Source organism: Mariniphaga anaerophila (assembly GCF_900129025.1).
GTDB classification, from domain to species: Bacteria; Bacteroidota; Bacteroidia; order Bacteroidales; family Prolixibacteraceae; genus Mariniphaga; species Mariniphaga anaerophila.
Map to the genome: position 1 here is coordinate 1 of NZ_FQUM01000010.1, position 57,671 is coordinate 57,671.

At 39.8% G+C, this 57,671-nt stretch carries 45 protein-coding genes and 1 tRNA gene (1 of these 46 running past the window's edge); 25 read left to right on the forward strand and 21 right to left on the reverse strand.

The features are described 5' to 3' along the window. The 5 genes from BUB08_RS16825 to BUB08_RS16845 form a co-directional block, all read right to left on the reverse strand. Positions 1-233, reverse strand: a 233-nt coding sequence (locus tag BUB08_RS16825; RefSeq protein ID WP_139249771.1) for a twin-arginine translocation signal domain-containing protein, incomplete at its 3' end; no start/stop codon positions are given. An 89-nt stretch (positions 234-322) separates the two neighbouring features. After that, a complete protein-coding gene (locus BUB08_RS16830; RefSeq protein ID WP_217651646.1) occupies positions 323-1,918 on the reverse strand; it encodes a SusD/RagB family nutrient-binding outer membrane lipoprotein in 1,596 nt (531 codons plus the stop codon). Positions 1,919-1,926: 8 nt separating this feature from the next. Next, positions 1,927-4,995 (reverse strand): SusC/RagA family TonB-linked outer membrane protein, encoded by a 3,069-nt coding sequence (locus BUB08_RS16835; RefSeq protein ID WP_245820217.1) that lies wholly within the window; start codon positions 4,993-4,995, stop codon positions 1,927-1,929. Between the two features lie 285 nt (positions 4,996-5,280). Further along, on the reverse strand, positions 5,281-6,492 hold the full coding sequence (locus tag BUB08_RS16840) for an ROK family protein (RefSeq protein WP_073003176.1): 1,212 nt from the start codon (positions 6,490-6,492) through the stop codon (positions 5,281-5,283). A 303-nt stretch (positions 6,493-6,795) separates the two neighbouring features. Further along, the gene (locus BUB08_RS16845; RefSeq protein WP_083570839.1) at positions 6,796-7,266 is read right to left on the reverse strand and encodes a GNAT family N-acetyltransferase; all 471 of its coding nucleotides are present in this window, start codon (positions 7,264-7,266) and stop codon (positions 6,796-6,798) included. 106 nt (positions 7,267-7,372) lie between these two features. Between BUB08_RS16845 and BUB08_RS16850 the strand changes: the two genes are divergently transcribed. The 13 genes from BUB08_RS16850 (at position 7,373) to BUB08_RS16920 (ending at position 21,854) form a co-directional block, all read left to right on the forward strand. After that, positions 7,373-7,894 (forward strand): phage tail protein, encoded by a 522-nt coding sequence (locus tag BUB08_RS16850; RefSeq protein ID WP_073003087.1) that lies wholly within the window; start codon positions 7,373-7,375, stop codon positions 7,892-7,894. A gap of 11 nt (positions 7,895-7,905) precedes the next feature. Further along, positions 7,906-8,430 carry a phage tail protein gene (locus BUB08_RS16855; protein WP_073003088.1) on the forward strand — a complete coding sequence of 175 codons (525 nt, stop codon included), beginning with the start codon at positions 7,906-7,908 and terminating at the stop codon, positions 8,428-8,430. Positions 8,431-8,443: 13 nt separating this feature from the next. Beyond that, the gene (locus BUB08_RS16860; RefSeq protein WP_073003089.1) at positions 8,444-8,962 is read left to right on the forward strand and encodes a phage tail protein; all 519 of its coding nucleotides are present in this window, start codon (positions 8,444-8,446) and stop codon (positions 8,960-8,962) included. Positions 8,963-8,968: 6 nt separating this feature from the next. Next, complete coding sequence (locus tag BUB08_RS16865; RefSeq protein ID WP_073003090.1) at positions 8,969-10,222, forward strand: ABC transporter substrate-binding protein; 1,254 nt, start codon at positions 8,969-8,971, stop codon at positions 10,220-10,222. A 17-nt stretch (positions 10,223-10,239) separates the two neighbouring features. After that, positions 10,240-14,274 carry a T9SS type A sorting domain-containing protein gene (locus BUB08_RS16870; protein ID WP_073003091.1) on the forward strand — a complete coding sequence of 1,345 codons (4,035 nt, stop codon included), beginning with the start codon at positions 10,240-10,242 and terminating at the stop codon, positions 14,272-14,274. A 303-nt stretch (positions 14,275-14,577) separates the two neighbouring features. Next, on the forward strand, positions 14,578-15,888 hold the full coding sequence (locus BUB08_RS16875) for a phage integrase SAM-like domain-containing protein (protein ID WP_073003092.1): 1,311 nt from the start codon (positions 14,578-14,580) through the stop codon (positions 15,886-15,888). 174 nt (positions 15,889-16,062) lie between these two features. Further along, the gene (locus tag BUB08_RS16880; RefSeq protein ID WP_073003093.1) at positions 16,063-16,929 is read left to right on the forward strand and encodes a hypothetical protein; all 867 of its coding nucleotides are present in this window, start codon (positions 16,063-16,065) and stop codon (positions 16,927-16,929) included. 78 nt (positions 16,930-17,007) lie between these two features. After that, the gene (locus BUB08_RS16885) at positions 17,008-17,292 is read left to right on the forward strand and encodes a helix-turn-helix domain-containing protein (RefSeq protein ID WP_073003094.1); all 285 of its coding nucleotides are present in this window, start codon (positions 17,008-17,010) and stop codon (positions 17,290-17,292) included. A gap of 3 nt (positions 17,293-17,295) precedes the next feature. After that, positions 17,296-17,568: a hypothetical protein gene (locus BUB08_RS16890; RefSeq protein ID WP_073003095.1), complete on the forward strand. Its 273-nt coding sequence runs from the start codon at positions 17,296-17,298 to the stop codon at positions 17,566-17,568. Continuing rightward, positions 17,561-18,457, forward strand: a complete 897-nt coding sequence (locus tag BUB08_RS16895; protein WP_073003096.1) for an AAA family ATPase — start codon at positions 17,561-17,563, stop codon at positions 18,455-18,457. Before BUB08_RS16890 ends, BUB08_RS16895 begins: the two co-directional genes overlap by 8 nt. Positions 18,458-18,647: 190 nt before the next feature. Then, complete coding sequence (locus BUB08_RS16900; RefSeq protein WP_139249772.1) at positions 18,648-19,034, forward strand: hypothetical protein; 387 nt, start codon at positions 18,648-18,650, stop codon at positions 19,032-19,034. Positions 19,035-19,872: 838 nt separating this feature from the next. After that, the gene (locus tag BUB08_RS16915) at positions 19,873-20,937 is read left to right on the forward strand and encodes an FISUMP domain-containing protein (protein WP_073003100.1); all 1,065 of its coding nucleotides are present in this window, start codon (positions 19,873-19,875) and stop codon (positions 20,935-20,937) included. A gap of 227 nt (positions 20,938-21,164) precedes the next feature. Further along, entirely contained in the window at positions 21,165-21,854 is a 690-nt protein-coding gene (locus BUB08_RS16920; RefSeq protein WP_139249773.1) for a hypothetical protein, read from the forward strand. Positions 21,855-22,444: 590 nt separating this feature from the next. Here BUB08_RS16920 and BUB08_RS16925 read toward each other — a convergent pair. Together BUB08_RS16925 and BUB08_RS16930 are read right to left on the reverse strand one after the other, a co-directional pair. Further along, positions 22,445-22,530 (reverse strand) — tRNA-Leu (locus BUB08_RS16925). Positions 22,531-22,604: 74 nt separating this feature from the next. Next, positions 22,605-22,937, reverse strand: coding sequence for a hypothetical protein (locus tag BUB08_RS16930; RefSeq protein ID WP_073003102.1), 333 nt, complete (start codon positions 22,935-22,937; stop codon positions 22,605-22,607). A gap of 183 nt (positions 22,938-23,120) precedes the next feature. On the opposite strand from BUB08_RS16930, the gene purL reads away from it, so the two are divergent. Continuing rightward, positions 23,121-26,810, forward strand: a complete 3,690-nt coding sequence (gene purL, locus BUB08_RS16935; RefSeq protein ID WP_073003103.1) for a phosphoribosylformylglycinamidine synthase — start codon at positions 23,121-23,123, stop codon at positions 26,808-26,810. Positions 26,811-26,901: 91 nt separating this feature from the next. Here purL and BUB08_RS16940 read toward each other — a convergent pair whose 3' ends face one another. Beyond that, a complete protein-coding gene (locus BUB08_RS16940; RefSeq protein ID WP_073003104.1) occupies positions 26,902-27,453 on the reverse strand; it encodes a DJ-1 family glyoxalase III in 552 nt (183 codons plus the stop codon). Between the two features lie 77 nt (positions 27,454-27,530). After that, complete coding sequence (locus BUB08_RS16945) at positions 27,531-28,040, reverse strand: RNA polymerase sigma factor (protein ID WP_073003105.1); 510 nt, start codon at positions 28,038-28,040, stop codon at positions 27,531-27,533. 282 nt (positions 28,041-28,322) lie between these two features. On the opposite strand from BUB08_RS16945, the gene BUB08_RS16950 reads away from it, so the two are divergent. Both BUB08_RS16950 and BUB08_RS16955 read left to right on the forward strand, forming a co-directional pair. After that, a complete protein-coding gene (locus BUB08_RS16950) occupies positions 28,323-30,371 on the forward strand; it encodes a TonB-dependent receptor plug domain-containing protein (protein ID WP_073003106.1) in 2,049 nt (682 codons plus the stop codon). 52 nt (positions 30,372-30,423) lie between these two features. Next, positions 30,424-30,855 carry a DUF5606 family protein gene (locus tag BUB08_RS16955; protein WP_073003107.1) on the forward strand — a complete coding sequence of 144 codons (432 nt, stop codon included), beginning with the start codon at positions 30,424-30,426 and terminating at the stop codon, positions 30,853-30,855. Here the strand turns inward: BUB08_RS16955 and BUB08_RS16960 are convergent. Beyond that, complete coding sequence (locus BUB08_RS16960) at positions 30,847-31,386, reverse strand: 3'-5' exonuclease (RefSeq protein ID WP_073003108.1); 540 nt, start codon at positions 31,384-31,386, stop codon at positions 30,847-30,849. The genes BUB08_RS16955 and BUB08_RS16960 overlap by 9 nt on opposite strands. A 152-nt stretch (positions 31,387-31,538) precedes the next feature. Between BUB08_RS16960 and BUB08_RS20725 the strand changes: the two genes are divergently transcribed. The 4 genes from BUB08_RS20725 (at position 31,539) to BUB08_RS16980 (ending at position 37,241) form a co-directional block, all read left to right on the forward strand. Then, positions 31,539-32,870: an OmpA family protein gene (locus BUB08_RS20725; RefSeq protein WP_073003109.1), complete on the forward strand. Its 1,332-nt coding sequence runs from the start codon at positions 31,539-31,541 to the stop codon at positions 32,868-32,870. A 139-nt stretch (positions 32,871-33,009) separates the two neighbouring features. Next, the gene (gene argS / locus BUB08_RS16970) at positions 33,010-34,806 is read left to right on the forward strand and encodes an arginine--tRNA ligase (RefSeq protein WP_073003110.1); all 1,797 of its coding nucleotides are present in this window, start codon (positions 33,010-33,012) and stop codon (positions 34,804-34,806) included. 367 nt (positions 34,807-35,173) lie between these two features. Next, positions 35,174-35,761, forward strand: coding sequence for an RNA polymerase sigma factor (locus tag BUB08_RS16975; RefSeq protein ID WP_073003111.1), 588 nt, complete (start codon positions 35,174-35,176; stop codon positions 35,759-35,761). Further along, positions 35,751-37,241, forward strand: coding sequence for a hypothetical protein (locus tag BUB08_RS16980; protein ID WP_073003112.1), 1,491 nt, complete (start codon positions 35,751-35,753; stop codon positions 37,239-37,241). The genes BUB08_RS16975 and BUB08_RS16980 overlap by 11 nt, the downstream gene beginning before the upstream one ends. Positions 37,242-37,407: 166 nt before the next feature. Here BUB08_RS16980 and BUB08_RS16985 read toward each other — a convergent pair whose 3' ends face one another. Further along, entirely contained in the window at positions 37,408-39,843 is a 2,436-nt protein-coding gene (locus BUB08_RS16985; RefSeq protein WP_073003113.1) for a CHAT domain-containing protein, read from the reverse strand. Between the two features lie 557 nt (positions 39,844-40,400). Between BUB08_RS16985 and BUB08_RS20390 the strand changes: the two genes are divergently transcribed. Continuing rightward, positions 40,401-40,547 (forward strand): hypothetical protein, encoded by a 147-nt coding sequence (locus BUB08_RS20390; RefSeq protein WP_175550033.1) that lies wholly within the window; start codon positions 40,401-40,403, stop codon positions 40,545-40,547. Between the two features lie 60 nt (positions 40,548-40,607). Here BUB08_RS20390 and BUB08_RS16995 read toward each other — a convergent pair whose 3' ends face one another. The 6 genes from BUB08_RS16995 to guaA all read right to left on the reverse strand — a co-directional run bounded on the left by BUB08_RS16995 (position 40,608) and on the right by guaA (position 47,125). After that, positions 40,608-41,750 carry a THUMP domain-containing class I SAM-dependent RNA methyltransferase gene (locus BUB08_RS16995; RefSeq protein ID WP_073003115.1) on the reverse strand — a complete coding sequence of 381 codons (1,143 nt, stop codon included), beginning with the start codon at positions 41,748-41,750 and terminating at the stop codon, positions 40,608-40,610. A 15-nt stretch (positions 41,751-41,765) separates the two neighbouring features. Continuing rightward, complete coding sequence (gene epsC, locus BUB08_RS17000; RefSeq protein ID WP_073003116.1) at positions 41,766-42,692, reverse strand: serine O-acetyltransferase EpsC; 927 nt, start codon at positions 42,690-42,692, stop codon at positions 41,766-41,768. A gap of 86 nt (positions 42,693-42,778) precedes the next feature. Further along, a complete protein-coding gene (locus tag BUB08_RS17005) occupies positions 42,779-43,309 on the reverse strand; it encodes an AAA family ATPase (RefSeq protein WP_175550034.1) in 531 nt (176 codons plus the stop codon). Continuing rightward, the gene (gene pnuC / locus BUB08_RS17010) at positions 43,306-43,914 is read right to left on the reverse strand and encodes a nicotinamide riboside transporter PnuC (RefSeq protein ID WP_073003118.1); all 609 of its coding nucleotides are present in this window, start codon (positions 43,912-43,914) and stop codon (positions 43,306-43,308) included. The genes BUB08_RS17005 and pnuC overlap by 4 nt, the downstream gene beginning before the upstream one ends. A 7-nt stretch (positions 43,915-43,921) precedes the next feature. Beyond that, a complete protein-coding gene (locus tag BUB08_RS17015) occupies positions 43,922-45,562 on the reverse strand; it encodes a S41 family peptidase (protein ID WP_073003119.1) in 1,641 nt (546 codons plus the stop codon). A 33-nt stretch (positions 45,563-45,595) separates the two neighbouring features. Further along, positions 45,596-47,125: a glutamine-hydrolyzing GMP synthase gene (gene guaA, locus BUB08_RS17020; RefSeq protein WP_073003178.1), complete on the reverse strand. Its 1,530-nt coding sequence runs from the start codon at positions 47,123-47,125 to the stop codon at positions 45,596-45,598. 175 nt (positions 47,126-47,300) lie between these two features. Here guaA and BUB08_RS17025 point away from each other — a divergent pair, with 175 nt between their 5' ends. Beyond that, complete coding sequence (locus BUB08_RS17025) at positions 47,301-49,772, forward strand: LysM peptidoglycan-binding domain-containing protein (RefSeq protein WP_073003120.1); 2,472 nt, start codon at positions 47,301-47,303, stop codon at positions 49,770-49,772. A gap of 47 nt (positions 49,773-49,819) precedes the next feature. On the opposite strand, the gene rocD is transcribed toward BUB08_RS17025, so the two are convergent. The 4 genes from rocD to trhA form a co-directional block, all read right to left on the reverse strand. Beyond that, complete coding sequence (gene rocD / locus BUB08_RS17030; RefSeq protein ID WP_073003121.1) at positions 49,820-51,043, reverse strand: ornithine--oxo-acid transaminase; 1,224 nt, start codon at positions 51,041-51,043, stop codon at positions 49,820-49,822. A 103-nt stretch (positions 51,044-51,146) separates the two neighbouring features. Then, positions 51,147-53,213, reverse strand: a complete 2,067-nt coding sequence (locus BUB08_RS17035) for a BatA domain-containing protein (RefSeq protein ID WP_073003122.1) — start codon at positions 53,211-53,213, stop codon at positions 51,147-51,149. Positions 53,214-53,233: 20 nt separating this feature from the next. Continuing rightward, positions 53,234-54,214 (reverse strand): isoaspartyl peptidase/L-asparaginase family protein, encoded by a 981-nt coding sequence (locus BUB08_RS17040; RefSeq protein ID WP_073003123.1) that lies wholly within the window; start codon positions 54,212-54,214, stop codon positions 53,234-53,236. A 104-nt stretch (positions 54,215-54,318) separates the two neighbouring features. Further along, positions 54,319-54,978 carry a PAQR family membrane homeostasis protein TrhA gene (trhA, locus tag BUB08_RS17045; protein WP_073003124.1) on the reverse strand — a complete coding sequence of 220 codons (660 nt, stop codon included), beginning with the start codon at positions 54,976-54,978 and terminating at the stop codon, positions 54,319-54,321. 141 nt (positions 54,979-55,119) lie between these two features. On the opposite strand from trhA, the gene BUB08_RS17050 reads away from it, so the two are divergent. From BUB08_RS17050 to BUB08_RS17060, 3 genes are all read left to right on the forward strand, one after another. Further along, the gene (locus tag BUB08_RS17050; RefSeq protein ID WP_073003125.1) at positions 55,120-55,491 is read left to right on the forward strand and encodes a hypothetical protein; all 372 of its coding nucleotides are present in this window, start codon (positions 55,120-55,122) and stop codon (positions 55,489-55,491) included. Positions 55,492-55,554: 63 nt separating this feature from the next. Next, positions 55,555-56,571, forward strand: a complete 1,017-nt coding sequence (gene murB, locus BUB08_RS17055) for a UDP-N-acetylmuramate dehydrogenase (RefSeq protein WP_073003126.1) — start codon at positions 55,555-55,557, stop codon at positions 56,569-56,571. Positions 56,572-56,715: 144 nt separating this feature from the next. Beyond that, positions 56,716-57,671, forward strand: partial view of a DUF6377 domain-containing protein gene (locus BUB08_RS17060; protein WP_073003127.1) — the 5' portion only. Its footprint extends 682 nt past the window's final position; only the first 956 of its 1,638 coding nucleotides appear in the window; its start codon is at positions 56,716-56,718; its stop codon lies off the right edge, out of view.

The window sequence follows — 57,671 nt, forward strand, 5'->3', positions numbered from 1 at the left end:
GTTTTCCCGGCATAATTCCAGTCCACGTCGCACAGGGCAACAATGTTTTCTGCACTCATGTTGCGCAGGTTGTTGCGCCCCATGCCGCCTACGCCTACTCCGGCAATGTTCAGCTTGTCGCTTGGCGATACGTGGCCGAAACGTTTGCCCAGCACGGTGCCGGGTACAATGGTCAGCCCGGCGCCTGCCAGGGCCGTGGCTTTTACAAATTTTCGGCGGCTAATTTCTTTCATAACTATTTCTTTTAAATTTAAACTTAATACCTCTGAGGAGAATATTTCGTCTCCCCAGAGGTATAATCAAAACTACATAAACCTTTTCTCTATTTGTATCTTTCGGTATCCCACCAGACCCGTACATTCGAGCCGTCTCCCTTTCCACCATTCAGGGAAGCAGATGTTGCGTTTACTGTATTTTCTTCGCGTTCTTTATTTACGTAACGAAGTTTTTTCAAAAACTCTCCGTTGTTCGGTTTGATATTGGGATCGTCACTCTGAGCAATTGGTGTTAATTCCGGATATCCTGTTCTTCTGAATTCAGCCCATGCTTCATTTCCATTCGGGAACAAGGCAATCCATTTTTGAGTAATAACACGTTCAAGCTTATTCTCGAAATCAGCTGCTTCGTCCCATTTTACAGAGCCTCCGGCAATATAACTTTCATCATTTGTTGTTTCGTACAAACTCGTATTTACATTGTGTCTGGCTTCTTTGAAAGAAGCGCGTATTCCGTCTTCGTAATTAGTTCTTGCATCGCCGGCATTGTTCCATCCCCTGATGGCAGCTTCGGCTTTAAGAAAGCACACTTCTGAAAAACACATGGTGTAGTAGGGGTATGCCCTGAATCCACTGGGAGTGCCGGTGCCTGAGTTCCATTCGGGAGCCCAAAGCAATCCCCAGATGTTTGAGTTTTCGGCCGGAGTGTTTCCAGCTTTGGTCAGTTGGTCGGTCGGAAGTCCGTTGCGAACACCTTTGAATTCGGGAGCCTCGCTTCCGTGAGTGCTTTCTGTTACTCCCCAGTAGCATTCCATGCGCGGGTCGTTAACAGAACTAAGTTCTTTATATGCTTTTTCCAATGTAGAACTCATTCTGAATTCATTCCAGTAACAAAGCGTATAAAGCGGGTGTCCTATTCCGTCGTTATCATCTGTACTTGTTGCCAGCGCGGCATTGTCGTCAACAGAAGAAAGAAGCGGGCCGTTTAATGCAGCTTCTCCTTCGGCTTTGGCTTTTTCGGGATCGACAAACGAAAGGCGAAGCGCGTAACGTAACCGGAGTGAATTGCCCAGTTTGATCCATTTTGCCACATCGCCACCATAAATAATATCCTGGTTGCCATATTTCATCTGTTCAACAGAAAAAGATGACGACAGTGCTTCAGTAGCTTCTTTCAGGTCTTTCAGAATGCTGTAATAAATGTCTTTTTGGGCATCGTAAATAGGTTTTTCTGTACCCCTGCTTGCTTCGCTGTACGGAATATCACCGAATAAATCGGTTGTTCGTGCCGTTCCTATGGCAGTGGCAATTCGGGCAATGTGATACATCTCCTCGTATTTGGGAGTTGCTTCCGCCATCTTTTTAATGTCCAGCAGGTTTTTTAATACATAAGTGTAGTAGGGAGTCCAGTATGCAGTGGTAACCCAATTGTTGTTATACTCGTAGCGTCCTGACGAAAAATAAGAGGCGCTGTTGCTCATCCATTGCACAAAAAGGTTGGTGTGCAGGTTTTCTCCCATCTGATAATTAGCCCATCCGCCGTTGGTTGCTTCACGTTCCAGTTTGGGGAACAGAAGGCTGGGGTCGATTTCTGTGGCAGCATTCGGGTTGGTATTCATTTCATCGAAATCATCAGTACATCCTACGAAAAGAACGAGCCCGATAAATAATATCTGAAAGATTCTAAATATTTTTTTCATCATTCAAATTTTTAGAAAGTTAAATTAATGTTGAACCCAATATTGTTTGTAGGAGGCAATGAATTCAGTTCAAATGCCTGAGACCAGTCCTGCTGGTTTGAAGCGCCTTCGGGGTTTGTGCCCGGAGTATGCCTTACCAGGTAGAATAAATCGCGGCCTACCAACGATAGTTTCGCGTTTTTGATAAAAGAAACTTTGCTTAGCAATGATTGCGGAATGTTGTATCCGAGTGAGATTTCTCTCAGTTTCATGTAAGTAGCATCATAAATGTATGCTTCTCCAATACCGTAGGGCCCTCCAACTGACGACCAGTACTGTTCCGAAGTAATCTCTTTTGCATTTTTTTCTCCGGTAGAAGCAACAATCCCTTCAACAACCATTTTGTCGCGTCCTTCGAGGGTTCGGGTAGAAGTTCCTGCCTGCGTTGCCAGTGCATCGGTAACCGAGAGAATGTCTCCGCCGTATCTGATATCGAGCAACATGTTTAACGTCAGATTTTTGTAAGTTAATCTGGATGTGACAGCTCCTGTCCAGTCGGGTAGCATATTACCAACTTTTACATAATCAGATGTTGCAATTGGCAGTCCGTTATCATCAACCAAAACATTTCCTTTTTCATCACGTTTGAAAGCTTCGCTCATAATATCTCCAAACTTTTCGCCTTCTTTTACAACAACCTGCCCAATCCTCATCGAGCCCAAAACGTGAGTTTTTACATCTTCATTCAGCGCAACACATTCGGTGGTGTTGGTGCCCCAGTTAAAATTGAGTTGCCATTCCAAATCTTTGGTTCTAACCGGCACGGTATTCAGCATAATTTCGAGTCCGCTGCTTTTTATTTTACCGGCATTAATAAACTTGCTGGTGTAGCCGGTTGACTGGGGAATTGCCAGGGTTAAAATCTGATTAATGGTATTTGAGTTGTAATAAGTCAGATCCAGACCGAGACGGTTGTCGTACATTCTGAAATCAAATCCGCCTTCCCAGGAAGTGGTTTCTTCGGGTTTCAGATTGTAGAACGGCTGGGTGTTGGGCAATGTTGCATAAATAAGGTTGCCGTTGATTTTTGAAAAACTGTAAACCTGCGAAAGTCGGTACGGGTCGGTGTCGTTCCCAACCTGTGCCCACGAACCACGCAGTTTCAGAAAATCGATGGATTCGGGAAGTGTGATGATGTCTGAAAGAATACCGCTTAAACTAACTGAAGGATAGAAGTACGAACGGTTGTTTGCCGGCAGGGTAGAAGACCAGTCGTTTCTTCCGGTAACATCAAGAAACAGGTAGTTTCTGAACCCCAATTGTACATTTCCGAGAACAGACTGAATTTCTTTTTCGGTAGAATATTCAGAAGCAGTTTGGCTGGAGCCGTTGGATAAATTGTTGAACCCGTAAATAACAAGAGTGCCGGAGCTTCCTCCCAATGAGTTGTATTTTCTGTTCATAACAGCTGCTCCGATGTTGGAATTCAATGTGAAATCGTTGAACGTTTTGTCAATTTTCAGCATGATGTCTGAATTGACCTCACGAAGTTCAACTTCGGAACGACTTCTGGAGGGGTTCTGTCCGTTTACACTTTTCAGGCTGTAATACCCGTTGTGATCGTGCCAGTAATCCATCCCTGTTTTTCCGGCAACAGAAAGCCAGTCTGTAATTTTAAACGAAGCATTTACCACTCCGGTAAACCTGTCTCTTTTTGTAATACTGCTTTTTTTGTTGGAAACCAGGTTGTAAGGATTGAGAAATTCGTTACTGGGGCCGGTCCAGTTCATTGGGATATCATCAACGGTCAGGTTATCCTGCAAATCTTCGAGCCTGATGTTGGCCGGCATCTTAGTGAACATCTGCATGAGTCCGTATTCGCCCAGCGCAACCCTGTTTTTTGTTTCCTGGCGGGTGTAAGTTCCTTTTACTCCAACGGTTAAACGTTCGTATTTGTAGTTGGTACTTAAATCGAAGTATTTCCGGTCGATGCTGTTGTTTGGAGTTACCCCGTCAATTTGCGTATCGGTAAACGAGAAGCGTGCTGCCGCATTTTCTCCACCACCCTGAATAGAAACAGAGTTGGATGCGCTCAGCCCGGTTTGGAAAAAATTTTTGACGCGGTCTTTTTGTGCGGTCATGGCATAATCGCCTGCTTCACGATCGTAATATTTGTCGCGCCAGTTTTTGATGGTTTGTCCTGTCATCTTTGGTCCCCATCCCTGTTTGGAAGCAATGTCGAAAACGCCGGAATTACCCTGCCCGTATTCCCATTGGAAATCGTAACCGTCGTACAAATTAGTCCAGTTATAGTTTCCGTTATACTGAACCTGCATTGACTGGTTTTGTTTTGCCTTTTTTGTGGTAATTACCACTGCACCGTTCTGCGCGCGCGAACCGTAAAGTGCAGCAGCATTCGGGCCTTTTAGTACCGAAATGCTTTCAATGTCGTCGGGGTTAATTTCGGAAGCAGCGGTGGCCACATCGGAACCTCCCCACTGGCTGAAATCGCCGGTGTAGGTATTGTCAATGGGAACTCCGTCTACAACCCAAAGCGGTTGGTTGTTTCCGCTTAACGAATTCAAACCACGCATAATTACACGGGTAGAACCTCCGGTGCCACTTGACGACTGGGAAATATAAACCCCTGCCACTTTCCCCTGCAACATGTTTGCAATGTTTTCAGACCGTACTTCGTTAAAGTCTTTGGTGTTTACTTCCTGCATGGCATATCCCAGTGTTTTTTTCTCCCGTTTCATGCCAAGCGCAGTAACAACTACTTCGTCGAGTTCGGTTAACTTTTTTTGCAATACAATGTCGACAACAGACCTGCCGTTAACCGGGGCTTCGAGTGCTTCGAAACCGATAAATGAAAATACCAAAACAGCATTATCGTTGCTTACGTTTAACTGATAAACTCCATCTGCATTGGTTATAATTCCGTTACTGGTACCCTTTTCAATAATATTTACTCCCGGCAAGGGTTCCCCCTCGGGAGATACAACTTTACCCGTTACGTTTATTTGTGCCATAGCACTTGCGCAAACGAATAAAAACAAAAATGCTCCAAAAAATTTTTTTGTAAAAAAACTGATTTTCATAGTTTTTTAATTTTTAGTTCTAAACTTACAGTTTACATCGTTGAATTAATAATAATGTTTGTTTTTAGACCGGAATGGTCAAAACTGCCTCCTACCAACACTTTTTAAGGCTGGAAAATTGATAAATTCCCTGATTTGGAGTAAATTTGTTTTTCTTACAGTTATATTTACTCCTGCCTGCTTTTTAGCTTCCGACGGCTTGAAGCAGGCTTTTTCTTTCTTGTTTTTCTTAAGATCCGTTTCCCATTGTTCAATTCATTTAGATTAATATTTCCTGTTTTTTTGTTAAATCAATTGCATCCTGCTCAGCACCAGCGCGCCTGCACCTTTTATTGCCGCGTCAGAACCAATTGACGAAAAAGTTAGTTCGCATGAACGTAGGGGGAGAGACAATGCCGTATGAAGCATGCCTGCTTTTATTGAATCCATTAAAATTGCGTCTGCCGGAGCAAATTTTCCTCCAACTATAATAACCCCGGGATTGAGCAGGTTGAGTACGTTGCCCAACGCTTTCCCGAGTTTGAAACCCATGTTGTGGGTAATTGAAATCGAAAGCGCATCGCCTTTGGATGCTGCTCTCAGTATATCCAGATAATCTATTTTTTCTTCTTCTTTTTTGGTTAACAATAAAGAAGTTTCGTTTTTTTCGATGTGCTCGTGGAAATTTCGTTCGAGGGCATGTCCTCCTACTTCTGTTCCCACACATCCTCTTTTTCCGCACAAACAAAGCCGGTTACTGTCGCCCAGCTGAATGTGCCCAAACTCACCTGCAAAACCCTGTTCTCCGCCTATTATTTCGCCGTTGGAAATGATTGCCATTCCTAATCCTCCACTGAGGTTGAGCACAAAAGCGTTCTGTATATTTTTTGCTTTTCCAAAATATTGTTCGGCTAGTCCGAGCACATGGGTGTCGTTGTCTACATAAACCGGGAATACGAATTTTTCAGTAAAGAAATCGACCAGCGATCCATCTAAAAAGTTGAAATAGTTGTAAGAATACCCGGTGCGCGCATTAACCCGGCCGGTAATTCCAATGCCCATTCCTAAAATTCGCTGTTGATTGACTTTTGATTTATCGACCGCAGTTTGAATAAAAGCCACTACCTTTTCGAGACATTCTGTTGAGTTTTCCAAAACAAAACTGTCGTCGGTAATCGAGTAAACTTCGTCCATCTCCAGGTTGTAAACAGAAAGAGACAAGCCTTTCAGTAAAATAACCAGTCCGATTGAATACGCATATTCGGGGTCGATTCTGTACAGCGCGGGACGACGTCCGTTGTCTGTTTCTTTTTTCCCTGATTCAACAATGATTTTATCATCGATGAGCTCGTTGATGAGTTTCGTTCCGGTTGGAATACTCAATTTAACTTTTTTGCAAATTGCAGGAATTGTAAGATCCTCTTCTGATCTGTTCAGGAGAGCAACAATCTTCCTTTTCTTCGCCACCTGTCGGTTTTGGTTGTTTATGTCGTCTATATTTCTTGAAAATAAGTCCACGGCTGGTTTATTATCCGTTTTGTAATTTCTTGGCAAGTTTATAAATATTTTTATTAATGTCCTAGTAAAAATTCTTTTTTTTTATTTAGGAAATCGACGAATTGCTCAATGATTTCATATAAAAATAAAGAACAGTACCGAAGAAGAGGAGCCAGCGCGTACTTTTTAGAAATTTTTTTGAAAATACTATAAAAATTGCAAGATATGAATTAGTGGCAGGGCGAATATTGAAAGCCACAGAAAGTGAGGATTGCCGGCTAAGTCTGAAAATTGTGTTGAGGAACTTTGTTCTTTTACGTTTGTTTATTGGTCGGGCATTCTCTCCATAAAATAGTAAACACCTGTATCGTCTGTTTTTTTGAACCCCAAACGCTGGTATAGCCTTAGTGCAGGATTGTAATATTCAACATGGATGTTTAGTTTTTTTTCGGTTTCTTTTGATTCATTAATTAATGCTTGCAGCAGTTTTGTTCCTGTTCCTTTTCCTCTGTGCTCCGGAAGCAGGGCAATGTCCATTATTCTGATTTGAGATTCAGTTCGCCACACGTACAATCTGCCGGCCGGCTTATTGTTTATCAGAACAAGATTGAATTCGGCATCTTTGTATGCATTGGTGTAATGTGCATGTTGTGCATTGAACTGAAATTCGATAAACCGTTGTTTCTCTTCTTCGCTCATTGCCGTCAGCGAAAGTTCTTCTTCGCGGGTGCTCCTGTATAGCTTTATCAAGAAAGGAAGGTCATCAGGATTTATGGTGCGGAAAGAAATATTCATCGTGATAAAAATTGAATACAAATAAAGCAAAAACGTTTTATATTTTCTCAACTTAATTATCTTTGAGTTCATATAGTTCTATGTCAGATAAACTTATCTAATAAATATGTCAGAGCCATTTATTGCAGAAATAAGGATTTTTGCCGGAAATTTTGAGCCCCGCGGCTGGGCATTTTGTAACGGACAGTTACTTCCCATAGCACAGAATACAGCATTATTTTCTCTAATCGGAACTACCTATGGCGGCGATGGAAGAACCACAACCGCCTTACCCAATTTGCAGGGGAGGGCGCCAATGCATCCGGGCCAAGGTCCTGGTCTGACTTCCCGGCAATTAGGGGAAAGTGGTGGGAGAGAAACAGTTGTTTTGTTGGAAAATCAGCTCCCGGTACATAATCATCAGATGTACGTAAATGGTGCAGCGGTCGGTGACTCAAATCTGCCGGGCGACAAGTTTTTTGCGAATTCTTCAGTGCCACCAGCAAGTGTTTACAGTAATGATGTCCCTGACCTTCAGGTTCCGTTGATAACGGGGGAAAGCAATTCGCAGCCTCATAATAATATGCAGCCCCACCTTACAATGAATTTTATAATTGCCTTGGTTGGCTTATATCCGTCACGTAGCTAATACTATAGAATATGTCAGAACCTTATGTTGGAGAAATAAGAATGTTTGCCGGCAATTTTGCCCCGAGAGGCTGGGCTTTTTGCGACGGACAATTGATGGCTGTATCGCAAAATGATGCGTTATTTTCGTTGCTCGGAACCACATATGGCGGCGACGGAAGAACCACCTTCGCATTGCCAGATCTTAGAGGACGAATCCCTGTACATGCAGGTGACGGGCCGGGTTTAGCGCCAAAACGACTTGGGGAAAGAGGAGGAGCTGAATCAGTTACGCTCGCTGTAAATCACATGCCGGCGCATAAACATGAGATTGTCTGTAACGATTTTGTTGGTAACTCATTGGGCGATTCTGAAAGCAGAGCAATTGCCGCAGGTACGAACAGCAGAGTTTTTACTGATAACGCTGAAAATCTGGTTCCTTTAAATAATGGTACGATTGGTAACGCAGGAGGAAACCAGAGTCATGCCAATTTAATGCCATACAATTGTGTGCATTTTATCATTTCACTTGTCGGTATTTATCCGTCAAGACATTAAAAGAAAGTAAATTATGTCAGAACCATTTTTAGCAGAAATACGAATTGTAGGGTTCAATTTTGCGCCACGAGGCTGGGCCTTTTGCGACGGGCAGATTCTACCCATAAATCAAAATCAGAGTTTGTTTTCGTTGTTGGGAACTACCTACGGAGGTGATGGCCGGACAACTTTTGCTCTTCCCGAATTAAGGGGGCGTGCGCCTATTCATACAGGAAGCAGTGCTGGTGGAACGAATCATGCATTGGGTCAGAAATCTGGCCAGGAAAATCATACTTTATCTGCGTCGGAAGTTACACATGGGCATAATTTGAATATTGTCGATGCCGAGGGAACAAACACCGCAGGTGCGCAGTCATCACTTTCTGTGTCGAAGTTTGAACCGCGTTTTTCTAATGTTCCCAATGGATCTAAAACAATGAATTCAGGTAGTGTTTCCAGTGCCGGTAATGGCGATGCGCACGAAAATATGCAACCTTATTTGGCTTTAAATTTTTGTATTGCACTTCAGGGACTTTTCCCTTCCCGAAATTAAAATTGTATGAATAGCAGAAGAAATTTTTTGAAGATTGCAGGAACAGGGCTGACCGCTTCTGTTTTGCAGCCATTCGTTTCGAGTGGAGCTAAACTAAATACCAAAGGGCAGAAAATCAGGGTTGGAGTGTTGTTGCCACAGTCAGTTGAGCATCCCGGTCTTCCTGGTTCGTTTCTGAACGGACTAAGATTTGGTGTTGACCAGCGAAATGCCATAAAAAGAGGTAAAATAGAGTTGATTACCGAGATGGTGAATTTCGGAACTCCGCAAATTGTAAAAGAAAAATCGCAAAAGTTAATTGCTGAGAATAATGTGGATTTTATGACCGGAGTTTTGAATTCTGAAGTGGCATCTCATATCGGAAATATTTTTTCCAATGCGAAGTTGCCGTTTTTAGTTGCCAACGCCGGAGAAAGTTACCTGGTGAATGAGACAAAAAATAACCCGTATCTTTTTTTCAATAGTCTGAATTTGTTTCAGGCGGCTTATCATACCGGGAAATATGCAGTGGAACATTTCGGGAAAAACATTGCAATCGTGACGTCATTTTACGACAGTGGCTATGATTCTCTTTTTACGTTCAGGCAGGGAGTTGAAGCTGCCGGAGGAAATGCCTCAGCAACCTATTTGGCCGGGCAAAATGACAAAAACTTTGTTGGAGAAACCATTGAAAAGCTGAAACAATCGTCGCCCGATGCTGTGTATGTATTTTTGAACGGCAGTGCTTCTGACGACATGCTTCGAAGCATGTATTATGGCGGGTTAAAAATTCCGGTTTTGACAACGGCGTTCTCAACCGACCGGGAGCATTTGAATAATTTGGGAGAAGCGGCGCAAAACGTAATATCTGTTGCCGGCTGGAATGACGATATTGATTCTAAAACAAACCGCGTATTTGTGGAGAATTATCAAAAAAAATGGAACCGGATGCCCGACATGTTTGCTTTTTTGGGGTACGAAACCGGGCAGATAATTTACGATGTTTTGTCGAGATGCAAAAACGGTTTCGAAGGCCAGGAAATTGCCGACTCCGTAAAGCGCTGTTCATTGGAGTCACCCCGAGGGAAAATTTTCGTCAACCCGGAATCGGGCATGGTTAATAATAAGCTTTTTGTGAATAAGGTTGTTACAACATTAAGCGGCGTCGCCAAAAATGAAATTGTAGAAGTGCTTGATCCGGTAAATGAGTTTGATGAACAGTTTGCATCGCTCGATAACAACTACCGGACAGGATGGTTGAATCCGTATCTTTTTGTCTAAATCTATATTCCTAATCAATGAAGAAATTTTACTTTTTTTCTTTTTTTGCACTCCTGTTTTTTATCGGAAGCGGGCTGACGTTTGCCGCAGAAATTGGGGATAATATAAAAATCGGGTCGAATCAGCAATCGGCCAAGTTTCCGCAGCTCACCTATTGCAGCGAACAAGATAAGATTTTGATGGTTTGGAATGGGAATGACAGTGGAACCGATCAGATTTTTTTCAAGTTTCTGACACATTCCGAAGTTTCTCAAAATCCTTCTGCGCCAGGAATGCAGCTATCGTCGGGCTCTTCACCGTGGAACAGGTATTCGGAAAGGCCACGGGCTGCATACGATGCGTTTTCGGCAACCGCTGCTGTGGTTTGGCAGGAAAGTAATGCCGTTGGGAAAGATTCTGTTGTGATGGCAATTCTGGATGTGAATACAGAGAGCAAATTGACTGAAGTTGTGGTGGCTGCCAACAGCAGTTGGAATATGACGGCAACGGTTGCATCCGATAATAACGGAAGTTTTTTAGTGGCATACTACGATTCTGCCAGCACTAATATTACAGCGAAATTGTTTGATGCAAACGGAGCTCAGAGTGGCAGTGATGTGATTTTGGGCACTGTTGCCGGCGGATATATGTTTCCTTATTCGATTGATATTGCTTACAATTCTGAAAATGAGATTTTTCTTGTTACCTGGGCTGACTACAATTCGAACCTGTTTTCCAGAACGTTGAATAGTGACGGAACTGCTGGAGAATTGAATGTGTATAATTCAATCCAGGGTGTAGCAAATCCCTCGGTTGCTTATAACGATTCCTTAAATATTTTTCTGATTGCTTATGACGATTTTGCAGGAAATGTAAGTGCACAACTTACAGATAGCCTCGGGATTTTGTCCGGTTCATTATTTACATTTGGTAGTTCTTCTGCTTTAGAGGCTGAGCCTGATGTTGCTTACAACGCAAAAAACAATGGTTTTGCAGTTACCTGGAGCGACTATCTGGGCGGTTCCGGTGTTTGGGTGCAAGAGATTCTTGTATCGTCTTGCACGGTGTTAGTCGATTCGGTTAAAATGGATAAAATAAGCGCCACTACAAACTCGTCATCCGTTGCATACGATGCGGTAAATGATAGTTACTGGGTTGCATGGTATGGAGAATCGGGCGGGGCAAAAGACGAGTTATTTCTTCAAAGATATCGTTCGGAAAATATATCGATTAAAGCAAATTGCAAGGATATTACGGTTTATTTGGATGAAAATGGGGAGTACGTGTTATCTGCGGAAGATGTGGATAACGGTTCTTTTTTATTGTGCGGACATGTGCAAATGGATATTGATGTGGACGAGGCTTTGACTTGTGCTGTCACTCAGCCAGTCGAAGTACGTTTAACCGCTTCTGATGGAGATGAACAAACCGACTATTGTGTCGCAACCGTAACGGTTTTGGACACGGTTCCCCCGGTTCCGGTTTGTGAAAACAAAACCATTTTTCTGGATGCAAATGGAGAGGCTTATTTAACTCCGGAAGATATTGATGGAGGAAGTACTGATAATTGTGGTATTCAGGCAATTTGGCTCGATAAAACTGATTTTTATACAGCAGATCTTGGAGAAAATACGGTGTTACTCACCGTGAAAGATAATGCCGGAATAGAACGCAGTTGTGAAGCAATTGTGACGGTGTCGGAGTTTATTGATGACACACCGCCATCGGTAAGAACTACTCCGCTTACGATTTATTTAGATGAAACCGGAACGGCAAGCATTGAGCCGTCAGATATTGATAATGGTTCTTTTGATGATGGCGAAATTGAGAGCCTGAGTTTGGATAAGTCGGTATTTACCTGTGATGATGCCAACAGAACAGACACAATGTTTGCACTGGCGCCTGAAGCGTCAACGGGGAGTGTGGCGAGGTTTGTAGGTTCTCAGGGGAAAGACTGGAAGTACGATGGTGTTGCAGGCTCTACCGGACTTGGGTTTAATTATGGTTTTGAGCGCAACTTATCTGATGGGCAGTATTATTTAATTGGCGGTGCCAGTGAAGACGAAAGGAATTTATATCGGTTGGATGCGGAAACATTCAGCGCGGAGTTTATTACTGAACTGATGTCTTCGGATGGGGACGAAGAGCCGCTGGATATAGCTATCGATAATAATGGTTACTTTTTTATCGTATATAAAAATGGTACAATCGATAAACTTGATCCTGTAACATGGACTGCAGTTGAACATGCTAATATTGGTGCAGGCCTTGGGGAAGTTAGCTTAACTTACGATAATGAAAATGAACGGTTGTTGTTTGTGCATTTTCTTCAAAATGAAGCTGTAAACGCACCTAATGTGCTGTCAGAAATTAGCAGTAACGGCACAGTAACCGAGCTGTTTTCGTTTTTCACCCCGGGAAATGATTCGTCTTGTTGCGCGCTGGGAATTGAATATGCGGGTAACGGATTTTGTTTTGCATCTTCTGCTTTTAACTGCGACGCATTGTTTGAGATTGATTTGAATAATGAATCAGTTAATTTGATTGCCCAGCCCAATGGTTCTTCTTTTTCAGGACTAAAAGACTTGATTTACATTCCGGCTAATATGGTAACACTTATTGTTACTGATATTTACGGAAATTCATCGGAGGGAAAAGTAAAAGTTGAGGTGGTGGATAATATTGAGCCTGCACTGGTTCTTAATCAGGTTCAAGTGTATTTGGGGCCTGACGGAACTTATAAAATAACCGAGCAGGACATTGAAGCAATGATTGCTGGTACAGATGACAATTGCTCTTCATCTGGCAACCTGGAATTCGAAGTATATCCGAAAATTTTTGACTGCACTATGGATGAAATTGTGCACGTGCGCGTTACTGCCGCCGATGCATCCGGAAATTACACAAGAGCCTGGACTACGGTTTTAGTTTTCGATACTTTGTCGCCGGTGTTTGAACCAGTTGCCGATTTTGAAACGACGGTTTCTCCCGGAACAAGTGAAACACCAATAGAATATCCCGAGGTTTTGGCAACAGACAATTGTTCTGTTGAAGTTAACCTAATTGGTGGTTTGGGACCTAATGGACTCTTCCCGGTTGGCGTAACCACAGAAAAGTGGGTAGCTGTTGATGATCGTGGTAATTCTGATACATTAATGTTTAATGTTACCGTTGTTGCGCTAAATGCCAATCCAACAATTAACCCGATTTCTGATGTTGAAGTGAGTGAAAGCACCTCGCCAATAACCGTGGAACTTGCTGGTATTTCATACGGAAACGACCTGGTTGAACAGACGGTGGCTGTTACCGCAAAAGCCGATAATGTAGATTTGGTTGAATCGATTTTTGTGAATTACGAATCGGGAAGCACCGGGTCGCTCGAAATTGAAATAGCTTCTGAAAGGAGTGGTGTCGCAATAATTACGGTAAATGTAATCGATAGCGAAGGGGGAGAGGTTTCCGAAACATTTCGTCTGACTGTAATTCCGGTGAATAAACCACCTTTCCTTGTTTATCCGATTTCTGATCAGTGGGTGAATGCTTCGTATGTGCTAAAAGTCCCGGTTAGTCCGGTATTAGGCGAATTGTTTGACGATCCGGAAGGAGATGCTTTAACGATTAGTGCCATGCTTGCAGATGGTACAGTTTTGCCGGGTTGGGCCGAGCTTGTTAATGATTCGCTGGTTTTTAACCCGATGATTGAAAATGTGGGTTGCATTGATGTTGTGGTAAAAGCGACCGATATCGAGGGTGGATCTGCAACGGATACGTTTGCGGTATGTGTTGAAGGATATCCGGTAAATGCAGATGCTATTTCGGCAGGCGGGTTAAGTGTGAATCTTTATCCGAATCCTGCAGTTGATAAAGTAAATATCAGTATAAAAAGCAGTTCTTTCGAACCAACTGTGGTAACGGTATATACAATAACCGGAGAACTTGTGCTTCAGGGAAAATTTGATGCCGGTCAGCTTATTTCATTGGATATGGCAGAGCATGTATCGGGCGTGTATTTTGTAAAAATTGATCAAAATAACCGTACGGTTGTTAAAAAACTTGTACTGAAAGGGAAGTAAATGTTTTGGAATTCGTTAGTGGAATTAGAAGGAGTAACTTTCACAACGGAAATGCAAAGTTAACCGCACAAAAAAAGCCGCTGAAAAGCGGCTTTTTTTGTGCCCAGAACAAGAGCAACACCATACAATTTTATCACTTCCCGAACATCCCTAAAAACGTTGATACGTCTAATGTTTTAATCCCTTTGCATTAATAACTTATAAGATTGTATGTTGTATAATATTGAAATAAATTGCATGAAGTTGATATAATATTGAGATTATATTTATATTTTTAGGCTATAATTTTAAAGTTAGAACATTATGCCAACAATTAGTTATGAGATCAACAAGCTCAAAAATGACAGGTATGCTATTCATGTTAGACTGTCTGATGGATTAAAAAGGGTATTCAGGAGAAAGACAGGGCTAACAATTAATATTAGGAATTGGGATACCAAATCAAATTTGCCAAAACAGATTGACGAAATTGAAAAATTAAAACGTAAAAAACTCATTGACTTACGTGAAGAAATTTATAACCGTTATGATACCGCAATATTGGAAGAACAGGAAATTAATAAGACCTGGTTAGACGATTGTGTTGAGTCCTTTATGGGAATACGAAAGACAACAGATAAAGACCGTTTAACAAAGTATTTCGACTACTATATCAAATCAGTTCTTCCCTATAAATCACAGAAGGGTAAAACTAAAGGTGTAAGCAATAGAACCATTCAGAAATACAATACACTAAAAGATAAAATTATTTCATTTGAAAAGCATACCAATAAAGAATACTATATCAAAGATGTTTCACCAAAATTTGGAATGGAATTCGATAAATACCTGTCAGAGGTTGAAAAACTGGGAGAATCAACAACTGGAGGTTATATAGCAGCATTAAAAACAATGTGCATGTATGCAGGGGATAAGGACGAAATGAAAAACCATCCGAAAGTTAAAAGTATTGGGGTTTATACAGGTGAAAGAAAAATAAAAACAATCCTGTCAATAAAAGAATTGGAAGCAATTAAAGATGCAAATATTTTAGATGAATCATTGCAGATTGCAAGGGATTGGTTAATTATTGGGTGCAACACGGCACAACGTGTTTCCGACTTACTGCCATTAACAAAAGAAAACATAGTTACTATTGACGGAAGCGAAGTAATTGAATTAACCAATAGAAAGACAGGTAAGGAATTGTATATTCCTTTATTTGATGAGGTGAAAGAAGTTTTAAATAAATATGACGGAGGTTTTCCTCCAAATATGTCGGACCAACATTTTAACAGGCAGATTAAAAAGGTTGCTAAGATCGCCAAACTAACTTATTTGGAATACGGAGAATTAAACAATCCTGAGACTAAACGAAAAGAAAAAGGTGAGTTCCCTAAATGGAAGTTAGTATCGTCACACATTATGCGGAGGAGCTTTGCAACAAATTACTATGGTAAATACCCTACACCGTTGTTAATGCAGATAACTAAACACGCCACAGAGAAACAATTTAGAGAATATATTCATAAAGACGCTATGGATCATGTTAAACAGTTTGAATATGAGATTGAAAAGAAGAAAAAAGAGGCTAATGAAAAATCAAAAATTGTCAAATTAAACAATGTTGGATAATTGTTTCGTTTAAAAAAATGACACCATGCAGCACCCCAAAAACAATTTTTAAAGTATATTGGTAAGCCAGTAAAGGTTTTTTCTGTTCAGTTAGCTGAGTACTGGCAGGAAGAAACATTAAAGAATAAGAAAGAAACTGTATTGATTTTTGAAAAACGTGTTAATTAAATATAGATGAAAGAATTTGATTATGATGATTTTAAAAACAGTTCCTCTATATGTGGCAAATACTATACTGGTCTTCTCAAAATTCATGGGGAAATAATATTCTTACATAAGGATCAAAGTCAAAAAGATGAAAAACAATTAAAATCAAAGATTAGATACTTTGAAGAAAAATTCAATGAGCTGTTAATCCAAAGTGAAAAAGATAACTTTTTTTGGGAATTTTGCCCTATTACTGTCTATGAAAAAACCTATCAATTAAGAAAGAAAAAATATTTATCTATTTTCCCCCAAGCGGAAGATATTGATTTTATTATAGAAGAAGAAAGGATTATAGGAGATCGATATACCCAGCAATTAGTTGATGATACAGAATCTTATGACCTTTCATTGCCTAAAATAAAACCGATTTACTTAATTGGAAGTAAAAGGCATCCAGATAATGAAATGTTTTATCTTAATGATTATTTATTAAAGTCAATTGGTTATAATAGAAACAAAAAAATCAATTATTTAAATGAAAGAAAAAATCAGTTAATTAATTCAAAACAAGAATCACGGAATAACGTAAATGAAATTCATTTAGACCTATCAAATAATTTTAAGTCCGAGAGAATCGTATTCATGCACGAATTAGGTATCTTAGATTATTTAGAAAAAAGGATGAAAACGGATCTCGGTTATTTTAATGCCAATAAATTAGCAGAAATTATTAGTACTTTTTCAGGTATTCCATATACTACTGCACAATCCGCGTTAAATCCCATTTATTCAGATGCAAACCCAAAAAATAATCCGATTACTAAAAATAATTTGGAGAAGGTTATTAATAAACTTAATAAAATAGGCTTTATCAAAACCAAATCCAACCAATAAAAGCTTATTAAATAACTTTCAGGGAATCCCTGAAATATCCCTAATTTTTATTTGCACCATAACAATAAAATAAAAGTTATGAGTGACAAAATTATTCAATTAATCGAGATTACACCGGAACAGCTTCAAGAAGCAATTCTTAACGGTGTAAAAGTTCAAATCGAAGAACTTAAAAAGAGTTTCCAACCTGTTCAGCCAACAGAGTATTTGACCCGTGAAGAAGTATCTAAACTTCTTAAAATCAACTTAAGCACAGTTCATGGTTGGACAAAGAAAGGAAAGTTGAATGCGTTTTACTGCGGAAACCGCGTGTATTATAAAAGAAGCGAAGTTGAGGCAGCCATTAAACCACTAAACCAATAAGCCATGAAAGAATTAAAATTAGAATTCATGGGAGAAGGTGAAGTAAAAGGATTTAAATTCAATCAATTACTTCGTTCTGGTAGGGCTTATATGTATCAAGTAAATGATGAGGGTAAAATTCATTATGAAGTTTTTAAAAAGCGGATAAACACACGACATAGAGAGCCCAACGTGTCATATCCAACAAGTAAAGGTTTTGGAATCTGGGCAAAAACAACAAGAGATTTTAACACTGCATTAGATTATTTAATTCAATACAGTAAGAAAAATGGATAAAGTTATTTCTGCTACCGATTTATTAAATATGGAATACACTGAAATTCCTTATTTGCTGGAATCAGTATTTCCAAAACAGGGATTGGCTGCTGTTGGCGGAAGTTCTGACACGGGAAAATCACATTTACTAAGACAGGTTGCAATGAGTATTGTTTCCGGTGAAAAAGAATTTCTTGGATTAAAATTAAATTCTGAACACAACAGGGTTTTGTATGTATCTACTGAGGATTTTGAAATAGCAACAAGTGTTTCACTAAAAAAACAACAAGCTGAACTTGGATTAACAAATGAAACCTTTAAAAATCTATCATTCATATTTGACACAACCGACTTAATCGCCAATATTGAAAGCCAACTTCAACAGAATCCACACGATCTTGTGGTAATTGATACTTTTTCAGATTTGTTCGGTAACGATATAAATCAGGTTAATCAGGTAAGAAACTACTTGCACCAATACGGGCAATTAGCCAATAAATATAAGTGTTTGTTTCTTTTTATACACCATTCAGGAAAAGGAACAGAATATAAAACACCAAGTAAAAACAGCCTATTGGGTAGCCAGGGATTTGAAGGTAAAATGAGAGCAGTAGTTTTATTGTTAAAATCCAAATCAGATGTTAACCTCAGGTATTTTTGTTCTGTAAAAGGAAACTACATAGAAGAAAAAATGAAAACAGAAGCCATAGAGCTTGTATTTAATGACAACCTTTGTTTTCAGGCAACAGGAAATACAAACTTATTGGAAGAAATAAAGAAACCTGAAAAGGAGAATACAAAAAGTGAAGTGCTTAAACTTCAACAGAGTGGCTTTAGCCAAGGTGAAATAGCAGATCGGTTAGGCATATCTCAGCCATCTGTTAGCAGAATCCTTTCCGGGAAAAGTTAGATTCAGAATAGTAAATTATTCATTCATTCATAAGAAAATGAATGAATGAATAATTTACATGATATATTTTATTAAAATTTTTGCCTCTAAAATAGTTTTTAACCAACAACAAGTAGAATATCTAAATAAGACCTTTGCCGAAAGGAATAAGTTCCTTATTTTTAGGCTTATTCTTTTAAATCAAAAGTCAATGAATCCGGATCAACAAAAAATTGCATTAAAAGTAATTTACTATCTTAAAAAACGAGGTGGGATATCAAACTTAAACGATATTATAAAAAACGTTAAAGAACTAGAAAAAGATTACAACAAAATTCCAATAATGGAAGGACTTAAGGATTACGAATTAATTGCAAATACAAACTCAAGCTCAACGTCTTACAGGCTAAGTGCAAAAGGACATGAATTTGAAACTTGGGACAAGTTTTTTTTTGAAAAATCACTTGAGATTAAATTAGCTAAATCAAACATTGAAGCTAATGAACTTCAAAAGCGATATAGCAACTTTAACAAAACATTTTTGATTCTAAACGCTGTATTTGCTGCTATAAATATCTTGATAGCAATACTATTGTAGTTGAAAGCTGTAAAATGAAAATAAGGATATTCCAGATTAATATTTTAAATTCATTACCGTTAAAAAATCTTTTATTTAACCAATTAAACATTTATTTTTAATTTTATTTGTTATGAAATTTATTAGAGTACAAGCTAGGAGAATTACCGAAAACAGTCAAACAAAGGATTTACCTAAAGAGACAGAATTTTTCATAAACTCAAACATAATTAAAACAATAGATCCTATTGACTACAAAATCACACTAATGGAAGACGAATACAATGTACATAACGATTTGGTCAAAATTGGAATTGCAGACTACGAAATTTCGTTGGTAAATCATCTCGACTTAGACTCTTTGATATTGAAATAGCCTTTTGTATTTTAATGCCAAGAAACTTAGTTGTCGTTTCAGCGTAATATTCATCACGAGCTGCGGTTACATGATAAATTTTTGTGAATGATTTTAAAAGCATTTTAAAATTCTTTTTTGAACAGTCTTTTAATGGCACTGTCACGTTAAAAGCAGTTTTAAACTTTAAAATGGCACTGCTTTTTAGCCACGGTTATATAAAAATACAAAAAGGTAGATTAGGGAGTTTAAAAGCACTATTTGAGGTGACAATAAAACCAACTTTTTGAATAAAAAATTCCCCAATTTTGTAAAACCCTGAATTGAACTAATTTGATTGAAAATGATGTTTCAAAATACAGTTATCAAAAATTAGCATTTAAGATTTAAGATAGAAATATAAATCTATACTTTGATTTGCATTTTGCATTGAAAATAAGTTGGATAAAAAATCTTTATTCCTAACTTTATGGCCTAATAAACAATATTCTAAAAACAAATCACGTGAGGTTAACTTTTTTTATTTTAGTTGTTTTTATTCCAAGTTTTGTTATTTCTCAAACAACGGGAACTTTCATAGACAACCGAGATAGCACTGAATATAAATGGGTAAAAATTGGCGATCAAATATGGATGGCCGAAAATCTTGCATATTTGCCTGGAATTGGTGGAATACCTGTTTATATAAATCAATCTTTTGCTTATATGAAAACCTATTTTGTTTATAATTATCAAGGAACTAGCGTTGAAGAAGCGAAATCAACTGACTATTTTACGAAATATGGTGCATTATATGATTGGTTCGCCGCCATTGATGGCTACCAAGCAAGTAATAGCGATCCAAGTGGAATACAAGGAGCTTGTCCTGATGGCTGGCATATTCCAAGTAGAGCAGAATGGCAAAAGTTAACTGATTTTATTTGCAACGATATAGGAATTTGCGAAATACGCACTGGCTTTAGCAATAAATATTATACTGAAATCGGAAGATATTTAAAATCAGAAACAGGTTGGGAAATTAACAATGGATTGAATTCTTATGGTTTTAATGCATTACCGTCGGGTTGGTCTGCAAATTCAACAAAATCTGAAGGAAATTTGGGATTATATTGGACGGCAAGCGAATACAATAGAGATTATGCTACTGCGTATTGGCTAGATTCCAATGACCAACATTTAAGAGTTGGTAACCCATATTTATTGGTACGTAATAGCAATTCCGATGTCATTGGTAAGTGGGGGGGGTTTAGTATTAGATGTGTTTGTGATGACAATTCTTTATTAACAAACAATAATCAGTCAAAATCTATAAAAGATAATCTAAAAATAAATATTTATCCAAATCCCAGTAATGATGGGAGGATTTTTATTGAAATTAGTAATTTTGAAGGAACGGGAAATTTTACTGTTTTTAATTTACATGGAATTGAAATTAATTCATGGGAGTTTTATGCGGAAAATGGTTCGTTCAAAAAAGAAATAAATCTGGCTAACTTTGCTAAAGGCATTTATTATTTTAGATTTTCTCTTGGTGAAAAATCACTAAATAAAACCATTATACTTTATTGAAAAAGTCTGACAGAGCAATTTTTATTTTCAGGTGGACTAATGATTCTTTACGGGGGAGATCGTTCCTCTGACGTAAGCTAAGACACCTCATAGAGGGATATTTATTGTTAAGTTGAGTTAGGCGCCAAAATATGTTTTATAGCACATTTCTGATAATTCTATTTAGAAATATATTTACTCAAAAAAATCTTGTAAGTTTGTCTAATATCATTTCATCCTTTTTAAACATGAATATCAATAAGCGAAATCTACACGTATTGATTACATTAATGTTTTTAATCGTAATTGGATACTTATTAAAAAAAACTACAAATATTGAAACACAAGAAAAGAATGAAGAAATTAAATTTGCACCTTCTTTAAAGGAGGGAAAAAAAGATTTTGTTGAATATCTTGATTCTACTACCCTTATTTATTCTAATTTCAAATATAATATCGCAATTGATTTTCCTGATCATTGGTTAATTGACAAAGGTGTATCAGAACATACAATTATTAGAGGAAGTTATGCAGATAGTGGAATATCACTTGCGATTAATGTTATAGAGCTCGAAGGATTTGAAATGGGCGATAAATCTATTTGGGATTTATATGAGCAAAATGAGCAAATCTGGGAAAACGAAAAACAGAAATTGCTTCAAGAAGCAACAAACGAAGAATTGTATAGCTTTAGTTCACGCAAGGTACATTTAAGCAATGTTGAAGCTATTGAATATAGGTTTAGCCGTATATTTCGCCAAGTAGATTTAGAATTTGAAATGCAACACGTTGTATATGAATTTTTTTATCACAATTGTACATACTCAGTTGGTCTTCAGGTTCCTTGGTTTCTTTTTGATGAGAATCCACAGAGGTATAACTCATTGTTTTATGGGGTGTCGTTATTGAAAAGAAGCACAAGCATTGAGCCTCATTAAATTTTACTAATAGGTAAAAATTTATATTTCGCTTCGTGTTAGAGGATCAGGCAGACAAGTAGCAATATCATAAAACTTTAGTCCAAGCCAACGCACAACGTCTTTGTTTCGTTTTCTTTTAGATACATTACAAAGTCTATTAAATTAATTAAATTTAATCCGTGAAAGTCTGATAGGGCCACAGTCAAATAAAAATATTGGGTATGGGGCGATAAAATAACAAGAGAAAAAACAGTTAGGTAAGTTGTCTTTATACCTATATCTTAAACCCACCAAAACAAAACCAAAAACCGATCTGCGAAAGCCGGTGGCCACTTATTATTTCATTCAACTAATACGATTCAGAAAAAGTGATTATCTTCTTTCATTGCCTCCCATATAAAGCAATTAGGGACTTTCTCCCTGCAAGTGGATACTTGTATTCAGAAAAACGTTTTAACCCGTTTATAGTGATTATGGTTTGTTGTAAAAGAGATAGGTAAATATTGTGTGAATTGATGTTGTATAGTAATATATTTATATTTTATTTATATTTTACTTAAATAAAAAATGCAACAAGCTATAATTCAGTTTGTTGCATCTTGTATTTGTGCCCAGAACAAGAATCGAACTTGCACGGCCTAAATCGGCCACAAGGCCCTCAACCTTGCGTGTCTACCAATTCCACCATCTGGGCATATCATGTTCTCAAAAAACGCGATGCAAAACTATAAAATTTATTGAAACCGGAATAGTTTTATGAAAAAAGTTTCAATTCTTTCGTTCATATTCTTCTTCGAAACGGGTTTTTGTAATAATGCCATTCCTGACATTAAAAAAATAACGCTCTGTTTTGCTTACTTTTGGCGTTACAATCGGGTCGAGGGTGAGTTTTCCCTGGCTGATTTCCGTGCTGTGTAATTCTTCATCTTTTTCAAAAACGTAAACAGAATCATTGGCTGTTTTTATGATTGTTGTGGGCTCGCCAAACGTTTTTTGTAATGAAGATACTGGTTTTCCGGTAAATGACTTTTTTAACTGGCGTTGCGTTCCGCAAGAGGCAATCAGCACAATGCTAACAAACAAAACTGCAATTTTATACATGACGAAGTTTTTCTCAAAGAAACTTCAAAAAAATGAAAAAGTACGCCTGATATAAGTTTTTAACTATTTCTATGTTGAAAACTCTGCATTTAATCGCGTTGCCCGTTTTCTCCCGGCCTTCATTTATTTTCTATCTTTGCCCTGTGTTATACAACAGGTCTATTACCAAAATTTAGCTGCAAAATGATTCAATTTTTCAGAACTCAAAACAGTTCGATTATCGCGGTTGATTCCAAACTTCCGCTGAGCCACGACAATTTGGAGAAATTAGTATGGTTGTTTTCTGATGCCCGGCATCTGGAACAAAAAAAACTAGATGGCTGGTTTGTTGGGCCACGCCGGGAAATGCTGACCCCGTGGAGCACAAACGCTGTTGAAATCACCCAAAATATGGGAATTGACGGGATTATCCGCATCGAAGAATTTTTTCAGGTAGAAGATGAAAATGCAGATTACGACCACATGTTGCAGCGCAAATACAATGGACTGACGCAGCAGATTTTTGTGATTGAAAAGCAACCCGACCCTATTCTGAAAGTAGAAGATATTGCATCCTTTAATCAGAAGGAAGGGCTGGCTCTCAGTAAAGAAGAAATTGAGTATCTGGATTCCGTGGCAACAGCGATGAAACGCCCGCTTACCGATAGCGAAGTGTATGGTTTTGCCCAGGTAAATTCGGAACACTGCCGGCACAAAATATTTAACGGAACTTTTATTATTGACGGGAAAGAGATGGAATCGTCGTTGTTTCAGATGATAAAGAAAACGTCAAAAGTAAATCCCAATAAAATTGTATCGGCATATAAAGATAACTGCTCGTTTGTGCAAGGTTCTGTTGCAGAGCAGTTTGCTCCCAAAACACAGGATGAACCGGATTTCTTTGAAATAAAGGACGTTGAAACCGTTTTGTCGTTGAAAGCAGAAACTCATAATTTCCCGACAACGGTTGAGCCGTTTAACGGTGCTTCAACCGGAACCGGCGGCGAAATTCGCGACCGCATTGGAGGCGGAAAAGGAAGTTTCCCCATTGCCGGAACCGCCGTTTACATGACTTCCTATCCGCGAACAGAAGCTGAACGCCCGTGGGAACAGGCAACTGAAGAACGTGACTGGTTGTACCAAACGCCTGAAGAGATTTTAATTAAAGCGTCAAACGGAGCCAGCGATTTTGGCAACAAATTCGGCCAGCCCGTTATTACAGGTTCGGTATTAACATTCGAACACTTCGAGAATTATAAAAAATACGGTTACGATAAGGTGATAATGCTGGCAGGCGGAGTTGGGCTTGCCAATAAAAAATACAGCTTAAAAGATGACCCTGAAAAAGGAGATAAAGTTGTTCTTTTAGGTGGTGACAATTATCGAATAGGAATGGGCGGCGGTGCTGTTTCGTCGGTTGCAACCGGTGAGTTCGCAAATGCCATTGAACTGAATGCCGTGCAGCGTGCCAATCCTGAAATGCAAAAACGTGCCTACAATGCCATTCGCGCATTGGCCGAATCAGATGAAAATCCTATTATTTCTATTCACGACCACGGCGCCGGAGGACACTTAAACTGTTTGTCGGAACTGGTGGAAACAACCGGTGGTAAAATTGATACATCGAAATTGCCTGTTGGCGATCCAACACTTTCACAGAAAGAAATTATCGGGAATGAATCTCAGGAACGCATGGGGCTGGTAATGAAGGCCGAAAATGTGGAATTGCTGAAACGAATTGCCGAGCGCGAACGTGCTCCGATGTACGAAATTGGCGAAACTACCGGCGACATGCAGTTTACTTTTGAAAACTCGAAAACCGGTGAAAAACCAATTGACTGGCAGTTGGGATATATGTTTGGAAATCCGCCGAAAACAGTTTTGGAAGACACTACCGTAAATCCTGAATTTGCAGAGTTGGAATATGCTCAGGAAGACATTGACAATTATGTTGAGCGCGTAGTTCAGTTGGAATCAGTAGCATGTAAGGACTGGCTGACCAACAAGGTTGACCGTTCGGTAACCGGCCGAATTGCCAAGCAGCAGGGAGCAGGTAAATTGCAATTGCCGTTGAATAATGTCGGGGTAATTACTCTCGATTATCAGGGCAGGGCAGGAGTGGCAACCTCAATCGGGCATGCACCGGTTGCCGGAATGATTGATCCATCTGCCGGTTCGCTTTTGTCAATTGCTGAATCTCTCACAAATATTATTTGGGCTCCGCTTACTGATCATATTCGCAGTGTCTCGTTGAGTGCTAACTGGATGTGGCCGGCAAAAAATCCGGGTGAAAATGCACGGATTTACCACGCAGTGGAGGCTGCAAGCGATTTTGCCTGTGCGTTGGGAATTAATATTCCAACCGGGAAAGACTCCATGTCGATGACCCAGAAATACAAAGATGATGTGGTTTATGCCCCTGGAACTGTAATTATTTCTGCATCCGGAGAGGTTTCGGACGTACGAAAAGTTGTGGAACCGGTTTTGGTGAATGACGAATCGAAGGAAATTCTGTTTGTCGATTTTTCTTTTACAGAGAGGGCTTTGGGCGGAAGTGCATTTGCTCAGGCAATAAATAAAATTGGTAAAACAGCACCTACCGTTTCTGACACAGAAAAATTTGTTGCAGCATTTAATACCATTCAAAAACTGATTGAACAAAATTTGATTTTGGCCGGGCACGATATTGGTTCTGGCGGTTTGGTCACTTCGCTGCTCGAAATGTGTTTCAGCAGCAATAAAGGAGGAATGAAAATAGATTTGTCGGCAATCGGAGAAAAAGATCTGATAAAGGTACTTTTTAGTGAAAATCCCGGAATTGTAATACAATGTGCTGATGCTGAAGAAGTGAAAAAGCAACTGACAGAAAATGGAGTTGGTTTTGCTTCGCTCGGTTTCCCGGTTCCATATCGTAAAGTAAGGGTGAAAAATTTTGATGCAGAAGTTGACCTTGATATCGATTCGCTGCGTGATTTGTGGTTTAAAACTTCATATTTGCTCGACAGAAAACAGAGCGGAAAAGAGCTTGCCCTTGAACGGTATAAAAATTATAAAAAGAATGAATTAGCATTCGATTTTAAAGGATTTACCGGTAAGGCATCTGACTATGGGATTAATCTTAACCGGAGAACTCCTTCCGGGATAAAAGCTGCAATTATTCGGGAAAAAGGTGTGAATGGCGACCGCGAAATGGCCTACGCCATGTACTTGGCCGGAATGGATGTGAAAGATGTACACATGACCGACCTGATATCGGGCAGGGAATCTCTGGAAGATGTCAACATGATAGTTTTTGTCGGTGGTTTCTCAAATTCAGATGTGCTGGGCTCAGCCAAAGGATGGGCAGGGGCGTTTAAATACAACGAAAAGGCACGCATTGCCCTAGAGAAATTTTACCGGCGCGATGATACTCTTAGTCTCGGTGTTTGCAACGGTTGCCAGTTAATGGTTGAATTAAACCTGGTATATCCGGAGCACAGTATTCCGCCGAAAATGCAGCATAACGAGTCAGGTAAATTTGAGTCTGCATTTTTGAATGTCGATGTTCTGGAAAATAAGTCGGTAATGCTGGGAAATATGGCCGGAATGAAATTGGGCATCTGGGTGGCACACGGAGAAGGAAAATTCTATCTGCCATTTAATGAAAAAGAGTATAATATTCCGGTGAAATACAGTTACGATGAGTATCCTGCAAACCCCAACGGATCTCATTTTGCGGCCGCATCCATCTGTTCCGATAATGGACGACACCTGGCAATAATGCCTCACCTCGAAAGAGCTTTTGCTCCCTGGCAGTGGGCATGTTATCCGGCAGAACGAAAAATGGATGAATTGGCTCCGTGGATTCAGGCATTTGTAAACGCAAGAAACTGGATTGCCGAACACAAATTGTAACCGGGAAATATGATATAAATAAAAAGGGAGATTTTTGTCTCCCTTTTTGTTTGATGTCATTCAAAACAACTTTTGAGTAGAGAAATGGGAATTAATTGGCAATCATTTTTTCTGCCAGTTCGTCGGCCAGTGCTTTACCTTTTATGGTTTCTACTATTTTAAGGGCGAATTTAATAGCAACGCCGGCACCTTTTCCTGTAATTATTTTTCCTGATGTTTCAACCTCGGCGCCGGTTACTGTTGCCCCATTGAGTTGTTCCTCAAAGCCCGGAAAACATGTGGCTCGCTGGTCGCGCAAAATGCCCAGATTCCCAAATACCAGTGGCGCTGCACAAATGGCACCAAGTGGCTTTCCTTTTTCATGAAAGCTTAGAATTTGCTCTCTCAGGCCAGCGTGATTTTTTAGATTTGTAGTTCCGGGCATTCCTCCGGGGAGGACAATCATTCCAACTGAATTGTAATCAGTTTCTTCGAAAATACAATCGGCAATAATTTGAATTGCATGTGCGCCGGTAACTTCTTTTTTCCCGGTAACAGAAATTACCCGTGTATCTATTTGTGCCCTTCGTAATACATCAATAATGCTAATGGCTTCAATTTCTTCAAACCCCTCTGCTAAATGAACAGCAACCGTTTTTTTCATGACTAATTGTTTTTCGTAAAAATAAAAAAAGATCTCCGGAAGCCGAAGATCTTTTTAGTTGAGATTTTATCAATGTTCTAGTTATTCGAGTATTCGTGCAGCGATTTTTCCAGCTTTTTGCGCGTAAAGAAAATGCGGCTTTTTACAGTACCGAGCGGCAACTCAAGTTCTTCTGCAATTTCTTTGTATTTATACCCGTCAAGAAACATTGTGAAAGGAATGCGGTATTCATCTTCTAATTCATCAATGCTTTTGTGAATCTCTTTTGTGCTGTAAAATGAATCTGGCGCAGGATAAACTTTGTCTTTCGAAAACAAAAGATGGAAATCGTTGTTTGAGTCATCAAATGTATTTCTGGTTTTTACATTTCTTCTATAATCGTTTATAAAAGTGTTCTTCATAATAGTGTAAATCCACGCCTTGAAATTGGTGTTCTGCGTAAACTTATCGCGATAAGTTAATGCTTTTAACATGGTTTCCTGCAAAAGGTCGTCTGCGCGTTCAGAGTCTGAAGTTAAGCTAAGAGCGTAATAGTGGAGTTTGTCTCTTAATCCGAGTAGTGCGCTGTTAAATTGAATTTGTGTCATGGCGTTACAATTTTAGTTTGTTACTAATCCTTTTTACAATTTGTCGAAACAAATATAAAATTGGTAAAACAAATAAAAAAGATTTTTAACTCTTTTAATGTTTGATTCTATCTATTGGTAATAAAATTTGTTTATAAAGGGCATTAAGCCGTTAACCTACAGATATACGCAGATTGTAATTAATTGTTCCTTTACGTTTTGTATTCTTTTTTATTAGTTAATGTTTGGGGTAGCAGAGAGATTGTATATTTGCCGTTCATTTTTAATTAATTTATTAGAAACATGAAAAGAAAATTTAGAGAATCGAAGCAGAGATCTTTTTTATCTTTCAGAAAGTGGGGAAGAAAGAATTTTTCGTTGTTTTCCACGCTTCACAGAGTGGTAAAAGTTTCTGTTTTATCTGTGGCGTATTTTGGTTCAACGCCGGTTTTGTCGGTGGCAATGAGTCAGGATACATCCAGTGTTAAAATGGAATACGATCTCGAAGAAATTGAAGTTTCTGCTTCAAGGGCACCCTCGGTTTATTCTGAGATTGCAAGAGTGCTCACGGTAATCGATACCAAATCGATTGAGCAGGGACCGGCTACAAGTGTACAGGAATTACTGGAACAGGTTGCCGCAATTGATGTGAGGCAACGCGGTGCCGAAGGGGTACAGGCAGATATAAGTATCCGGGGTGGCACTTTCGACCAAACACTAATCCTCCTAAACGGAATCAATATCACCGACCCTCAAACCGGACATCACAATTTAAACCTTCCGGTTAGTTTATCCCAAATTGAACGTATTGAAGTACTTAAAGGTCCAGCTGCACGTGTTTACGGACCGAATGCTTTTTCGGGGGCAATTAACATTGTAACAAAGCAGAATGCCGGAAAAATGCTCGAAGCGCAGGTAAATGCCGGGAGCTACAAATACTTCGATTCAAATCTTTCGGCAGGTTTTGCAACCGGGCAGATGAATCATTTACTCGCCGGAAATTACAAAAGTTCCGATGGTTATATCGACAATACCGATTTCAACTCAACCAACGTTTTTTACTCCGGCAATTTAAGTTCTGCAATTGGAAAATTATCGGCTCAGGCAGGTTATACCGATAAAGGATTTGGAGCTAACAGCTTTTATACGCCTGTTTATCCCGATCAATATGAAAGTACTCAAACAACTTTTTCTTCAGTTCGATTAGAGTCGTTAACAAAGTTTAATCTGACTCCTGCTTTATATTTCCGCAGACATTCCGACAAATTTATGTTGTTTCGGAACGAATCTCCTGACTGGTACGAGAATCATAATTTTCACCGTACCGATGTTAAAGGAGCAAGCCTAAATTCGTGGTATCTTTGGAAAGCCGGAAAAACATCCGTTGGTGCAGAATTCAGATCTGAAAAAATTTTAAGTAATGTTTTGGGAGAGGAAATGCCTTCGTTTGTGAAAGTGCCCGGAGAAGACGCCTTTTACACCAAATCGAAAAACCGGCAAATTATGTCGCTTTTTGCAGAGCATATTTTTTACCTGAACAACTTTACTCTAAGCACGGGGATTATGGGAAATCATATTTCAGATGAAAAGAGTGAATGGAATTTTTTCCCGGGAATCGATATTAGTTATCGTCTTTCTTCGTCGTTGAAAGCAGTTGCGTCGTGGAATACTTCTTTGCGAATGCCAACATTTACCGATTTGTATTACTCGGGGCGAACCAACATCGGAAATCCGCTTTTAAAGCCTGAAAAATCGAAAATGCTGGAAGGGGGAATTAAAATGAATTCGAAATTTGTTAACGGACATCTTGTCGTTTTTCATTCAAGGGGAACAAATATAATTGACTGGGTAAAAACAGAAAGCGATGACTTGTGGAAATCGATGAACCATACTTCAATTGTAAACACGGGTTTTGAGCTGGATATGGAGTTCAGCCATTGGAAACTGCTCGGTGTAAATCGGCAGGGAAGTATTCGTTTGGGATATGTGTACAACAACCAGGATAAAATGTCAGGTGAATTGATTTCGTACTATGTTCTCGATAACCTGAAACATAAATTGGTTGCTTCCCTGAATCAGCCCGTTTCCGGCAATCTTTCATTTAATATTAATTTTACTTACCAAAACCGGGAAGGAACATACACCAGTTACAACAATGGCTCTTCTGGCAGCGAAACCAGCTATAACCCATTTTGGCTGGTAGATACGAAGCTATTGTACCAACGGAACAATTTTAAATTTTATGTTACTGCCAATAATTTATTTAATAAACGCTATTTCGACCTCGGAAATATTGCGCAGCCCGGAAGGTGGTTGAAAACAGGTATTTCATACAATTTGAATTTTAATTGAACTTTGTTTCTTTGATTTTCCAAAAATTGTATCTTCGCCGCAAAAATAAGATATGTTAAAAGGAATATTAGCTATTTCAGGACAACAAGGACTTTTTAAGCTTGTTGCTGAATCGAAAAACAATATTATTGTGGAATCATTGGAAACCGGGAAAAAGATGCCGGCGTATTCCACTTCAAAAATTTCTGCACTTGAAGATATCGCAATTTATACCGATACCGCAGACATTCCGTTGAAAGACGTTTTTAAAGCAATTTCCGACAAAGAAAATGGGGGAGAAGCAGTTAGTCATAAAGAATCTGCCAATAAATTAAAAGCATATTTCGGTGAGATTCTTCCTGATTATGATCGGGACAGGGTTTATGTTTCGGACATAAAAAAGGTATTGTTGTGGTACAATATTCTTCAGGGAAAAGACATGTTGGATTTTTCGGAAGAAGAAACAGCGGAGAAAGAAGATAACGAAGAAAAAGCGTCAGAATAATTTCAGATGCATTGACGCATCTGAATAATTACGTCTGTCGTTTTCTTTTAATAACATTTCAAAAAGCTTTACAGTGGCAAGTGCATCGCCGGCTGCGCGATGCCTTCCATTTATTTCGATACCCTTTTCTGCACACAGGTTTCCCAAAGAATAGGATTTGTGCCCGGGCATTAGTTTTCTTGAAAGTTTAACTGTACATAAAGTTTTTCTATTGAAGTTATATCCCAATCTGTTAAATTCTTCTTTTACAAATTTGTAATCAAAATTAACATTATGAGCGACAAATGTCCTTCCGGCTGTCATTTCCACCACTTTACGGGCTATCTCGTAAAATCGTGGAGCATTTTGCACCATTTCATTCGATATCCCTGTTAAGCGTGTGATGAACAGCGGTATATCCATGTCGGGCTTTACAAGTGAAGTAAACGAGTCGGTAACTTCAATCCCATTGTGCTGAAATATTGCAACTTCTGTTATCTGGCCGTGCTTATAACTGTTCCCCGTGGTCTCTATATCTATAATGGCAAACAAAATTCAAGTATTTTATTTTTATTCTAAAGAAATATTTAAATTTGTTAAAAAATTTAGCTGTTCCAATACTTTTAAAACCAATTAGAACTTTGAAAACTAAAATTAATGTTTAAATTGTAAAAAAATTATGAACTTCTAAAAATTTAATAATTATGAAAAGATTTACATTTTTGTTCCTGTCGTTCCTTATAATAGGAACTGCATTTGCCCAAAATGCAGAGAAGAAATGGGCGCTCGGCCTTGGCCCCGGGTTAAGCTATAACCTGGAGACCGAAAATTTGGGTTTTTTGGGTGAATTTTACATTAGCCGTTATTTGAGTCCTACTTTTGATCTCCGATTAAAAACCGATGCTGGTTTTTATGATGAAGGAGTCGATTTTGTAAACCCTTCATTGGACTTGAGATTGAAACTTTTTAACGGAAAAATTTTGTCAGAAACCAGTGCTATTCAGCCTTACCTATACGGTGGTGTTGGTTACCTGTTTGACAATCTTGACGAAAACGGAGGAACAGACAATGCAGGTGTAAACTTTAATGCAGGAGTTGGTTCTAAATTCCCAATTAGCCCAAATACTTCATTATATCTTGAAGCCGGTTATATTCACGGAATTGATGGATACAGACACGTTGAAAATACATTGACTGACGTTCATGATAATTTCTTTAAGTTGTCCGGAATCATCGAATTTGCTTTTGGTGCAGCTAAAGATTCAGACGGTGACGGTGTTCCTGACAGAAAAGACAAATGTCCGAATACACCTCCCGGAGTACAGGTTGATGAAAACGGTTGCCCGCTTGACCGCGATGGTGACGGAGTTCCGGATTACAAAGACGACTGCCCGGATGAAGCAGGAGATCCTAAATTGAACGGATGCCCTGACCGTGACGGTGACGGAATTGCTGACAAAGACGACGACTGCCCGGATGAACCAGGATTGGCTAAATTCAATGGCTGCCCGGATTCAGATGGCGACGGTGTTCCTGATAACAAAGACAAATGTCCTGATACTCCGAAAGGATGCCCGGTTGATGCCGATGGTTGCCCGCTTGACTCAGACGGTGACGGTGTAATTGACTGCCAGGATAAATGTCCTACAGTACCTGGACCTGCTTCAAATGACGGATGTCCGGATGAAGAAAAACTTGAAATTCCTGCTATTTATTTCGATTTTGATAAAGCAGAGTTGAGGCCGGAATCAAAAGCTGAACTTGACAAATTGGTTGAAACATTGAGCGAAAGCAGAGAATACAACGTTGTTGTTGGTGGTCACACTTGTAACATTGGTGCAAGCAACTACAACATGAAGTTGTCTGAAAAGAGAGCTCAATCAGTTGTTAAATACTTGCTCTCAAAAGGTATTAGCAATACATATGTTGGTTCACATTATTATGGTGAAGACAATCCTGCAGTTCCGAACACTTCAATTGATAACAGAAGGAAAAACCGTAGGGTAGAATTTGAAGAAGCTACTATTAAAAAATAATAGCATAAATCTAAAGCATATAAAAAGCCTTGTCTTCGGACAGGGCTTTTTTATTGGCTAATTTTGTTAAGTTATTGGCTGCTTCGTTCTTGGCTCAGTTGGTAAAATATTATCTTTGTGGCTCAAAAAAAATGCTTGTATGAAAATTGATGAGTTAATACAATCTGTTGTTCTGGAAGCTTTAAAAAAGCTTTATGATTTTGAGGCTTCAAAAGAGTCTGTTCAGTTACAAAATACCCGTAAAGATTTTGACGGTGACATTACGCTTGTTGTTTTTCCGTTTTTAAGGTATTCAAAAAAGAAACCGGAAGATACCGCCAAAGAAATCGGGGAATACCTACAGGAAAATGTTGACGAGATAAAATCCTACAATGTTGTAAAAGGATTTCTTAACCTGGAAATTGACAATAATTATTGGCTTGGGAGAATTCAGAAAGCCTGGGGTGACGAAATTTTTGGGCATCAGAAGCCTTCAGAAAAACAGAAGACAGCAATGGTTGAGTACTCATCGCCAAATACAAATAAACCGCTGCATTTGGGGCATATTCGTAATAACCTGTTAGGATACTCCCTGTCCGAAATTTTAAAAGCAAATAACTACCACGTTGTTAAAACAAATATTGTAAACGATAGGGGAATTCATATTTGTAAATCGATGCTCGCCTGGCAGAAATGGGGAAATCAACAAACACCTGAAAACTCGGGTATGAAAGGAGATCACCTGGTGGGTGATTTATACGTGGCATTCGATAAGCATTACAAAGCAGAAATTGCAGAGCTTTTGAATAACGGAATGTCACAAAAGGAGGCAGAAGATCAGGCTCCTTCAATCCAGGAAGCCCGGGATATGTTGCGCAAATGGGAGGCAGGCGATTCAGAGGTTGTTCAGCTTTGGAAAACTATGAATAGCTGGGTTTACGAAGGATTTGACACAACTTACAAACGACTGGGAGTAGATTTTGATAAAATTTATTACGAGTCTGAAACCTATCTTGTAGGAAAAGATGAAGTTTTGAGGGGACTGGAAGAAGGAATTTTCTACAAAAAAGAAGACGGATCGGTTTGGGCAGATTTGACCGACGAAGGCCTCGACCAGAAATTGCTTCTTAGAAGCGATGGAACCTCTGTGTATATGACTCAGGATATCGGTACTGCAAAAATGCGATTCAAGGATTTTGATATTGATAAGATGATTTACGTTGTAGGTAACGAACAAAATTATCATTTCCAGGTGCTGGCAATATTGCTGGATAAATTGGGTTACGACTGGGGAAAAGGGCTTCATCATTTTTCATATGGTATGGTAGAACTGCCTTCCGGTAAAATGAAGTCAAGAGAAGGGACTGTAGTAGACGCAGACGACCTGATGGATGGGATGGTCGATGTTGCCCGGAAAATGGCTGAGGAGTTGGGAAAACTCGATTCATTAACGCAGGAAGAGGCAGAAAAAACGTATGAGATGATTGCGTTGGGCGCTTTAAAATATTTCATATTGAAGGTTGACCCCAAAAAGAATATGATGTTTAACCCCGAAGAGTCTATCGATTTTAATGGAAACACAGGCCCGTTCATTCAATATACACATGCGCGCATCAAGTCGGTATTGAGAAAGGCCGCAGAAAAAGGCCTGGATATAAAAGAAAACTTTGCCGTTTCGCCAACAACTATTTCAAATAAGGAAAAAGATTTAATGAAACGTATTACCCAGTTTCCTGAAGCTGTAAAGGAAGCAGGCATCAATTATAGTCCGGCTGTTGTTGCAAATTATTGCTATGAATTGGCAAAAGAGTTTAACCAGTTTTATCACGATCATCCAATTCTTACAGAGCAAGATAGCGTTGTTCGGGATATGCGGTTGTTGCTGTCTGCAACGGTTGGAAAAGTAATAAAAAGCGGAATGAAATTACTTGGAATAGAAGTTCCGGATAGAATGTAAAAAAGGGGGGAAAGCCCCCTTTTTTTGATTTAATGATTGAAGGAAAAGCACCTTCCTATTTATATGTTCTGATTTTTGACAAAAGGTTACCCCTAAATTCCCGGAAAAATAAAAGAAATACAAATATTCACTCTAGCCCCTCGCATTGTTCTTATTTATCAGTAGCAAAAAAGCATTGATAAAAAAAGCAAAAAGTGAATAAAATTGTCATAAGTTTATAAAATACGATTATTTTTACGTGCCAGTGCAAGTATTTGTTCTAGAGTATTTTTTGATTTCAAAAATGGCCTTGCACAAAAAAAAAATCACTTTTTCAGAAAATGAGGGTTACCTTTTTTAAATTTAGCGAATAATATAATAGACGGACATGAAAAACTACAGTGATGAACAAATCCTGAAAGGGATATTAAGACACGATAATTTAATATTGCAGTACATCTACAAACAGTTTTACTACCAGGTAAATTTATTCATTAAAAAGAATAGTGGGAACGAAGATGATGCAAACGACATTTTTCAGGAGGCGATAATAGTCATCTACCGTAAGTTGAAAGAAAACGATTTAGTTTTTCAAACGAGTTCTTTTCAGGGGTATCTTTTTTCGGTTTGCCGGTTTTTGTGGCTGAAACAGCTTGAAAAACGGAGAATTGAGCAGGAAAAGATAAATGATACACTGCCATTCCAGGAAGACATTTACGATGATAGCCTGGTGGAGTTGGTTGAAAAAAATGAAAAGTATGGTTTATACCAGAAACATTTTAAAACCCTGAGTACAGATTGTCAGAAGCTTTTGCAACTATTTTTCGAGAAGGTCCCGCTGTCCGAAATTGCACGGATTATGGGCTACAAAGGCGAAAAATATGCAAAAAAGAGAAAGTTTAAGTGTAAAGAACTTCTGATTAGCCGAATAAAGCAGGATACAGAATTTAAAAAAATACTTGAAGATGATACCTAAAACAAAACACTTTGACTGGATTGAGGATTATTTAATGGACGCCCTCAGCCAGCACGAAAGAAGTGAGTTTGAAACGGAGCTGGCAAGTAATAGCTTGCTGAGCGAAGAAGTAAAACTCGAAGAGGAAATTCAGTTGGCAATAACTGAAAAAGAAGTTCTTAACCTTCGGGAAAAGTTAGAAACAGTTTCAAAACAAACAAAAGAAGGAAACACCCCTTTCAATCTTTTGGATGGTTTTGAAAATATTCAGGAGCTTTCCGAAAAATTACCCCCGGAAGAATTACTGAAGTTTTACGATTCGTTACCCAAAGCGCACATTTACCAGCACGAGCTGGCTTCAAATGAAAATATTCACGAGTTTTTCAGGGAACAGAATATTCCCGGGTTGGAAAACGACTTGGCTTTCGAAGATTCAGAAGACGATGATTTTGAATTGGAAGGGTTGGAAGAAGCAATTCTTGAAAGCGATGTGCTGAACCTGAGAGAAACTCTTGGAAAAGTTTCTACATCTGTTCGTGTACAATGTTCGTCAGACGAAGTCGACCGGTATCTTAACGGCGAATTGTCAGCGCAGGAATTAGAGCGGTTTGAACAGGAACTTGCTGTGAACAGCATTCTGCAAAAAGAAGTTGCGTTGCACAGAGAAATGGAAGGTGCTCTGATGGAGCTGGATATAATGAATTTGAGAGATGAAATTTCACACCTGATGGGTGCTGAAACCTCTTGGAATGTTTCTGAAAAGCAGATTGAAGACTTCATTTCGGGCTCGCTGGTAGGAGAGGAGCTGGAGCTGTTTCGCTCAGAATTAAACGAGAATTCAGATTTGAAAGCAGAGGTTGCTTTACGACGAAATGTTGACATGGCCGTTAGCGAGACGGAAATCTTTGCTTTACGAAACGAGTTGGAGAAAGCTAGGAATGACGCAAGAAGTAAAGAAATAAAATCTTTGATACCTGACACAAAAGTTCAACATATGAACTGGTGGAGAGCCGGTGTTGCCGTGGCAGTTGTTTTATTTGCCATAGCCGGCATTTTTAATAACGAATTTGGAAACCTTAACCGAACCTATGATAACTATTACCAGCAGCCTGAATGGGCTCCTCAGAGGTCTGTTAGTGCTGATATTGGTGTGCTACAACAAGCCAACGGTTATTTCGTAGATGGAGAATACGAAAAAGCGCTTCTGCTTTATGATAAGGCGATAAAAGAAAATGAAGACAAGTTCGTTTTTCAATTCTATAAAGCAGCCAGTCTGCAAAGCCTCGATCGATTTGAAGAAGCCATCCCTGAATATTCAAAGGTTATAGAGCATGGTGATAATATGTTTGTAGACGAAGCGGAATGGTATAAGGCTTTGTGCTACATAAAACTTGAAAGAAAGGATGCTGCCCATGAACAACTCCTGGCAATCATAAGCAAGAACGGTTATTATGCAAAAGATGCGAAAGCTGTTTTAAGAAAAACCAGATTCCTTTTTTGAAAATTTGATTCATTAAACTTGATTTTTACACATTCCAATACGTTCTTTAAAAGTCTGAAAAAACTATCGAAATAAAAGCGTTAAGCTTGAAAACCACACATTTTTATTTACGCTTTTGTTTTCTGTTCATCCACGAAAATTTAGCTCGTTATTGAAACTACACATTCTATTCTATTCGATTTTTTCGAGCCTTTTTTAACCGGATGAACTGGTCGATAGCAATGCCCGCAAGGGCAAGGACTAAAAGTCCAAAGAAATAGTAATCATAGCTTCTAAAGAGAGGTTTTGCATTGCCGATGCTTACGTAACCAAGCCAATAGTGAGGATGCGCCATGCGCGGATTGGCATTTTCCAAATAACTTAGCTTTGCCAATCGAAGCGCCTCGTCGGTAGGTCTTCCTTTTTTTAGGTTTTGGTAAAAAGAACTCATTATTTTAGTTCCGGCATTGTCTTCAACTTCCCAAAGCGTCATTACTATCGTGGGACATCCGGCATATAGAAACCCCCGGGCAAGGCTCATAACACCTTCCCCTTTTTTTAAGTTTCCTGCTCCGGTATTACATGCACTTAATACGGTTAAACGTGCATTGAGGTCAAGATTATATACATCTGCAGTATTTAGCCAACCATCGTTATAAGGCTGATTGCTATTGTTTTGAGAAAATGCCAGTCGCGAAAAAGCCGGCAGTGAATCATTAATAAATGCGTGCATTGCCAGATGTAAGATGTCATAGTCTTCGCTTTGTTCCCTAAAGTTTTTTTCTGTAGCATCTTCGCTTCTGAATAACTGCATCCTTATTTCATCAGATATAAGATCGACCTCACGTTGTACTCCGGGTAACGGATTTAAAATCAGTTTGTCGTTTTCGAAAGTAACTGTATCTGAGTTGTATATGGGAGCAAATGCAAGAAGCTTGTTTTTTGCTTTCCGTTTTGTTCGGTTGAACTTAAATAGTAGATTGGCAGAGTAGGCATAATTTACCGCGTTTTCCTTAATAAGATATGGAAGGGTATTAAAATGTATCGTTTGGGACGTGTCGGGCATTTCAGTTAAAAATGCATCAAAAGGCAGGTAATTTAGTTTTCCATCCGGTATAATCGTAATTTTTTTGTTCTGAATGTCATCGGCAAAAGGATACAGTAGTTTTATGTATAATTTATGAGCTGCAACACAAAAATCTTTAGAATTCTCATTCTTTGTAAACAGATATGCCGGATTTGACATAAATCGGAATGTTTCTTCAATGGACTTTATAAATGATGAGTCGATATCTATTTTGTGAAAAGACAAATTCCCTTCTGAAAAAAGGAAGGCATATAACTCTGGAATAGAGTCTGTTTCGTTAAAAGCGTATTCGATTAAAACCTCGTTATCATTTAAGCTTTGGTGAACTGTATTTGAAGAAATGTATTCGTCAGCATATTTAAGTTCGTAATAATCACTGTAGTTTTTTTCTAAATAGTTATTGAGTTCGTCGCGTTGTTTTTTTAACTGAAACAACATTGAGTCAGCCGATGCAATCTCCAAATGGTTGGGTTTTTCTGCTCTCTTTAAGTCAAATAGCTTCTCGTTTTGATTTGTAATGCTGTAGTTTAGAGTGCGTTCAAGTTCTGTTAGACTGTCTGGAACCAAGCTGTTTTCTCTTGCTAGCTGATCTGACAGTTTGTCGAAAACAGAGCTTGCCTTTAGTCTTTCCGCATTAACAAAAGCGAATTCGATAATTTTAGGATTTGTTTCTATTTCAGTGGCTTTGTATGCTGTCTGTACAATTTTATTGAAAGTGGCACCCTCCAATTCTGCTAACTGTATTTTACTCTCATCAGAGTATAGCTCCTTTCGGGCCTGCTGAATTAGTCCTGCCGTAATTTCGTAATATTCAAGCGCTTTTTCTATGGACTCTTTCCGTTTTGGATGAGTTGTGTCTGTGTATATATCTGAGATTTTAGTGTACGTATCGGCAATTAGTTTTAAAAGTTCAAGGCTTTGGGTTAACGAGTAACTATTGCCGGCAGAGAAAGAGGTGCTGGAAAGGCTGTCTGTGTCAACCCCAAGCGCTTTTATCCCTTTTTTATAGTATGTGATTGCTTCTGTAAGATTAGCTGTTTTCCTGCTTCTGAAATTGTTGATGTCGTTTGTCTCGACTATTGTATTGTCAAAAAGAAAGCCTTGGGTTTTATAATAGAAAGAAACTGCGATGCCATCGTTTATATTGTTGTCTTTTAGTGCATTACTTGCTTTTGACAAAATGCTCTTTGCTTCCTCCGTTTTGTGATACGTGATTAAAAATGTGGCAAAGTTTAGATAATCGAAAATGACATTGACTTCAGATTTGGAATAGAATTCTTCCGATAATTTGATTGTATTTGAATAGCTCATATAGGCATTATCGAATTGTTCAATATTTTGATATATTACGGATTGTAGACTTGCGTATAATATTCTTGTGTCGGGATATGCATTTGAGTAATTTTCTTCAATAATTTCAAGAGCACTTTCATAGTTTTTCAATCGGTTCTGAATATCGGCAATATTGTAATTTACATCAGCAATACTCCCTCGGTTTCCATCAGTACTGTATTTTTGAAAGATACGTCTGGACATTCTATAATAGTCAAGAGCTGTAATTAAGTTTAATTTTCCTTTATAAACGTTGCCAATATTATTATACAAACGGGCAATAGGAAGTTCATTGGACGTTGCTTCAGAAGAGTATGCTCTCTCTGCTAAGAGAAAATGTTCAATAGATTTATCCCAAGCTCCTAGATCCTTGTATATTATGCCGAGTGCATTCTGGACTACTCCATACTCATAGCTAGATTTGGAATATATTCTCTCTCTTATTTTTGCGGATACATTGAAGGAATCAATAGCCGCCTGTAGATTAGAATTTCTAAAAAAAGTAATTCCTGAATGATAAGAATCTGATGCCCGGATCGAATCCGAAGAGTAGGTCGTGCTATGTCCTGATATACTGAAGAATAGCAATGAGAAAATTAGTAGCTGTATAGACTTGTTTCTTAACATTTTATCCTATTTACTGAAGGTTAAAAATAACTTTTTTTCAATTTTCTTCCAATTTGAGGGTTACCTTTTCTTTGTTTTCGGAATATATATATAGAATGTGTGTTTTCAAGTTTAACGAATTAAATTTATTTACGATGAAAAGGTTTTTTAACAACACCGAAAAAAGAAATGTAAAAGGTTTTGAAGTATTAACCTCTAATGAAATGTTAAAAGTACGTGGCGGTGGTAATCCGAGACCTATTACAAGAGATAAAGATATTTTCGAAGGCGAATCTCGCTAGTTATTTCCTAATATATTTTTGATTATTGCTATTTAAGCGGCAGAACTAGTCTGTTGCGTGTTATGATTGTGCCCATTTCCCCTGGAACAGTTGGTATTTTGAATAAGAACATTCCAAGGAGCCATTGAATAATGCAAGCTTTTTACTTGGCTTTAGTCCAACGTTTTTGAGGTATTCTCTCGACGAAGTTAAAATCCAGGCAGTATTTCCGGCAAACTGATGTTTTAGTCTTTCCCCAATCATAGCGTAAAGTGCATCCATATTTTCTTCAATAATTCTTTCTCCGTATGGAGGATTTATTATTATTGTAGCATTGTTGCTGGTTAATTGTAGATCTTTCATGTCGCTGGTCTGAAAATCAATTGCTGAAAAAACTCTTGCTCTGCGGGCATTTGTTTGTGTTGTTAAAACACATTCTTTTGAAATGTCAGATGCATATATTTTTTTAGTGAAGGGTTTTGTTTGTTGCTCGGCTTTGACACTTTCAAATAATTCCTGATCATATCCGGGCCAGTTTTCAAAAGCAAATTCTTTGCGAAATCTTCCCGGAGCAACGTTTTGCGCTATCATAGCGGCTTCAATAGGCAACGTTCCTGAACCACACATAGGATCAATGAAATCCGTTTTGCCGTCCCATCCAGATAATAAAATCATTCCTGCTGCAAGTACTTCGCTTAATGGAGCCTTCCCCTGAATTGAACGATATCCTCTTTTATGCAACGACTCACCTGAACTATCCAGCGATAAAATGCATGTATTTCGGTTTATATGCGCGTGAATAAAGATTTCAGGAGTGTGGGTGTCAACGTTGGGTCTGCTTCCTGTTTTCAGCCGAAAATGATCGGCAATCGCATCTTTTACTTTTAATGATGCAAACATCGAATTCCGAAATTCTTTGGAATGCGAAACTGTACTGTTTATAACGAAGCTTTGGTTAACAGAAAAATATTTTAACCAGCTCACTTCTTTACATCTCAAATAGAACTGGTCGATGTCATTGAACTGAAATACTGCAATTTCTTTCAGTACTCGTATGGCAGTTCTTAAACAATAATTTGATTTGTAAATAGTTTTCAAATCGCCTTCAAAAGAAACGGCTCTTCGGCCTTCTTTTATGTTTTCTCCTCCAATGGATTCGATTTCTTTTGCCAGTACAGATTCTAATCCGGAAAAGGTTTTTGCAGTAAGTCTAAAATTTTTCAAGTTGATTATTTTTAATTAAATGCCTAGTCCGTCAATAAAAGCAACTTCTTTGTGTCGCGATTGAACTAATTTTGAATTGGGTGGAATACTATTGGTAACCCAAACGTTTCCACCTATTACGGAGCCTTTACCAATTGTAATTCGACCCAGAATAGTTGCTCCGGAATAGATCACCACATCATCTTCTACAATAGGGTGTCGAGGAATACCTTTTATCGGATTTCCATTTTCGTCGAGCGGAAAACTTTTGGCGCCCAAAGTAACTCCCTGGTAAATTTTTACATTGTTGCCAATAATACATGTTGAGCCAATAACAACACCGGTACCATGATCAATTGTAAAACTTTCTCCGATCTGTGCCCGGGGATGAATGTCTATTCCTGTTTCGCTGTGGGCCATTTCCGCAATAAAACGTGGGATGAGCGGAACGTTCAACTCAAGAAGCTTGTGAGCCATCCGATAGTTTGTAATGGCTCTTATCGCGGGGTAGCAAAATATTACTTCGCCGAGATTTTTGGCTGCGGGGTCATTCTGGTAGGTTGCATTTACATCGGTAACAAGTTTTCGCCTTATTTCCGGCAGATGCTCAATAAAATTTACCGCAATATCTTTGGCTTTTGGGGTATGCTTTTTTACTTTATCTGCTCGTTTATCCTGGCACTCGAAACATAAACCTGCCAATATTTCCTGACTAAGAAGTTCGTACAACTCATCAACATAAACTCCCATGTAGTGGCGCGTTGAATTTGGCCTTAAAGAAGTACTTCCGAAATACCCCGGGAATAATATTTCCCTGACCATGTTTACAATTTTCTTTAGCTTGGCAATAGAAGGCAGAGGTTCGCCCATGCGGTGTTCGTAGCAAACAACATCGTAGGTAGACGGATCGCTTAAACGTTCTATTGTTTGTGCCAGCTTGTTATCAAATTCCTGGATAGTCATCTTTGAAACTTTAAGATTAAATGCAAAATTACGTAATTCATTTCAATTTGTCTTCCCGTTTGTGAACAAGTAAAGCTTTGTTTGGTTTACCGTCCCGTGGCCTGCCTGAGGTGTTGCAAGGCGTTTTCAAAACGGGCATCATTTTGTCCGGAAACAATCTGATAATCGAATCCGTATTTCTGAATTGTTTCGATGTACCTGTTTTGCAGATACGAACGTCTTTCTCCTCCATTTTCACGAACCGGATCTGCCACCCATGGAAGGTCGGTATCGCACACCAGAAACAAATCAATATTGGTGCGTTCTATTTCTGCTTCCAACCACTTGGGGCATTTTTCGAAAACTTCTTCAAACCAAATTTTTGTTATTATTAACCAGGTGTCGGCAAATATCCAGGGGCGACTTAAATTTTGGTTTTCCTGAAGTTCGCGAACCTGGTGGCGAGCAATGTATTCCACATCAGAATAGTCGTATTTTCTATTGAGTCTCTCGATATAATTACGGGCAAATTCGGGAATAAAGGGAACTTGAAAATAATTTGCCAACCTTTCTGTTAGCACGCTTTTTCCTGTTGACTCAGCTCCGGTAATGACTATCGTTTTTGGCTTTGTTTTCAATTTTTTTCGCTTAAATGTTTTCTCCATTCAACGTAGCCCAAAACAGCCATCACTGTGTAAACAATAAAAAGAACAACCGTTGGCCACAGCCCTTTGTATACATACAAGCCCGCTGAAAGCAGATCTACAAAAATCCAGATTAACCAATGTTCGATGTATTTTTTTGCCAGCATCCAGGTTGCAGTTATGCTAAGTGCCGTTGTCAGAGAATCGAGGTAAGGAACTGTTGAATCCGTAAAATTTGTCAGGATTAAAACCAGGGCGATATAAATTAATGCTGTAACCGGAAGCCCGACCACCATAATTTGTTTTGGGGTTCGTTTTACCGGCACCCCGGCTTTGTCGGCAACCTGCTTTTTTGCTCCTCCTTTTAGCCAAAAGTACCAGCCGTAAATACTGATTGCCACATAATATACCTGCAATCCCATGTCGGCGTAAAAGCCCGACTGAAAAAATACGACTGTGTAAAGCAACGAAGTAAATAATCCGGTTGGCCAGGTTAAAATGTGTTGCCTGATAGAAAAAAAGATATAAAGAAGGCCGAGGATTGCTCCTAGCAATTCAATTATATTTTCCCACAACCAGGTGGTTAAAAATTCTGCCATTTCCGAATTATTCTACCGATACAAGAAGATTGTTGTAGCGTTCTTTGTTTTCAATAACTTCAAGAGCTTTTAAAATCGCTTCGTCCTCTTTAAACAGAATTTTGAAATAGTCGTTTATTGAAAAGAGATCCCGGGCGATGAGCGCTTTTATATCATTCTTCATTGTTTTTATTGTAAAGTCGAGGCTCTCTTCGTCTTTTTCAACGCCATCTTTTTCTCCCTGTGCTACAATTGAGTCAATCATATTTTGGGTGACCTCAAATTTGCTGTTAAACTTTTCAAACTTCGGATATTGCTTTTTAAGGTCAGCCCGGTGCAGGTCAACATAGTCGAGAACAAAGTTGTAAACAACGTTGGTTCTTCTCAATCGATTATAGTACCTGTAGTAGGCAGAAGTATCCATCGGTATAAAAATGTCAGGCATAACGCCACCGCCTCCGTATACATTTCTTCCGTTTAAAAGTGTTTTAAATTTGAGCGAATCAGAAAGATGTATGCTGTCGGCATTAAACAACTCGCCGGAACTAAGCCTGTCGAGATAATCGCGTTTGTATTCTTCAACGCCATGTTCGTAAGGCTTTTGAATGTTCCTTCCGCTGGGAGTGTAGTAGTGTGCCGTTGTTAATCTAACCAGCGAACCATCCGTTAAAAAATAAGGTTTTTGCACCAGCCCTTTCCCAAACGAACGCCGGCCAATTATTAAACCACGATCCCAATCCTGAATTGCACCGGAGACAATTTCACTTGCCGATGCAGAAGATTCGTCAACCAGAACAACCAAATTACCATTTTTGAAGATTCCCCCTGAAGATGCTTTGTAGTCTCTGCGCGGTTCATGCAATCCGTCGGTGTAAACAATCAGTTTGTTTGCGTTCAGAAATTGACCTGAAATTTCAATGGCTGTTTTCAGATATCCTCCGCCATTTCCACGCAAATCGAGAATCAGATTTTGTAAATTCTGACCTTTCAGTTCTACCATGGCTTTGGTAAATTCTTCGGTTGTAGTTGCTGAAAACTTATTCAGTTTAATGTAACCTGTTTTGTCGTCGAGCATGTAAGAAGCATCGAGGCTGAATATTGGAATTTTATCGCGGATGATGGTAAAATCCAGCATCTCGTCCAGATTACGGCGTAGCACTGATAATTCAACTGTTGTGCCTTTGTCGCCCCGGAGCATGCCCATCACATCACTGTTCTTCAATCCGGTTCCTGCAATGTTTTTCCCGTCAACCTGAAGTATGCGGTCGCCGGCACGTAGTCCGACTTTTTCCGACGGACCACCGGGAATGATTGAAGTTATTAGCAGGGTATCTTTAAAAATGTTGAACGAGATTCCAATCCCTTCAAAGTTGCCCTGGAGGGGTTCGTTCATTTTATCCACTTCTTCTTTCGAAATGTAAACAGAGTGCGGATCCAGCTCGCTCAGCATATGAACAATGGCTTTCTCTGTTAAATCATTCACATTTGCCGAATCAACGTAATATCCATCCACCAGACGCAGCAGTCTGCCGAATTTCATCTGGTTTTTCTGAACGTCATCCTGAGCCTTCAGCGGCGCCGCAGGGAAAAAAGCCAGAGCAGCAACGAAAGCGACTGCAAGTACATCTATAATATTTTTCGGAAACCTATTTTTTGAGATGGTAATCATGCTTATTCATTTTTGTTATTAATGAGAAAACGTCTATTCCCACTCAATTGTTGCAGGCGGTTTTGAGCTGATATCGTAAACTACCCGGTTTATGCCACGTACTTTGTTAATTATTTCGTTCGACATTTTAGCCAAAAATTCATAGGGCAGGTGCACCCAGTCTGCAGTCATTCCGTCTGTAGATGCTACCGCGCGAAGGGCAACAGTGTTTTCGTAGGTGCGTTCATCTCCCATAACACCAACCGACTGAATTGGAAGAAGCACAACTCCTGCCTGCCAAACTTTGTCGTACAAATCCCAGCTTCTTAGCCCGTTAATAAAAATTGAGTCGGCTTCCTGCAACATCCTTACTTTGTCGGGGGTTACATCGCCTAAAATTCGAATTCCAAGACCCGGACCCGGGAACGGGTGACGCCCCAGTAGTTCGTGTTTTATATTAAGGGCTTTCCCAACGCGTCTGACTTCGTCTTTGAACAGTAAGCGCAGAGGCTCAACAATTTTAAGATTCATTTTTTCGGGAAGTCCTCCCACATTGTGGTGCGATTTTATAGTGGCAGACGGTCCGTTTACCGATACTGATTCAATTACATCAGGGTAAATAGTACCCTGCGCCAGCCATTTTACGTCTTTTAATTTTTGCGCTTCAACATCAAAAACTTCAATAAAGTTCCGGCCAATAATTTTCCGTTTTTGTTCAGGGTCTGTAATTCCTTTCAAATCATCCCAGAACTTTTGCCGGGCATCCACGCCTATTACGTTCAGCCCCATATCTTCGTACGAATGCAGTACCGATTCAAATTCGTTTTTGCGCAACAGCCCGTTGTCTACAAAAATGCAGGTGAGGTTTTTTCCGATGGCTTCGTTAAGCAGCACGCCGGTGACCGATGAGTCAACACCGCCCGATAACCCCAGCACAACTTTATCGTTGCCCAGCTTTGCTTTCAGTTCTTTTACCGTGGTTTCCACAAAAGAATCCGGAGTCCACGATTGATCGCAGCCGCAAATGTCAACCGCAAAGTTTTTTAACAGTTGCTGGCCTTCTGTTGTGTGATAAACTTCAGGATGAAACTGAATGGCATAGGTCTGTTCGCCATCAATTTTGTAAGCTGCAAAATTTACATCTTCAGTAGAAGCAACCACTTTGTAATTTTCCGGCAGTTTAACAATGGTGTCGCCATGAGACATCCAAACCTGGGAATGTGGCGTAATGCTTTTAAAAAGCGCACAGCTCTGGTCTACAAATCCCAATTTTGCCCTGCCATATTCACGCGAGTTTGACGGAGCCACTTCGCCACCAAAATAGTGAGCCATGTATTGTGCTCCATAACAGATTCCCAATACCGGAAGCTTGCCTTTTATTTCCGTAAGGTCGGGGTGGGGAGCTTCTTCGTCACGAACCGAGTACGGACTTCCTGAAAGAATTACCCCTTTTACGGTTTCATCAATTTCAGGATGGTGGTTGAACGGATGAATTTCACAATAAATATTCAGCTCGCGAATTTTACGTCCAATCAACTGGGTATACTGCGATCCGAAGTCGAGAATTAATATTTTTTCCTGCATGAATTTAAATTTATGATGGCTGGCATCGTTCAAACCACAAAAGTATAAATTACGGGGTAATATCGGCCGGTTTGTTTTCTGAAAGAATTCAAAATTAATTTCAAATAACAACGTTTAAAACAAAGACATGGTCAATATTTGTTATTTTTGGGCGAATTTTATAAAATCGTTTTTAATGAAGATTTCACGTTACTTCCTTTTTGCATTGTTGTTTGCCGGAATTTTCTGCGAAGCTGTGGCACAACCGTTGAAGGAAAATGAAATAGTTGTTATTCAGGGTGAAAAGTTTGTATTGCACCAGGTACGTACCGGAGAAACAGTGTTTTCAATCAGTCAGCAATACAAAACAGATACCCAGATTCTCGCAAAATATAATCCTCAAATTTTAGAAGGGTTAAAAATTGGCGATATTTTAAAAGTTCCTTATCGCGAAGATGTGGAACTGCCGAATTTTCCCGATACGAAAAAAGGCGATCCTTCTCGCTTTGAATATTACACGATTTCTTCACGCAGAGAAACTCCTTATTTTATTGCGAAAGAGTTTGGCGTAACAATAGAAGAAATTTATGCATATAACCCCGAAATTACCCGTTTCAGGAAAGGAACAAAACTGCGTATTCCGGTTTGGGAATCTGCCGAAGCGGTTTCTACGCCCGAAACCAAACCCATGGTTCAGGAGAAACAGAAGCAGCCGGAACAGAAGCAGGAGATGATTATGCATGAAGTGAGGTCGGGCGAAACGTTGTACTCTTTGTCGAAAAAATACAAGATTTCCGAAAGCGAAATTCTTTTTTTGAACCCCGGAGCTCGCAATTTGAAAGCGGGAAGCGTAGTGTACCTTCCCAAAAAGCAGGAACCGGTTTTTAAATCTCCTGCTGATAAAATTTCCAATACCATTGACGAAACAAATACTAAAATACTCGCTCCCGCAGGGAATTATTTCGATCATCTGATTGTTTCCGGTGAAACACTTTGGGCGCTCACTCAGAAATATGGAGTTACCGAGGAAGAGCTGAAGCAATTGAACCCGGTTTTGGAAAGCGGTTTTCCAACGGGTACTACCATTAAAATTCCGGTGAAAGCGTCTGAACTAAGCAGTGCAGAGCCGGTAAACGAAGATGCATTTATCAGGCACGTGGTTCAGCCCCGCGAAACCCTTTTCCGGTTGTCATCGCAGTATCATTTAACCATTCCCGAAATTCGGAAATTCAATCCTCAGCTTGAAAACCGTAATCTGGTTCAGGGCGAAACAATTCTTATCCCGCGGCGGCCCGAAGGAGAAATTGTGCAGACCGCGGAGATTACGCCCGTTGATTCATTGAAACCGGAAACTCCGCTTTTCGAAAGTGATTTTTATGATATTGATGTTCCTGTTGTTATTCCCGAAAACTGTCGTCCCGGGCAAAACCCCATGGTTTCAGTTACAACTTACGATGTGGCTTTGTTTCTGCCACTGTATATTTATGCCAACGACACACTAAACAAAAAAACTGAGCCGTATGAAATTCCTTTCGATTCGCTTTGGGCTGTTGACGATAGTTTGTCGGCAGACACATTAATCGAACAGGACAAACCAGTGGAAACGTTTCACGGATTTTATCGGGAAAGCGAAAATTTTCTGCAATTTTATGAAGGCGTTTTGCTGGCCATAGATTCATTGAAAAAGGCAGGAATGAATATTCGACTGAATGTTTTCGACACGCAGCAAAGTCCGGATTCCATAAGAAAGTATATTTATGCAGACGGATTTCTGGAAACAGATTTGATTATCGGTCCTGTTTATCCGAAGGTGCAAAATGAAGTAGCAGATATTGCAGCGAAGAATCGAATTCCGATTATCTCTCCGTTGTCTTCGCAGTCGCGCGACATTTCCAGCAACCCTTATTATTACCAGGTTAACCCAACGCGTGAATACCTTGCGGCAAAAACAGCAGAACTGGTAACCGAAGAATATTTCAACAGTAATTTTGTAGTTGTGAAAACGTCTAATTCGGGCGGATTGCACGAAGAAAAGGTGGTTGACATGGTTCGCGAAAGAATGCAGAATTCCGGACTGTGGGAACAGCCGCAGGGAATGCAGTTTCATGTTTACGATTTTGCCAACCAGGGACGTTCCGGTCTTAAAGGCGTGTTTTCTCCTGATAAAGAGAATGTCGTATTTGTTTCTTCCATGAATGAAGGTGACCTCAGTCTCGTTCTGTCCAACATAAATAATTTGGTGGGCGAATACTCCATCACGTTAATTGGCTTTAACCGGTACGAGCAGTTCGAAAGCATTTCCGACGAGTTTTTTCATAACCTGAAATTGCAATACATCGCTCCTTACTGGGTCGATTATTCTCATCCGGCAACAATTCGTTTTCTGGAGAAGTTTAAAAAGCATTATTATACCGAACCCAACAATTTTGGGATGCAGGGATACGATGTTGCTTTCTATTTTTTGAGTGCTTTGAAAAACTATGGAAAAGGTTTCGAAGATTGCCTTCCATATCAACAGGTTCATCTTTCGCAGGGAAACTACAGTTTCGAAAAAGTTTCGCCTTTCGGTGGGTACATGAACCACGGGGTTTCGGTAATAAGTTACGGGCGTAATTTCGATGTGGTGCGCAAACGTGTTGTCGGGCCGTTTCGGATTGCCCAGAAATAAAAAAGGGAGTTCCGCATTGAAACTCCCTCCGAACTATTGATTTTTGATTAAATCCCCATTTCTTTAAATGTCTGTTTAATAATTTCGATGGCTTCCATCAGTTGCTCCTCTGTGATTACAAGAGGCGGCGTAAAGCGGATGATGTGTTCGTGCGTTGGCTTGGCAAGCAGGCCGTTTTCTTTTAATGCAACACAAACATCCCAGGCGGTTTTTCCGTTAACGGGTTTAATGGCGACAGCATTCAGCAGCCCTTTTCCCCTTACAATTTCAATCATTTCTGAAGGGATTGCTTTCATCTCATTTCTGAAAATTTCTCCCAGACGCAAGGAATTTTCAGCCAGCTTTTCTTCCTGAATTACATCCAGCGCTGCCATGGCAACCCGGCCGGCAATCGGATTTCCCCCGTATGTGCTTCCGTGTTCGCCCGGTTTTATGGTAAGCATAATCTCGTCGTCGGCCAAAACGCAGGAAACCGGATACATTCCACCCGAAAGTGCTTTTCCCAGAACCAGAATATCGGGACGTACATTTTCGTGGTCGCAGGCCAGCATTTTGCCTGTTCTTGCCAGTCCGGTCTGAACTTCGTCGGCAACAAACAGCACGTTGTGCTTTTTGCACAATTCAGCGGCTTTTTTCAGGTAACCGTCTTCGGGTACATAAACACCGGCTTCCGCCTGTATCGGCTCTACCAGAAACCCGGCTACGTTGGAGTCTTTTAATTCGTCTTCCAGCCGTTGCAGGTCGTTGTACGGTATATTTACAAACCCCGGAGTGTATGGCCCGTAATGGCTGTACGCATCCGGATCGGAAGACATGGAAATAATGGTAATGGTGCGTCCGTGAAAATTGCCGTCGCACACCACAATTTTAGCTTCATTTTCCGGAATGCCTTTTACTTTGTACGCCCATTTGCGAATCAGTTTTAACGCGGTTTCGTCAGCTTCGGCACCGGAGTTCATGGGCAACATTTTGTCGTAACCAAACAGTTGGGTCATGTACTCTTCCCAGTCGCCCAATGTATTGTTATAAAACGCGCGGGAAGTCAAGGCCAGTGTTTCCGCCTGTTCTGTTAATGCCTTTACAATTTTAGGGTGGCAATGCCCCTGGTTAACGGCCGAATAAGCAGCCAGAAAATCGAAATATCTTTTTCCTTCCACATCCCAAACAAAAACACCTTCACCTTTAGACAAAACCACAGGTATCGGGTGGTAGTTGTGTGCGCCAAATTTATCCTCTTTGGCTATGTAATCCCTGGTTGTTAGTTGTACCATAATGAATTGTTTAAATTATGCGTACATAAATACAATTTTAAAGGAAATTTTCAAAGGAGATTAGTTGGGTTAACAGCCGATAAAACGATTTTTATAACATGTTTTACTGTTTCCAGAACCTGGCGATTAACACTTCGGTTACAATAAACAGCAATGCAAAAAGAATGCACCATTTCCAAAGCTGTTTCCCTTTTTGAATTTCCTGCAGAACTTCGGTGAAATTTGCCGACAGGTTGGTTAAAACTGAAGCATTTTTGAGGTTGGCCAACTGGATGCGTTTTTCGAGTTCGGCGGGGGAGAAGTACCTCAGATCCGATTCATTCCGGTTATAATTGAATGAAAGTGCTGTAAGTGTTTCATTATTACTTTTTACAAGGTAGTGCCCCGCTGTTTCTATGGAATTTCCCGGGTCAATCCGCATTCCCTGTCCTGAAATGCCTGTTCCGGGAATGAATGTTTCGCCGGTTTTTCGGTTTTCTATTTTGATGGAAGATTCGAGGCTGGCATTTACATTGCGCGGCAGAATAAATGTTTGTTCTTTCCCGATGGTGTGAGAAATTTGCTGGTCGGGCAGGCTGTTCAATACAATGTTGTAAAGGGACGGAACAAACAGAATATCGCGGGCAAACATTTCGTTTCTTTTGTCGAGCGGAAAAGCAAATACCCACACTTTCCCTTTTCCATAAGGAAGTCCCGATAGTGCTTTGTCGCCATTCTGAAACCACAGCAGTGGCGTTTCGTTGCTTCTTATGTTTTCTGAAAATTTCAGATGTCCGTCAATTTTGGGAAGCAAAGCGTTTTCTTTTTGTTCTTTGAAAACATTTCTGAAAAAGCGGTTGTCGAAATCGATGCCCGAGATTTCAAGGCTGGTTGTGTCGACGCCCGAAACCGTGTTCGCATTAAATTTCGATAAAAACTGATTGTACGCAGGTGCTTGTTGCGAAAGTTGAGGAAACAAAACAACCGAAGTTCCGGCGTCCACAATCGACTCCAGCTTGCTTAAGAATCCGGAAGAAAAATTTTCGGGATTGATAAGAAAAATGGCGTTACTTTCTGCCAGCTTGCTTATTTGCAAACTTTGAATACTCATGGTTTCCAGCTCCACATAATCGTCGTTTTCAAACAGTGCAGAGATGTACCCGAGCCCTTCCTGCGAGCTTTCAGTGTTGCTGTAAATGGCCAGTGCCTTTAGTATTGGCTCAACAAAATAACTCAGGTACCAGGTGTTGTCGTGGGTAAACGGATAATCGGTTATTTCCACCCTGCCCAGTTGAATGCCTGACGAAACATTTGTGTATTTCAGACTGGCTGTTATTTCATTCCTTGCGCTCACCGAAAAGTTGGTGATTGATTTCAGCGAATCGTTCAGAAAAAGCCGGAGCGGCAGGTTCTGGTAATCTTCGTCGGAGCTGTTTTTTATTTTTACAAAGATGTTTTCTTCCTGGTTGAGCCCGTGGGCAGGCACTTCCACCCAGCAGGAATCGATGTACAGGTTATTCACCTGGTTGGGAATAAGCGGCATGAAATAGCTGAAACCCGTTTCTTCTGAAAAATTTTCCGGATCGGTAATATTTTGCTGAAAATCGGAAATCAGGTAGAGCGTTCCCCGTCCGGTGTTTTCGTGTAACTTGTTTTGCATTTCAAACCGGTTGTGAATGAGCGAGAGGGAAACTGATGCCGGAGAAGACTTTATGTTGGCCACCTGACTGATGAATTGCTCTTTATTAAGCAGGTGTTGGTGTTTGGGTGTCAAATCGTTGGTAAGCAGCCTGAACATGGTTCCGGCCGGGTACGATTGCCCTATTTCTGCCGCTTTGTTTCGGGCGCGTTCCAAAAGCTGACCTTTTTCCGAAAGGGCATTCATGCTGAATGAGTTATCTATATATACCCCGATAACTTCGCCTGAAGAACTTGTTGCAGTTTCTTTGTCGGCCGGAATGTAGGGCTGCGAAAAGGCAAAAACCAGAAATACAATTGTAAGAATACGGGCCAGCAGCATCAGCAGCTGTTTGAGTCTTGACTTTTTCTGCGACTCTTTCTTGATGTCTTTCAAAAATCCCACATGACTGAAATAAACAGTTTTGTATCGCCTGAAACTAAACAGGTGGATAATAATGGGAATGACTATTGTAAAAAGTGCAAATAAAAAAGTTGGATACAAAAACTTCATTTCTGTGAGCTGCTTTGTTGTTATTCTTCTGCAAATATGGCAATTTCTTTTTCACCGGTGGATTTAATGTAACCACGAAACATTGCCGAAGTATTGAATTCCATGGCCATGTTTCCATTGGCATCAAGTGCAATAACACCGCCGGTTCCTCCCAGTTGGGTCAGTTTTTGAATTTCTGCTGCACACGCTTCTTTTACACCCAGTTTTTTGTATTCCATTAGCGCAGAAATATCACGCGCAAATCCTAATCGGATGTAATACTCGCCGTGCCCGGTGCACGACACAGCGCAGGTTTTGTTGTTGGCATAAGTTCCTGCACCAATAATTGGCGAATCGCCAATGCGTCCGTATTTTTTGTTGTTCATTCCGCCGGTGGAGGTTCCGGCGCAAAGGTTGCCGTGAATATCGAGCGCTACGCAACCAACTGTTCCGGTGTTATCGGCAGAGGTGCGCTTCCTTTGTTTTTTCTGCAGTGCTTTTAACGATTCGTACCGTTTGCGTGTGAAGAAGTATTTATTTTTTACCGTTTCAAGGCCTTGTTGCCGGGCAAACTCCGAAGCACCTTTCCCGCTCAGCATTACATGTTCTGAGTTTTCCATGACTTCCCGTGCAGCGGTAATCGGATTTTTTATTGTTCTAACTCCGGCCACGGCACCAGCATTCAGGTTTTCTCCGTTCATTATGGATGCATCCAGTTCGTTTTTCCCGTCGCTAGTAAAAACGGCGCCTTTTCCGGCATTAAACAGGGGCGAATCTTCCATAATTTTAATGGCTTCCACAACTGCTTCGGCAGAAGATGCACCGTTTTTTAACAGCTTTTCTCCGGCTGCCAATGCTTCTTCCAGCTTGGCTTTGTAGTTGTTTTGCTGTTCAATACTCATGGTTGTTTTTGACCGTCCGCCGGCGCCACCATGAATTACGATTGCATATTTTTCTTGTGTAAAAGTCAGGTTGGAGAAAAACAGGATAATGAGCGTACCGAGAAATGCTTTAAAAGTCATTTTCTTTATTTTTTTGTTTTCACAAAAATGGAACAATTAAACGAAAATCGAATATTTCCGCAGTACATCTTTTTAATCAGGGGCAGGTTTCGAGGTAAAAAAAGTTAATCGAGGCTGTACAATACTGAAAAGAAGTGTGAAATAGTTCCCGCCAGTACAAATAAATGCCAGATTCCGTGGCCATATTTCAGGTCGCGCCACGCATAAAAAATAACGCCAAGCGAGTAGCACCCTCCGCCAATAAACAGAAACGCAACGCTGATTCCGGGAAGGTTCTTAACAATGGGAACAATGGCAGTCAGAAACATCCAGCCCATGGCCAGGTAAAACCACATCATCAGTTTTCTGAAACGGGTTAGATAAATTGAGCGGATTATAATTCCTGCAATGGCAAGGCTCCACACAATTCCGAACAGTGTCCAACCCAGCGGGCCTCTGATGGTGGTTAATACAAACGGAGTGTAAGTTCCTGCAATGAGCAAAAATATTGCAGCATGATCGAAACGGGCGAACAGGTTTTTAATGTTCGTTTTTGTAACACTGTGGTAAAGGGTAGATGCCAGGTACAGAATAAACATGGACGCTCCGAATATGGAAAAACTTACCACATGCCAGGCGTCGCCTTTTATACTGGCAAAAACGGCCAGAATTACCAATCCGGCAATGCTAAGCAGCGCTCCAATTCCATGGGTAATGCTGTTGAAGATTTCTTCTTTTAGCGTGAGCGCCCGGTAATGCTTTGTTTTTTTGTTTATTTTTGACATCCTGTTTTAGAAATTAACGTTTTTAAAGAAACAAAATTTTGGCCGAACCTAATTAATTTTTAGAATTCCTTTTAATAAAAACACATTAAGTAATTCTTATTTCTGATGTTTGGGCCTGGCGACCAAATTAATATATAAAAGATGGAACTACCTCAAATAAGAAACGATAACGTTAGTCAATACCTGGACAGAGCAGAAATTGTTCGGGAAACGGCTGAGCAGATTATGAAAGATTTTGGAATGTTTGGTGTGGAAATCAATTTTTCGGGCGATGTGGCAAATGCATACAACGAGCTTCATCTGCAATTGATTGAACAGGTTACCGAACTGATTCGGTACAATTACGATAAATTATTGTCGGTACTGTACCAGGTGGATATTACCGAACGCGAAATAGCAAAGGCCGAGACGGACTTGCCGCACTACAATCATGTGGAAATTATTGCACATCAGGTTATCGCCCGCGAACTGAAAAAAGTATTGTGGCGGCGGTATTTTAAGTCAAAAAAATAAATCGGGCTCCCGGCAGGAATTACCCTTTTTTATTAATTCCCCTATCTTTGCCAAAAAAAATATATGATTCGTTTTTCAGAAAATTATAGCTTAAAACAACATAATACATTTGGCGTGCAGGCAGCTGCGCGTTATTTTTTTGAATTTACCGAGCAGGAAGACCTTGAAACATTTGTGTCGTCCAACGAAACCTGGAAAGAACTTCCGCTTTTGATTTTGGGTGGCGGAAGCAATATGCTTTTTCGGGGCGATTTTGAAGGACTGGTGCTCCACGCAAATATTCCGGGAATTGTAAAAGTAAAAGAAGACCGCCAAAATGTGTGGTTTGAAGTTGGGGCAGGAGAGGTTTGGGACGATTTTGTTGAACACTGCGTAAATTATGGAGTTGGCGGAGTTGAAAACCTTTCGTTGATTCCGGGTGTTGTGGGAGCTTCTCCTGTGCAAAATATCGGTGCTTACGGGCAGGAAGTCGGAAACGTAATTGCACTGGTGAAAGGATACGATTTGGCCGAGAAAAGGCCGGTTCAGTTTTGTGACGCAGACTGTAAGTTTGGTTATCGCGACAGCCTTTTTAAACAGCAGTGGCGCAACCGTCTTGTAATTACTTCGGTGGTTTTTAAATTGGAGAAATTTCCTGAATTCAACCTGAAATACGGGCAGGTGGAAGAAAAGGTGCACGAACTGGGAGAAGTGAACCTTCAGAATATCCGTCAGGCAGTAATTGCTATTCGTTCGTCCAAACTTCCAGATGTTTCTGAGTTGGGCAACGCCGGAAGCTTTTTTAAGAACCCGCTGGTAAATGTGGCAACTGCCGATAAAATCAGGGTAGATTTTCCGGATGCACCGGTTTATCCGGTAACCGAAAAGCAAGTGAAACTGGCAGCGGGCTGGCTTATCGAAAAAGCAGGTTGGAAAGGCCGTCGCGAAGGTAATGTTGGTGTTCATGAAAAACAGGCGCTGGTACTGGTTAACTACGGAAATGCCACGGGAAAAGAAATCTACGATTTTTCTGAACGCGTAAAACAGGCGGTTCTCGAAAAATTTGGAATCTCGCTCGAGCGGGAAGTGAATTGCATCTGAAACTTTTGCTGAGTTTAATTTTTTCCGAAAGGTACTTCATCTTTTTAAAACTGACATCGCCGGGGTTTCTTTAGTCCGGGCAAAGGCGATGCGATCTGAAAAAACATATTAATTTTACGGGGAATTAGAGTAGATGATTGTGCCATGAACTATAAACTATTGTTTTGCTTTCTATTATTTTTCCCGGGCGCTGTTTTCGGCCAATATCCGCTGGACTCTTTGTTAAACAAGCTTGACGATGCAATCGAAAATTTCGAATTGTATACCACACAAAAAGAAAATCGTTTGCAGTTCATCAAGGAGAAATTGTCCACCGTATCTCCGAACTCGCTGGGAGAGTACGATTTGAACACCGAGCTGTTTAATGAGTATCGCCCCTATATTTGCGATTCTGCGATTTTCTATAAAAACAGAAACATCGACATCGCAACTTCACTGAACGACATTAATCGTTTGTATAAAAGCAAACTTCAGTTGGCGTATTTAATGGCATCAACAGGAATGTACATGGAGTCAGTTGATTTAGTTCGTTCTCTAAAAAGGGAACAACTGCCGCCGCAATTGCTCATTGAGTATTATTATACTTACTGGCATGTTCATTCTGAGCTGGCTTTTTATACCCAGGATAATAAAGGCGCGCAGCGATACTGGGAAATTTCGAATATGTACGGCGATTCACTCAGTGGTGTGCTTACTCCCGATGACGATTTGTATTATGTAATAAAAGAGGATTCGTTGCGCAATGCCGGTAATTTGGAAGAGGCGCTTAAAGTGAATGACATAAATATTGCCAAGTTCGAAGTGGGTACGCGTGGTCTGGCTATTGCCAGTTATAATCGTTCGTTAACATACCGGATAGCGGGCAATATTGAGGGGGAGAAATACTACCTCGCACTGTCCGCCCTTTCTGACATTTTATCTTCAACAAAAGATCACGCCTCGTTATGGATGCTGGCAAAGATTTTATATGACGAAAAAGATGTGGAGCGCGCTTATAATTATATTCGGTTTTCGTGGAGCGAAACAGTGTTTTACAACGCGCGCCTCCGTAGTTTGCAAAGTGCTGTTATTTTGTCGTTAATCGACGCAACCTATCAGGC

What these genes read in the sequence shown, in the direction of transcription:
- BUB08_RS16830 (WP_217651646.1), bottom strand. Translation starts at nt 1,918, where the DNA reads ATGATGAAAAAAATATTTAGAATCTTTCAGATATTATTTATCGGGCTC.
- BUB08_RS16835 (WP_245820217.1), bottom strand. Translation starts at nt 4,995, where the DNA reads ATGAAAATCAGTTTTTTTACAAAAAAATTTTTTGGAGCATTTTTGTTT.
- BUB08_RS16845 (WP_083570839.1), bottom strand. Translation starts at nt 7,266, where the DNA reads ATGAATATTTCTTTCCGCACCATAAATCCTGATGACCTTCCTTTCTTG.
- BUB08_RS16850 (WP_073003087.1), top strand. Translation starts at nt 7,373, where the DNA reads ATGTCAGAGCCATTTATTGCAGAAATAAGGATTTTTGCCGGAAATTTT.
- BUB08_RS16855 (WP_073003088.1), top strand. Translation starts at nt 7,906, where the DNA reads ATGTCAGAACCTTATGTTGGAGAAATAAGAATGTTTGCCGGCAATTTT.
- BUB08_RS16860 (WP_073003089.1), top strand. Translation starts at nt 8,444, where the DNA reads ATGTCAGAACCATTTTTAGCAGAAATACGAATTGTAGGGTTCAATTTT.
- BUB08_RS16865 (WP_073003090.1), top strand. Translation starts at nt 8,969, where the DNA reads ATGAATAGCAGAAGAAATTTTTTGAAGATTGCAGGAACAGGGCTGACC.
- BUB08_RS16870 (WP_073003091.1), top strand. Translation starts at nt 10,240, where the DNA reads ATGAAGAAATTTTACTTTTTTTCTTTTTTTGCACTCCTGTTTTTTATC.
- BUB08_RS16875 (WP_073003092.1), top strand. Translation starts at nt 14,578, where the DNA reads ATGCCAACAATTAGTTATGAGATCAACAAGCTCAAAAATGACAGGTAT.
- BUB08_RS16880 (WP_073003093.1), top strand. Translation starts at nt 16,063, where the DNA reads ATGAAAGAATTTGATTATGATGATTTTAAAAACAGTTCCTCTATATGT.
- BUB08_RS16885 (WP_073003094.1), top strand. Translation starts at nt 17,008, where the DNA reads ATGAGTGACAAAATTATTCAATTAATCGAGATTACACCGGAACAGCTT.
- BUB08_RS16890 (WP_073003095.1), top strand. Translation starts at nt 17,296, where the DNA reads ATGAAAGAATTAAAATTAGAATTCATGGGAGAAGGTGAAGTAAAAGGA.
- BUB08_RS16895 (WP_073003096.1), top strand. Translation starts at nt 17,561, where the DNA reads ATGGATAAAGTTATTTCTGCTACCGATTTATTAAATATGGAATACACT.
- BUB08_RS16900 (WP_139249772.1), top strand. Translation starts at nt 18,648, where the DNA reads ATGAATCCGGATCAACAAAAAATTGCATTAAAAGTAATTTACTATCTT.
- BUB08_RS16920 (WP_139249773.1), top strand. Translation starts at nt 21,165, where the DNA reads ATGAATATCAATAAGCGAAATCTACACGTATTGATTACATTAATGTTT.
- BUB08_RS16930 (WP_073003102.1), bottom strand. Translation starts at nt 22,937, where the DNA reads ATGTATAAAATTGCAGTTTTGTTTGTTAGCATTGTGCTGATTGCCTCT.
- purL (WP_073003103.1), top strand. Translation starts at nt 23,121, where the DNA reads ATGATTCAATTTTTCAGAACTCAAAACAGTTCGATTATCGCGGTTGAT.
- BUB08_RS16940 (WP_073003104.1), bottom strand. Translation starts at nt 27,453, where the DNA reads ATGAAAAAAACGGTTGCTGTTCATTTAGCAGAGGGGTTTGAAGAAATT.
- BUB08_RS16945 (WP_073003105.1), bottom strand. Translation starts at nt 28,040, where the DNA reads ATGACACAAATTCAATTTAACAGCGCACTACTCGGATTAAGAGACAAA.
- BUB08_RS16950 (WP_073003106.1), top strand. Translation starts at nt 28,323, where the DNA reads ATGAAAAGAAAATTTAGAGAATCGAAGCAGAGATCTTTTTTATCTTTC.
- BUB08_RS16955 (WP_073003107.1), top strand. Translation starts at nt 30,424, where the DNA reads ATGTTAAAAGGAATATTAGCTATTTCAGGACAACAAGGACTTTTTAAG.
- BUB08_RS20725 (WP_073003109.1), top strand. Translation starts at nt 31,539, where the DNA reads ATGAAAAGATTTACATTTTTGTTCCTGTCGTTCCTTATAATAGGAACT.
- argS (WP_073003110.1), top strand. Translation starts at nt 33,010, where the DNA reads ATGAAAATTGATGAGTTAATACAATCTGTTGTTCTGGAAGCTTTAAAA.
- BUB08_RS16975 (WP_073003111.1), top strand. Translation starts at nt 35,174, where the DNA reads ATGAAAAACTACAGTGATGAACAAATCCTGAAAGGGATATTAAGACAC.
- BUB08_RS16980 (WP_073003112.1), top strand. Translation starts at nt 35,751, where the DNA reads ATGATACCTAAAACAAAACACTTTGACTGGATTGAGGATTATTTAATG.
- BUB08_RS16985 (WP_073003113.1), bottom strand. Translation starts at nt 39,843, where the DNA reads ATGTCCAGACGTATCTTTCAAAAATACAGTACTGATGGAAACCGAGGG.
- BUB08_RS20390 (WP_175550033.1), top strand. Translation starts at nt 40,401, where the DNA reads ATGAAAAGGTTTTTTAACAACACCGAAAAAAGAAATGTAAAAGGTTTT.
- epsC (WP_073003116.1), bottom strand. Translation starts at nt 42,692, where the DNA reads ATGACTATCCAGGAATTTGATAACAAGCTGGCACAAACAATAGAACGT.
- pnuC (WP_073003118.1), bottom strand. Translation starts at nt 43,914, where the DNA reads ATGGCAGAATTTTTAACCACCTGGTTGTGGGAAAATATAATTGAATTG.
- BUB08_RS17015 (WP_073003119.1), bottom strand. Translation starts at nt 45,562, where the DNA reads ATGATTACCATCTCAAAAAATAGGTTTCCGAAAAATATTATAGATGTA.
- guaA (WP_073003178.1), bottom strand. Translation starts at nt 47,125, where the DNA reads ATGCAGGAAAAAATATTAATTCTCGACTTCGGATCGCAGTATACCCAG.
- BUB08_RS17025 (WP_073003120.1), top strand. Translation starts at nt 47,301, where the DNA reads ATGAAGATTTCACGTTACTTCCTTTTTGCATTGTTGTTTGCCGGAATT.
- rocD (WP_073003121.1), bottom strand. Translation starts at nt 51,043, where the DNA reads ATGGTACAACTAACAACCAGGGATTACATAGCCAAAGAGGATAAATTT.
- BUB08_RS17035 (WP_073003122.1), bottom strand. Translation starts at nt 53,213, where the DNA reads ATGAAGTTTTTGTATCCAACTTTTTTATTTGCACTTTTTACAATAGTC.
- BUB08_RS17040 (WP_073003123.1), bottom strand. Translation starts at nt 54,214, where the DNA reads ATGACTTTTAAAGCATTTCTCGGTACGCTCATTATCCTGTTTTTCTCC.
- trhA (WP_073003124.1), bottom strand. Translation starts at nt 54,978, where the DNA reads ATGTCAAAAATAAACAAAAAAACAAAGCATTACCGGGCGCTCACGCTA.
- BUB08_RS17050 (WP_073003125.1), top strand. Translation starts at nt 55,120, where the DNA reads ATGGAACTACCTCAAATAAGAAACGATAACGTTAGTCAATACCTGGAC.
- murB (WP_073003126.1), top strand. Translation starts at nt 55,555, where the DNA reads ATGATTCGTTTTTCAGAAAATTATAGCTTAAAACAACATAATACATTT.